Origin of the sequence: Paenibacillus sp. S-12 (genome assembly GCF_030363895.1) — a bacterium.
Taxonomy (GTDB): domain Bacteria; phylum Bacillota; class Bacilli; order Paenibacillales; family Paenibacillaceae; genus Paenibacillus_B; species Paenibacillus_B alvei.
This window is the reverse complement of sequence record NZ_JASIUF010000018.1, coordinates 1-57,671: the sequence shown is the minus strand read 5'-3', so window position 1 is coordinate 57,671 and position 57,671 is coordinate 1. Positions and strand designations below refer to the sequence as shown.

Annotated in this window: 51 protein-coding genes, 1 pseudogene and 1 riboswitch; of the genes and pseudogenes, 41 read left to right on the top strand and 11 right to left on the bottom strand. The window is 47.6% G+C overall.

The features are described from left to right. Nucleotides 1-9: 9 nt before the first annotated feature. Nucleotides 10-468, bottom strand: coding sequence for a hypothetical protein (locus NO352_RS17660; RefSeq protein ID WP_005549011.1), 459 nt, complete (start codon nt 466-468; stop codon nt 10-12). Nucleotides 469-820: 352 nt separating this feature from the next. Between NO352_RS17660 and cobD the strand changes: the two genes are divergently transcribed. The 12 genes from cobD to NO352_RS17600 all read left to right on the top strand — a co-directional run bounded on the left by cobD (nt 821) and on the right by NO352_RS17600 (nt 13,717). Continuing rightward, complete coding sequence (cobD, locus tag NO352_RS17655; protein ID WP_005549009.1) at nt 821-1,915, top strand: threonine-phosphate decarboxylase CobD; 1,095 nt, start codon at nt 821-823, stop codon at nt 1,913-1,915. A gap of 27 nt (nt 1,916-1,942) precedes the next feature. Further along, complete coding sequence (locus tag NO352_RS17650) at nt 1,943-2,662, top strand: adenosylcobinamide amidohydrolase (RefSeq protein ID WP_289356301.1); 720 nt, start codon at nt 1,943-1,945, stop codon at nt 2,660-2,662. A gap of 39 nt (nt 2,663-2,701) precedes the next feature. Continuing rightward, nucleotides 2,702-3,667, top strand: a complete 966-nt coding sequence (gene cbiB, locus NO352_RS17645; RefSeq protein ID WP_005549007.1) for an adenosylcobinamide-phosphate synthase CbiB — start codon at nt 2,702-2,704, stop codon at nt 3,665-3,667. A 31-nt stretch (nt 3,668-3,698) separates the two neighbouring features. Continuing rightward, entirely contained in the window at nt 3,699-4,580 is an 882-nt protein-coding gene (locus tag NO352_RS17640; RefSeq protein ID WP_268621544.1) for a histidine phosphatase family protein, read from the top strand. 193 nt (nt 4,581-4,773) lie between these two features. Then, nucleotides 4,774-4,997: riboswitch (cobalamin riboswitch) on the top strand. A gap of 436 nt (nt 4,998-5,433) precedes the next feature. Continuing rightward, nucleotides 5,434-6,432 carry an ABC transporter substrate-binding protein gene (locus NO352_RS17635; RefSeq protein ID WP_163978207.1) on the top strand — a complete coding sequence of 333 codons (999 nt, stop codon included), beginning with the start codon at nt 5,434-5,436 and terminating at the stop codon, nt 6,430-6,432. A gap of 17 nt (nt 6,433-6,449) precedes the next feature. Then, complete coding sequence (locus NO352_RS17630) at nt 6,450-7,493, top strand: FecCD family ABC transporter permease (protein WP_289356299.1); 1,044 nt, start codon at nt 6,450-6,452, stop codon at nt 7,491-7,493. After that, nucleotides 7,490-8,356, top strand: coding sequence for an ABC transporter ATP-binding protein (locus NO352_RS17625; protein ID WP_289356298.1), 867 nt, complete (start codon nt 7,490-7,492; stop codon nt 8,354-8,356). The genes NO352_RS17630 and NO352_RS17625 overlap by 4 nt, the downstream gene beginning before the upstream one ends. Before the next feature lie 179 nt (nt 8,357-8,535). Continuing rightward, complete coding sequence (cobT, locus tag NO352_RS17620; RefSeq protein ID WP_268599789.1) at nt 8,536-9,591, top strand: nicotinate-nucleotide--dimethylbenzimidazole phosphoribosyltransferase; 1,056 nt, start codon at nt 8,536-8,538, stop codon at nt 9,589-9,591. Between the two features lie 180 nt (nt 9,592-9,771). Further along, entirely contained in the window at nt 9,772-10,341 is a 570-nt protein-coding gene (cobU, locus tag NO352_RS17615) for a bifunctional adenosylcobinamide kinase/adenosylcobinamide-phosphate guanylyltransferase (RefSeq protein WP_005548992.1), read from the top strand. Beyond that, on the top strand, nt 10,338-11,171 hold the full coding sequence (gene cobS, locus NO352_RS17610) for an adenosylcobinamide-GDP ribazoletransferase (protein WP_289356296.1): 834 nt from the start codon (nt 10,338-10,340) through the stop codon (nt 11,169-11,171). Before cobU ends, cobS begins: the two co-directional genes overlap by 4 nt. Before the next feature lie 7 nt (nt 11,172-11,178). After that, complete coding sequence (locus tag NO352_RS17605) at nt 11,179-12,798, top strand: cobyric acid synthase (protein WP_289356294.1); 1,620 nt, start codon at nt 11,179-11,181, stop codon at nt 12,796-12,798. Between the two features lie 403 nt (nt 12,799-13,201). After that, complete coding sequence (locus NO352_RS17600) at nt 13,202-13,717, top strand: DUF2179 domain-containing protein (protein ID WP_005548988.1); 516 nt, start codon at nt 13,202-13,204, stop codon at nt 13,715-13,717. 64 nt (nt 13,718-13,781) lie between these two features. Here NO352_RS17600 and NO352_RS17595 read toward each other — a convergent pair whose 3' ends face one another. Both NO352_RS17595 and NO352_RS17590 read right to left on the bottom strand, forming a co-directional pair. Continuing rightward, on the bottom strand, nt 13,782-14,090 hold the full coding sequence (locus tag NO352_RS17595; RefSeq protein ID WP_289356293.1) for a hypothetical protein: 309 nt from the start codon (nt 14,088-14,090) through the stop codon (nt 13,782-13,784). A gap of 2 nt (nt 14,091-14,092) precedes the next feature. Beyond that, a complete protein-coding gene (locus tag NO352_RS17590) occupies nt 14,093-14,296 on the bottom strand; it encodes a helix-turn-helix transcriptional regulator (protein WP_197268788.1) in 204 nt (67 codons plus the stop codon). A 441-nt stretch (nt 14,297-14,737) separates the two neighbouring features. On the opposite strand from NO352_RS17590, the gene NO352_RS17585 reads away from it, so the two are divergent. The 11 genes from NO352_RS17585 (at nt 14,738) to NO352_RS17535 (ending at nt 28,929) form a co-directional block, all read left to right on the top strand. Continuing rightward, nucleotides 14,738-15,901: a betaine/proline/choline family ABC transporter ATP-binding protein gene (locus NO352_RS17585; RefSeq protein ID WP_005548983.1), complete on the top strand. Its 1,164-nt coding sequence runs from the start codon at nt 14,738-14,740 to the stop codon at nt 15,899-15,901. Between the two features lie 6 nt (nt 15,902-15,907). Continuing rightward, nucleotides 15,908-16,567 carry an ABC transporter permease gene (locus NO352_RS17580; protein ID WP_268593831.1) on the top strand — a complete coding sequence of 220 codons (660 nt, stop codon included), beginning with the start codon at nt 15,908-15,910 and terminating at the stop codon, nt 16,565-16,567. Nucleotides 16,568-16,774: 207 nt separating this feature from the next. Then, nucleotides 16,775-17,677 carry a glycine betaine ABC transporter substrate-binding protein gene (locus NO352_RS17575; RefSeq protein WP_268599785.1) on the top strand — a complete coding sequence of 301 codons (903 nt, stop codon included), beginning with the start codon at nt 16,775-16,777 and terminating at the stop codon, nt 17,675-17,677. Nucleotides 17,678-17,692: 15 nt separating this feature from the next. Further along, nucleotides 17,693-18,388: an ABC transporter permease gene (locus NO352_RS17570; protein WP_005548978.1), complete on the top strand. Its 696-nt coding sequence runs from the start codon at nt 17,693-17,695 to the stop codon at nt 18,386-18,388. A gap of 261 nt (nt 18,389-18,649) precedes the next feature. Next, nucleotides 18,650-19,213, top strand: a complete 564-nt coding sequence (locus tag NO352_RS17565) for an RNA polymerase sigma factor (RefSeq protein WP_268621553.1) — start codon at nt 18,650-18,652, stop codon at nt 19,211-19,213. A gap of 142 nt (nt 19,214-19,355) precedes the next feature. After that, nucleotides 19,356-20,825, top strand: coding sequence for a carboxypeptidase-like regulatory domain-containing protein (locus NO352_RS17560; RefSeq protein WP_289356291.1), 1,470 nt, complete (start codon nt 19,356-19,358; stop codon nt 20,823-20,825). 273 nt (nt 20,826-21,098) lie between these two features. Further along, nucleotides 21,099-21,956: a hypothetical protein gene (locus tag NO352_RS17555; RefSeq protein ID WP_289356290.1), complete on the top strand. Its 858-nt coding sequence runs from the start codon at nt 21,099-21,101 to the stop codon at nt 21,954-21,956. A gap of 279 nt (nt 21,957-22,235) precedes the next feature. Continuing rightward, nucleotides 22,236-23,654, top strand: coding sequence for an MDR family MFS transporter (locus NO352_RS17550; RefSeq protein ID WP_289356289.1), 1,419 nt, complete (start codon nt 22,236-22,238; stop codon nt 23,652-23,654). A 238-nt stretch (nt 23,655-23,892) separates the two neighbouring features. Then, on the top strand, nt 23,893-24,846 hold the full coding sequence (locus NO352_RS17545) for a helix-turn-helix transcriptional regulator (protein WP_289356288.1): 954 nt from the start codon (nt 23,893-23,895) through the stop codon (nt 24,844-24,846). 559 nt (nt 24,847-25,405) lie between these two features. Beyond that, entirely contained in the window at nt 25,406-27,469 is a 2,064-nt protein-coding gene (locus NO352_RS17540; RefSeq protein ID WP_289356286.1) for an endonuclease MutS2, read from the top strand. Between the two features lie 302 nt (nt 27,470-27,771). After that, a complete protein-coding gene (locus NO352_RS17535) occupies nt 27,772-28,929 on the top strand; it encodes an amidase domain-containing protein (RefSeq protein WP_289356284.1) in 1,158 nt (385 codons plus the stop codon). A 108-nt stretch (nt 28,930-29,037) separates the two neighbouring features. On the opposite strand, the gene NO352_RS17530 is transcribed toward NO352_RS17535, so the two are convergent. Beyond that, nucleotides 29,038-29,619: an RNA polymerase sigma factor gene (locus tag NO352_RS17530; RefSeq protein ID WP_262866663.1), complete on the bottom strand. Its 582-nt coding sequence runs from the start codon at nt 29,617-29,619 to the stop codon at nt 29,038-29,040. 319 nt (nt 29,620-29,938) lie between these two features. On the opposite strand from NO352_RS17530, the gene NO352_RS17525 reads away from it, so the two are divergent. The 11 genes from NO352_RS17525 to NO352_RS17475 all read left to right on the top strand — a co-directional run bounded on the left by NO352_RS17525 (nt 29,939) and on the right by NO352_RS17475 (nt 41,076). After that, nucleotides 29,939-30,802, top strand: coding sequence for a sugar phosphate isomerase/epimerase family protein (locus NO352_RS17525; protein WP_289356282.1), 864 nt, complete (start codon nt 29,939-29,941; stop codon nt 30,800-30,802). 59 nt (nt 30,803-30,861) lie between these two features. Next, nucleotides 30,862-31,932 (top strand): Gfo/Idh/MocA family protein, encoded by a 1,071-nt coding sequence (locus NO352_RS17520; RefSeq protein WP_289356281.1) that lies wholly within the window; start codon nt 30,862-30,864, stop codon nt 31,930-31,932. A gap of 163 nt (nt 31,933-32,095) precedes the next feature. Next, entirely contained in the window at nt 32,096-32,968 is an 873-nt protein-coding gene (locus NO352_RS17515) for a sugar phosphate isomerase/epimerase family protein (protein ID WP_005548891.1), read from the top strand. Between the two features lie 223 nt (nt 32,969-33,191). Further along, the gene (locus tag NO352_RS17510; RefSeq protein WP_005548890.1) at nt 33,192-33,455 is read left to right on the top strand and encodes an acyl carrier protein; all 264 of its coding nucleotides are present in this window, start codon (nt 33,192-33,194) and stop codon (nt 33,453-33,455) included. Next, nucleotides 33,448-34,884, top strand: a complete 1,437-nt coding sequence (locus tag NO352_RS17505; RefSeq protein ID WP_005548889.1) for an ATP-grasp domain-containing protein — start codon at nt 33,448-33,450, stop codon at nt 34,882-34,884. Before NO352_RS17510 ends, NO352_RS17505 begins: the two co-directional genes overlap by 8 nt. Nucleotides 34,885-34,933: 49 nt before the next feature. Further along, nucleotides 34,934-36,031: a hypothetical protein gene (locus tag NO352_RS17500; RefSeq protein ID WP_289356280.1), complete on the top strand. Its 1,098-nt coding sequence runs from the start codon at nt 34,934-34,936 to the stop codon at nt 36,029-36,031. Then, complete coding sequence (locus tag NO352_RS17495; protein ID WP_289356279.1) at nt 36,028-37,203, top strand: radical SAM protein; 1,176 nt, start codon at nt 36,028-36,030, stop codon at nt 37,201-37,203. The genes NO352_RS17500 and NO352_RS17495 overlap by 4 nt, the downstream gene beginning before the upstream one ends. Nucleotides 37,204-37,233: 30 nt before the next feature. Beyond that, nucleotides 37,234-38,292 (top strand): ABC transporter ATP-binding protein, encoded by a 1,059-nt coding sequence (locus NO352_RS17490; RefSeq protein WP_163979791.1) that lies wholly within the window; start codon nt 37,234-37,236, stop codon nt 38,290-38,292. After that, the gene (locus NO352_RS17485; RefSeq protein ID WP_289356278.1) at nt 38,246-39,151 is read left to right on the top strand and encodes an ABC transporter permease; all 906 of its coding nucleotides are present in this window, start codon (nt 38,246-38,248) and stop codon (nt 39,149-39,151) included. The genes NO352_RS17490 and NO352_RS17485 overlap by 47 nt, the downstream gene beginning before the upstream one ends. Nucleotides 39,152-39,154: 3 nt before the next feature. Then, nucleotides 39,155-39,988 (top strand): ABC transporter permease, encoded by an 834-nt coding sequence (locus tag NO352_RS17480; RefSeq protein ID WP_289356277.1) that lies wholly within the window; start codon nt 39,155-39,157, stop codon nt 39,986-39,988. Between the two features lie 44 nt (nt 39,989-40,032). After that, a complete protein-coding gene (locus NO352_RS17475; protein WP_289356276.1) occupies nt 40,033-41,076 on the top strand; it encodes a hypothetical protein in 1,044 nt (347 codons plus the stop codon). A gap of 191 nt (nt 41,077-41,267) precedes the next feature. Here the strand turns inward: NO352_RS17475 and NO352_RS17470 are convergent, their stop codons facing one another. After that, complete coding sequence (locus NO352_RS17470; protein WP_262866662.1) at nt 41,268-42,887, bottom strand: gluzincin family metallopeptidase; 1,620 nt, start codon at nt 42,885-42,887, stop codon at nt 41,268-41,270. Between the two features lie 212 nt (nt 42,888-43,099). On the opposite strand from NO352_RS17470, the gene NO352_RS17465 reads away from it, so the two are divergent. Next, nucleotides 43,100-44,848, top strand: coding sequence for a protoglobin domain-containing protein (locus NO352_RS17465; RefSeq protein ID WP_289356275.1), 1,749 nt, complete (start codon nt 43,100-43,102; stop codon nt 44,846-44,848). A gap of 160 nt (nt 44,849-45,008) precedes the next feature. On the opposite strand, the gene NO352_RS17460 is transcribed toward NO352_RS17465, so the two are convergent. The 3 genes from NO352_RS17460 to NO352_RS17450 all read right to left on the bottom strand — a co-directional run bounded on the left by NO352_RS17460 (nt 45,009) and on the right by NO352_RS17450 (nt 46,781). After that, a complete protein-coding gene (locus tag NO352_RS17460; RefSeq protein ID WP_005548880.1) occupies nt 45,009-45,335 on the bottom strand; it encodes a YnfA family protein in 327 nt (108 codons plus the stop codon). An 83-nt stretch (nt 45,336-45,418) separates the two neighbouring features. Continuing rightward, nucleotides 45,419-45,829 carry a YjdF family protein gene (locus NO352_RS17455; protein WP_268620830.1) on the bottom strand — a complete coding sequence of 137 codons (411 nt, stop codon included), beginning with the start codon at nt 45,827-45,829 and terminating at the stop codon, nt 45,419-45,421. Between the two features lie 358 nt (nt 45,830-46,187). Beyond that, nucleotides 46,188-46,781 (bottom strand): LOG family protein, encoded by a 594-nt coding sequence (locus NO352_RS17450; protein ID WP_005548876.1) that lies wholly within the window; start codon nt 46,779-46,781, stop codon nt 46,188-46,190. A gap of 73 nt (nt 46,782-46,854) precedes the next feature. Here NO352_RS17450 and NO352_RS17445 point away from each other — a divergent pair, with 73 nt between their 5' ends. After that, nucleotides 46,855-47,172: a MazG nucleotide pyrophosphohydrolase domain-containing protein gene (locus NO352_RS17445; RefSeq protein ID WP_005548875.1), complete on the top strand. Its 318-nt coding sequence runs from the start codon at nt 46,855-46,857 to the stop codon at nt 47,170-47,172. A gap of 32 nt (nt 47,173-47,204) precedes the next feature. On the opposite strand, the gene NO352_RS17440 is transcribed toward NO352_RS17445, so the two are convergent. Both NO352_RS17440 and NO352_RS17435 read right to left on the bottom strand, forming a co-directional pair. Continuing rightward, nucleotides 47,205-48,494 (bottom strand): MFS transporter, encoded by a 1,290-nt coding sequence (locus tag NO352_RS17440; protein ID WP_289356271.1) that lies wholly within the window; start codon nt 48,492-48,494, stop codon nt 47,205-47,207. A gap of 28 nt (nt 48,495-48,522) precedes the next feature. Next, nucleotides 48,523-49,437 carry a polysaccharide deacetylase family protein gene (locus tag NO352_RS17435; RefSeq protein ID WP_005548872.1) on the bottom strand — a complete coding sequence of 305 codons (915 nt, stop codon included), beginning with the start codon at nt 49,435-49,437 and terminating at the stop codon, nt 48,523-48,525. A 207-nt stretch (nt 49,438-49,644) separates the two neighbouring features. Here NO352_RS17435 and NO352_RS17430 point away from each other — a divergent pair, with 207 nt between their 5' ends. Continuing rightward, complete coding sequence (locus NO352_RS17430) at nt 49,645-50,190, top strand: hypothetical protein (protein ID WP_289356268.1); 546 nt, start codon at nt 49,645-49,647, stop codon at nt 50,188-50,190. Between the two features lie 306 nt (nt 50,191-50,496). Then, a complete protein-coding gene (locus NO352_RS17425; protein ID WP_289356267.1) occupies nt 50,497-51,516 on the top strand; it encodes an ABC transporter substrate-binding protein in 1,020 nt (339 codons plus the stop codon). 129 nt (nt 51,517-51,645) lie between these two features. On the opposite strand, the gene NO352_RS17420 is transcribed toward NO352_RS17425, so the two are convergent. Then, nucleotides 51,646-53,304 carry a hypothetical protein gene (locus tag NO352_RS17420; protein ID WP_289356266.1) on the bottom strand — a complete coding sequence of 553 codons (1,659 nt, stop codon included), beginning with the start codon at nt 53,302-53,304 and terminating at the stop codon, nt 51,646-51,648. Between the two features lie 212 nt (nt 53,305-53,516). Between NO352_RS17420 and NO352_RS17415 the strand changes: the two genes are divergently transcribed. From NO352_RS17415 to NO352_RS17405, 3 genes and pseudogenes are all read left to right on the top strand, one after another. Beyond that, nucleotides 53,517-54,950: a GBS Bsp-like repeat-containing protein gene (locus NO352_RS17415; protein ID WP_289356264.1), complete on the top strand. Its 1,434-nt coding sequence runs from the start codon at nt 53,517-53,519 to the stop codon at nt 54,948-54,950. 105 nt (nt 54,951-55,055) lie between these two features. Further along, nucleotides 55,056-56,267, top strand: a complete 1,212-nt coding sequence (locus tag NO352_RS17410; protein WP_289356263.1) for a LamG domain-containing protein — start codon at nt 55,056-55,058, stop codon at nt 56,265-56,267. A gap of 127 nt (nt 56,268-56,394) precedes the next feature. Continuing rightward, nucleotides 56,395-57,671 (top strand): annotated as a pseudogene (locus NO352_RS17405) (polymorphic toxin-type HINT domain-containing protein); the annotation flags it as partial.

The window sequence follows — 57,671 nt, the reverse complement described above, 5'->3', positions numbered from 1 at the left end:
GTTACATGATTAAGGGCGATCTAACGGATCTGCCTCCAAATAACGACGGTACATCATTAATTCCAAGGTGTGCTTGATAATCCACGCAGCCAGCAGCACACATACGAGTAAATGAGCGCAGACGAGCGGAGAAAGCAACAGGGTGCGTGTATCCGATACATAAATTAAATAGGCCGCACAGCAAGCTACAGCGAGGACGAGAAAAAGTAGGCTGAACTGATTAGCCTGCATAGACACAGAGCGAGCCAATTCCTTGTCCTCAGTCTCATCCTTGGACATAAAGTTAATAAAGTGCATAACGACTTGAATAACGACAGTAATTCCAAACACATTGCGTGCAAGGGCCATCATTTCAATACTGTATAATCCAATGTCTCCCTTGAGTCGAAACAGAATCGCAGCGTAATAGATGGAAACAATGATGGCGGCGCCGAGATTAGCCCATGATGTCTTGTGATGTACCGACATAATCATCCCTCCTCGTCTATGACATATCACATCTACGTAAAGATGTGTGTTGCAACAAGATTATACAGCAATTAACAGAAGTGTTACAGTGTCCGTTTGACCAATGTTTTTTGGGATTTCATAATAATTCATTAGCAATTCCTTCATAATCGCGCTGCAATGCCTGCTTAACATGAATAAGACTCTCCAACATACTAGGAAAATTCGTTTGACGAACAATGCTGTCTTCCGCATAATGGACGAGTAGAAATGATTATTGAAAACTGGTCGAGCTCCGTCTGGGTGGAGCTGTACATAGAATTTATTCAACCATTGGACAAATTTACTGGACATCCTTGGGAGGAAGACAGCAATGAGCACAGTTGAACGATTCGGACATGGCGGGGATGTATGGACAGCCGCGGATGCATTTGGAGTAGACAGTAAAGCGCTGCTGGATTTCAGTGCCAATATTAACCCGCTTGGGCCGCCGACGGCCGTTATGGAGCGCCTCAGGAATGAGATGATGGCTTCTATTGTTCATTATCCGGATCCTGGGCACCGGAAGATGAAGAAAGCATTAGCTGCGAAACTGGGAGTAGGCGAGGATTATATTAGCATCGGAAACGGAGCTGCAGAGTGCATGGCCCTGCTGCTGTTGGCAATTCGTCCCCAACGGGTTGGCGTCATTGCGCCTTGCTTCTCTGAATATGAGACGCTGTCACGCAAGTTCGGGTCTGAAGTAATCCATGTAGTGGGCAGCGAAGATAACGACTTCTGCGCGACTGAAGCACAACTGTCTGAGCTTATTTCGAAAACTGATGTGGTGTTTATTGGACATCCAAACAATCCGAATGGTGCCTTGTACGAGCGCGCATTGCTGGAAAGACTTGCAGTGTTAGCAGAGGCGGCTTCAACGATTCTTGTTATCGATGAAGCCTTTATTGACTTTGCGAATGAAGAAGAAATGTCTCTTGTTCCAATCGTATATCGCTGCCCAAATCTTATTGTTGTTCGTTCATTAACGAAGTTTTACGCCATTCCCGGACTGCGCCTTGGATATGCGATTGCCCAGCCGCAGCATATTGAGGCGATGCTGCGCATGCAAGTGGCATGGAGTGTCAATGGCTTGGCTCTCGCGGCTGGCGAAGCCTTATTGTCGGACGAGCAAGCGGAACCATATGCGAATGCGACGCGGGCGCTCATTGCTGAAGAGCGAGCTGTTTTGCGCAAGCAACTGCATGCACTAGGGATACGGACGTGGCCAAGCGTGGCGAATTTTTTATTGTGCCGAGCTCCGGAGGGGTGGACGGCGAAGTTGCTTCAGGCAGAATTATGCCGCGCAGGTATTCTGATACGCAATTGTGATATGTATGCTGGGCTCACGGAGAGAGACTTCCGAATCGCAGTCAAGGATCGACGAGCGAACGGAATTGTAGCGTCAGCACTTGCAGCTGTGTTACAGTAAACAAACACAGAATTGAGGGGAAGCGGGATGCAGCCATATCGAGAGGGGAAACGCTCCTATCTATCTCAGTATATCGCAGGAGTACATATTCACTGGGAGGATGCTCAAGTCGCTGTTGAGCTGCCGCAAACTGCACCAATATGGAGCAGTGCTGTATACCATGGCGGGCAATGGATGGGGAATCGCATTTTGAACCAAATGGTTCATTATCAATTCGACTGCACTGATCCAGCAGAATATCTGCGGCTTTCGTGTATGGAAAGTGGCTATGTACCGGAACAGACGGTGGGGCTCTTGACGGCTGCAAAAGTTAGTCATGCCTCTGTTGTCGAGCAGGAAGCGGATGAATGCTCGCTGCTGTGCATCACAACGGCGGGGACATCCAATGCGACACGTTCAGGCATGCCGCGGCGTGTATTTTCAGCCTATGAATCGTTGAAGCCAGGCACGATCAATTCAATTCTTGTATTGGATGGGAAGCTGTCCAATGCGGCGATATTGAATCTATTCATGACGGCTACAGAGGCCAAATGTGCAGCGCTGTCTGATCTTGGCATCATAGACGCTGAAACGGGACGCGTTGCCACAGGAACGACTACGGATGCGATTGCACTTGCAGTAATAGACAGCGGTCGGTATGAACCCGTGCACAATTATGCGGGAACAGCGACAACATTGGGACATGCAGTTGGGCAGCTCGTTTATAACACTGTATATGAATCCGTGAAGACTCAGCATGAAGCGTAACCGCTAACGAGCGGAACAACCTACTAGGGTGGGAGAAACATGACAGCAGCGCTTATCATAATAGCAGCATACATATGGGATCGGATTGTTGGCGACCCGCAGGCGATTCCACACCCGGTCATTGGTATAGGGAAAGGGATTAGAGCCGTAGAGCGATTCATACGCCGGATCAGCCCTTCTGAGAGAGCGCTCAAGCCGCTTGGAATTTTGCTGCCGTTTGTTGTAGTTGGCGGCACGTATGGAGTGACCTGGCTTGTTCTAAAAGGGATGTACCATGTTCATGATTATATCGGATGGGCAGCCGAAGCATTGTTGATTGGAACAACAATTGCGGCAAAAGGACTGAAGGATGCAGGGATGGCTGTGTATCGGAGGCTGAAAGAGCAGGATTTAGAGAGTGCTCGTCGAGAAGTCGGCATGATTGTCGGCCGCGATACAGAGCAATTGGATGAACCGGAGGTCGTACGCGCCACCGTGGAGACCGTAGCGGAGAATATTGTGGATGCGGTGATATCGCCGTTGTTCTTCGCGCTTATCGGAGGCGCACCGCTGGCAATGGCGTATCGTGCGGTTAATACGCTCGATTCCATGGTCGGCTATAAGAATGAGAAGTATGGGAATTTAGGCTGGGCGTCTGCTCGCCTTGACGATATTGCCAACTGGATACCGGCGAGAATGACAGCAGTCTTTGTCACGGTAAGTGCCTTGCTGCATCGCTATGATGCTCGCAGAGCTTGCTCAACGGCGCTGCGAGATGCGAGAAAGCATCCGAGCCCGAACAGTGGCTGGGCGGAAGCATCCGCGGCGGGAGCACTTGGCATCCGGCTTGGTGGATATAATGTGTATAAAGGAATACGTTCATTCCGCGCATATATGGGGGATACACAGCAGCCCTTGCAGGCAGAGCATATACCTGCGGTATGCAGGCTGCTACTAAGCAGCTCCACATGCTTTGTGATTGTTGCAAGTCTGCTCCTCTATATATGCGGAGGATGGCTTCTGTAGACGATTGATGAATGAAGGAGTACGAAATGGAATGAGACGGACAACTAAATGGAATGCTCCCCCTATTCATCGGAACAAGCGTCGTTTAGGAGCATTGAAAACCAATAGGAAACGAGTCAATATGACAAGGCATATATTACGAAAAAAGAGTCAAACGAACAGCAAGATTGTACGCTTCGCGCTTGTACGCCACGGCTTGACGAAAGAGAATACAGAGCGGCGCTACATTAGCTATTCAGATGTGCCGCTGCTGCCGGATTCCACTGAAGAACTGAGAGGGCTTCGCCGCGCAGTGGCACATCCGTCACCGCTTCTATATACGAGCGATATGCGGCGCTGCCGCGATACGCTTGCTTATTTGCGTCCGCGCGACAGCAGGCAAGCTGTAGAGGATACAAGATTGCGAGAGTATGACTTCGGCATGTGGGAAGGCTTGACCTACAATGATTTGAAGGAGGATCCTCAGTATCGCAGATGGCTGGACGATTCTTCAGCCGTCCAGCCGCCGCGCGGGGAGCCATGGCAGTCCTTCTGCACGCGCACCGCGCATGTATGGTGGGAAGTGCTGCGGAACGCGCGCGAATCCTTCGGCAGCAGCTGCGGCATACACGCGGAGCGTCAGGAATGCGCTGCCCGTCGTCGGCCGCATCATTCTTCCCCGCTTCCCCGTGGGCGGGTGATGCGGTGCAAGCCGAGCCGGATGCGGCAAACATATGGCAGCGGACTTGCCCCGCGGCCGGATGTTGTCATTGTTACACACGGAGGCGTCGTACGTCGATTATATACGCTGGCTTTTCCACGAAAATCATTTTGGGAAGCGGCAGCGCCAATCGGCGGCGGGATCATGATTACAGCGAAGCAATGTGCGCGCAAATGGAAGTTCTTGCGAGCGGAACGTCTGCCAAGCAAATGAGGAAGCATGCGCTAACAGGCTAATATCATCGCAGCAATGATGTATTCTATTGCAAGTGGTGGGCTTTTCCCCTATAATCTAATATCGAGTTTAGGACTTAGATAACGAAATTATTCGATGTTGAATATTCGCGATACTTCAGGTCCTTGGGGAATCATAACGGGATTGATCCATGAATGTTATTGTACAGCAATGGGGCTGTATGGGTTGAAATGCCGGGATGTGTGATATTTGTACCCAGGGTTAAAAGGGAAGCCGGTGTGAACCCGGCGCGGTCCCGCCACTGTGAATGGAGTGTTGTGCTCATTAGGCCACTGTCTAATTGATCAGCAGGTATGGTATCCGCTGATAAGGATGGGAAGGCGAGCTCAACGTATTCTCCTAAGTCAGGAAACCTGCCTGAAGATAGACGAGTTGTATCCTTCGCGGAGAGGAGCACGTCATTGGCGTAATGCATCAGGCAACATGGCAGCTTAGCTGCTGGCCCCTGTATCTAGGTGTCTGCTGGATATTGCGATAGATGACAATGTGTTCCCCTGGATCGAAGGATCGGGGGTTTTTTGCTGTATAAGCAAGCATTTCATAACCATAAGCGCTTATACACGACAGCAATGCAATTTGATGTAAATGCACAGCACGAATGTATATCACGAATTCAGTCACATGAAGAGGTACAGCTTAGGTATATGCAAGTGCTCATTGACAACCGATACCCGCAGGGGAGTATAACTTTAGGCAATTGCAACTTGTCACGCAATTTCGTTACGCATGGTGGCGAATGGAACCGCTTTACGCTTGCACATTTGGTACAGAGGTAAGACGAGGAAAGAATGACGCGAGGGAGAGATAAAACATGAACAAATGGTTGAACAAATCGGTTGCGGCGCTGCTGGCGCTTATGCTGACAGTAGGACTTGCGGCTTGCGGCAACAAGGATGCGGCTAAACCCGCTGAAAATACGGCTGCTCAGCAAGAGACCAACAACACTGCCTCTGAACAACCGAAGCAGGATGATCTGAAAACGAAATATCCACTGACTGTTAAAGATGCAACAGGCGAAGAATTTACCTTCGAAAAAGCGCCTGAACGTATAGTGTCTGTATCTCCAGCAGAGACAGAGTCCTTGTTCGCACTTGGATTGGATGCTCAAATCGTTGGTGTTTCTGATTTTGATGATTATCCGGAAGCAGCGAAGTCCAAAGAGAAAATGGGCGGCATTACGAAGCCGAATGAAGAGGCAATTATTAAAGCCAAGCCGGACATCGTGTTCACAGGCATCTCCATGAAGGAGCCAGTTGTGAAAAAGTTCCGCGAGCTTGGAATTAAAATATTCAAGGTCGAGCCAAAAACGTACGATGATGTGATTACCAATATCGAATTGTATGGTCAAATTACAGACCATCAAGCGGAAGCGAAGACAGTCGTTGACAACATGAAGCAAGTGCGTGATGACGTAAAGAATGCGGTCCAAAGCGCGGAGAAGAAGAAGGTCTACATTGAATTCTCCCCAGGCTGGACAGTAGGCAGCGGCGAGTTCATGAACGAGCTGATTGAAATGGCGGGCGGCACAAACGTTGCGGCTGATTCAGCTGGCTGGATTCAAATTAACGAAGAAAATATTATTAAATCCAATCCGGATGTAATCATGTTCACACAAGGTGTAGTGGATTCCGAGACGAACAAGTCCTTGGAAGAAATTATTCGTGGACGCAGCGGTTGGAACAATATCAATGCAATTAAGAACAATCAAGTAATTGGTGTGGATCAGAACCTGATCAGCCGTCCGGGACCACGTGTTGCTGACGGATTGAAGGCTGTTGCGAAGGCGATTCATCCGGACTTGGTGAAATAATCGTCGTGGAGAGAACGATGAATAAAATGGTTGGGTATGGAGGAGCGGGTATTGCGCTTCTCCTTTTGTCCGTTGTGGGATGTTTGGCTGTAGGGTCAGTACGAATGCCAATGGGAGAAATTGCACAAATTCTGCTCCATCATATTCCGGGCATGGATCAAGTAATTCCGGTTACATGGGATGATGCCTCTGCGCAAATTATGATGAAGGTACGCTTCCCTCGTGTTCTGCTGGCTCTGCTCGTCGGAGCGGCACTCGGTGTAGCGGGAACTGCATTTCAAGGGGTATTGCGCAATCCACTGGCAGACCCGTATACATTAGGGGTATCTTCTGGCGCTTCTGTGGGAGCCGCTTTGCTTATTTACTTTGGCCTGCAATATGCACTGTTCGGCGAATGGACTATACCTGTCGTCGCATTCGCAACAGGGGTGGCAACCTTGATGGTGGTCATCAAGCTTGCCAGTGAGCAGGGCAAGATTCCGATCGAGACGCTTATTTTATCCGGGGTAGTGATGCAAGCCTTTCTTGGCTCAATTGTATCGTTTCTTGTGGCAATGACGAATCAGACGATCAATGAAATTTTATTTTGGGTAATGGGAAGCTTGGCGATGCGCGGCTGGTCCTATACGCTTGTCCTTGCTCCCTATTTGGCAGTCGGCATCGTAATTCTTATTGCATACGCAAGACCATTGAATTTGCTTGCACTAGGCGAGCGGCAAGCCTCCCATCTCGGACTTCATGTGGAACGAACGAAATGGGTAGTGCTGCTGACGGCGACAATGATTACAGCAGCGGCCGTGTCCGTCTCTGGCGTCATTGGATTTGTCGGCCTAGTCGTGCCGCATCTGCTGCGCTTGATTGTTGGCCCAGACTATCGATATTTGATACCGCTCTCAGCAATTGGGGGAGCCATTTATGTCATGTGGGCGGATACAATTGCCCGCACGGCTTTTGCGCCGACGGAAATTCCGCTGGGGGTTGTAACGGCGTTCCTGGGTGCGCCATTCTTCGCCTACTTGCTTATGCGCAATAAGCGAGCGAAACGGGGGAAATGGTCATGACACAAAGAGGAAAACATTTGCCGCTAAGGGATTTGGGGTTGGCAGAGAGCAGCAATCCCGCTAACGAACTGGTTAAAGATACGATCATTGAAGTTCAAGGATTGAGCAAGCACTATGGCGAGAAGCATGTTCTTCATGATGTAGAGCTTCGTGTGCAAGCTGGTGAATGGGTCGGCATTATCGGTCCGAACGGCAGCGGCAAATCCACGCTCCTATCCTTATTGTCTGGAGCCGATCGTCCGACGTCAGGCTCGATCCAGGTGATTGGACAGGCGCTGGCTTCCTACAAACGAAGAGCATTGTCCCAACTGATGGCTGTATTGCAGCAGGAAGCTCTGCCGCCACTTGGCTTTACCGTCCGTGAGGTGGTTGAAATGGGACGCTTCCCTTTTCAGTCCTGGCTCGGATCAGAGTCCGAGGACAGCGGAGCGCTCGTAGACCGAATTATGGAGCGGCTGCAACTGACAGAGCTGGCCGATTATCCGCTCGATCGGATTAGCGGCGGTCAGCGTCAGCGCACGGCTTTGGCCAAGCTGATGGTGCAATCGCCCAGCATCGTGCTTTTGGATGAGCCGACAACCTATCTGGATATCCATTATCAGGTGCAATTTATGGATATTGTTCGGGATTGGCAGAAGGATTGCGGCTTGACAATCGTATCTGTGCTCCATGACTTGAATTTGGCTTCTTTATACTGTGATCGGCTTGTTGTAATCCATGACGGAGGGATTGCTGCCCAAGGCACGCCCGATGAATTGATGAATCCGGAGCTGCTGTCGCGGATCTTTGCCACCGACACGACGATCGTGCCGCATCCTGATACAGGACGTCCGCAGGTGTTAATTCGCCCAAGTCATGGATGATAGATGGGACAGCACAACTTATTATGATTTTGCAATAACGCAATTACTAGCTTTACAATTTGAAATAGGTAACGATTTAACGTAAGCAAGGCATGTTGAGCTGATGTTTTTGGAGATAAGCAAGAGCAGCGGAAAGCGCTGACAGTATGGCATTGAATCTGACAACGGAGATGAGCAGCATGAATGAACGATTGAAGCAACTGATCGCACAAATTAAACCGCTGGACGAGGAGGCAATTCAATCTGCCATCCAGCATCAAAATCAATTGACAAAGCCGCCGGGAAGCTTGGGCGTGCTGGAACACATAGCTGTGCAGGCTGCGGGCATTACAGGAGAGGTTAAGCCGCAATTCGAGAAGAAGGCAGTTATTGTCATGGCTGGCGATCATGGGGTGTGCGACGAAGGCGTAAGTGCATTTCCATCTGAAGTGACGCCGCAAATGGTGTTCAATTTTCTGCGTGGAGGGGCTGCAGTCAATGTCCTGTCTCGCGAAGCAGGAGCCGATGTGATCTGTGTCGATATCGGTGTGAATGCCGACTTGAGTGATCCAAAGCTGGTATCGCGCAAGGTGCGGAAAGGAACAGCGAACATGGCAAAGGGCCCAGCGATGTCACGCGAAGAAGCATTATCTGCGATTCTAGTAGGTGTTGATATTGTAGAACAGTACGTCCGCGATGGATACCGTTTATTCTCGACGGGAGAAATGGGAATTGGGAATACAACGGCGAGTGCGGCGATGCTGTGCGCCTTCACCGGCATGCAGCCTGAAGATGCAGTAGGGCACGGAACTGGCATCGGTGATGAACAGTGGAAACATAAATGCAATGTAGTACGGCAAGCGCTTGAGATAAATAAACCGAACCAAGAGGATGCTCTTGATGTGATTGCGAAGGTAGGCGGCTTGGAAATTGCCGGTCTGACGGGGGTTATTCTTGCAGCTGCGGCCAACCGGGTTCCGGTTGTCGTGGATGGATTTATTTCCAGTGCAGCCGCGCTGGCGGCAGTTCGGTTGGCTCCGGCAGTACAGCCTTATCTCATTGGTTCACATTTGTCAGAGGAGCGGGGACATAGAGCCCTTTTGTCTGAGCTGAAGTTGAACCCTTGCTTGCATGTACAGATGCGACTCGGGGAAGGAACCGGCGGAGTGCTTATGTTCCAACTGATTGACGCTGCCATGCGGATTATGCGGGAAATGGCTACATTTGCAGAGGCGGGTGTAACGAATAAGGAATGACCGCTGTAGAAATGACGGAGTCGCTAATACAAGTGATTGATAGGTATCGCTGATATAGTCACTAATAGAAATACAGAATTAACAGATAGTAAGAAATGGCCGTTAGCAGGTATACAGCGGGCAGTTTACGTGATGATCTGACCTGATATACCAAGTATTAGAAAGCAAGGATGAGTGAGAATGGGGAAAATTGTACTCGTAACAGGCGGGGCACGCAGTGGCAAGAGTACGTTCGCTGAGCAATTATTCATGAGGCTGTCCCCGAACGGCGGTATCTATGCTGCTACTGCTGAAGCTCATGATGAAGAAATGATGGAGCGTATTCGGCTGCACCGGGCGAGCCGTGAAGCATCTGACTATGAATGGGCCACTGTCAATCAGCCGCTTGATTTGCCGACATGGCTAAGCCAAGCAGAGCAGCCGGCTGTGCTTGTCGATTGCTTGACGATCTGGTTGTCCAATGAGCTTTTGCGAGCCGAGCAGGAAGATGAGGCACATATGGAGGAGCAGTTGGAAAGCTGTATTCGCAGTATGCAGCAGGTGCTTCATACGATTCAAGGACGAGAGGGTATCGTCGTCATGGTCACGAACGAGGTCGGCAGCGGCGTCGTTCCTGCCTACAAGCTCGGGCGTATATTCCGCGATGCAGCAGGGCGGCTCAATCAGCGTATGGCTGCACTTGCCGATGAAGTATATTTGGTAACTGCGGGGATTCCGATCGAGCTTAAGAGCAGGATGGTAGAGCTATGAAGCAGTATGCACATGCGTTAATAGCGGCCATGCAATTCCTTACTCGTATTCCGATTCCGAAGGAAGTGCCCTTTACGAACGAGGTGCTGAAGCGCAGCACCTTGTTCTTCCCCATTGCAGGCGGCGTTGTTGGACTGATCATATGGGGCGCAGGGGCGGGGCTGTCCCTGCTGCTGCCGACAGGGCCGGCTGCAGCGATGACATTGGCGCTGATGCTGGTAGTAACGGGCGGACTGCATATGGACGGACTGATGGATACAGCAGACGGCATATTCAGCAGCCGCTCCCGCGAGCGCATGCTTGAAATTATGAAGGACAGTCGGGTCGGAGCGATGGGTGTTATCGCTTGTGTCTTGATGCTGCTGCTGAAATGGTCACTGCTCATGATTCTATTTGATGCAAATGTATGGCATATATGGATTGTCATTCCCTTTATTTGGTCTCGTGCAGCAATGGTATGGGCGATGACGAATGAACCGTATGCACGGGCTGAATCCGGGCTCGGCAGTTATTTCCAAGGGCTCACCCAGAAGCACGTGAGTGCTTCCTATGGATGTGCATGGGTGTTGACCGCTGCGGCTGTGGCTTTCATGATGCTTCCGATTCAGGTTAGCCCTCTGATGACAGTGCCGGCAGGAATTATTCCGGGATGGCCTTGGTGGCTGCTTATCGCTTCGCCGCTGCTTGGAATCGTCTCTGCATGGGGCATATCACGCTATTTGTCAAAGAAGCTGGGCGGTCTGACAGGCGATACCTATGGCGCATTGAATGAATGTACGGAAATGGTGTTCCTGCTGCTGCTCGTGGTCTTGTGCGGGATGAAAGGATGAACAAGGGATGGATGAACAGTTGAAGAAAACGATGCCGGCTCAGGGCGTTGGAACGTCGGATCAGGAGTTCGTTCGCGGTCGGACAATTATGCTGCAAGGAACGGCCTCTGATGTTGGCAAAAGTGTAGTGACCACAGCGCTGTGCCGTATCCTCAAGCAGGATGGCTACAAGGTGGCACCGTTCAAATCGCAAAATATGGCGCTGAATTCTTATGTTACGCCAGACGGCAAGGAAATTGGACGCGCCCAAGGCGTACAGGCCGAGGCGTGCGGCGTCATGGCTACGACTGATATGAACCCGGTGCTGCTAAAGCCTATGAAGGAGATGAGCGCGCAGGTTGTCGTACATGGCAAGCCGTATCAGAACTTGAGCGCTCGCGATTATCGCACAGTCTTCCTGCCGGAGGCGAAGCGCATCGTTGTTGAGGCGGTCAATCGGCTTCGGTCTGAATACGATATTGTCGTGATGGAGGGAGCAGGGAGTCCTGCCGAGATTAACCTCAAGCAGAACGATATTGTGAATATGAACATGGCAGGGTGGGCAGATGCGCCTGTTATTCTTGTAGCGGATATCGATCGCGGCGGTGTCTTCGCATCTATTGTCGGCACGCTTGAGCTGCTCGAGCCGCACGAACGAGAACGCGTTCGCGGCTTTATTATTAATAAATTTCGCGGAGATGTCACGCTTCTGCAGCCAGGACTGGATTGGCTGGAGGAACGGACAGGAAAACCGGTGCTTGGTGTGCTTCCATATGCCAACGATCTCGACATTGAGGCTGAAGACTCGGTTGCGCTGGAGCAGTGGAAGGGCAAGATAGAGCCGGACAATGATCTCGACATCGCGGTGATAGCACTGCCTCACATCTCTAACTTTACAGATATCGATCCGCTTGTTGCGGAACCGGATGTACGCGTTCGCTATGTACGAAAGCCGGAGGAACTGGGTGCCCCTGATGCAATTGTCATTCCTGGCACGAAAAGCACGATGACTGACCTCAAATGGCTGCGCTGTACAGGCTTAGCGGAGTCTATCCAGGCTTTCGTTTCAACCAGCAAGATTGCCGTTGTCGGCATCTGCGGCGGATACCAAATGCTTGGGCACAGCTTGTCCGATCCGGCAGGGGCAGAAGCTGAGGCGGGTTCCGTAATGGACGGATTGGGACTGCTGCCGCTTGCTACCGAATTTGCAGCCGATAAGCGCACGGAACGGGTATCCGGTACGGTTTGTGCTTCACAATTAGAAGGAACCCCACTATACAAGCACCCGGTTGAGGGGTATGAGATTCATATGGGACGCTCCACATTCATGGCACAGGTATCTGCTGATATGGGAGCTGAGCCGCTGTTTTTGTTAGAAGGCGATCGCGGAACAGATGGTTGTGTGACAGCTTCAGGACAGGTACTAGGCACTTATTTGCATGGCGTCTTCCATAATGATGAGTTTCGCAGAGGCTGGTTGAACCGTCTTCGTCAGGTCAAAGGGATGGAGCATCTACCGACGGCACTGAACTATAATGCCAAGCGTGAAGAGGCATTCGATCGGCTGGCTGACCTGGTGCGGAGCAGCTTGAATATGGACGCGCTTTATCAAATACTTCAACTGGATCACCACAGATCTGATCATTAGCAGGCTGGAACAGGAACGGATGCGAAAAAAAATCAAGGATGCAGGCGCAAGGGGAACGGCTTGAATTTGAAATGATTTCCCTATCGCCTTCTGCTCTTGCCTCGGCGTACTATAGACATTACAATCAAGGGAGTTCGGACATGGGCCGGAGTCCTTCTTTTTTTGCCTTAAGGTCGAATTTACGGTTGATTCAGGTGAAGGATCAATCCTCCTTGCGCTGTACTGCAAAGGAGAAGGACGTTTCGTGGATTCCATAATCGGGTAATGAATTTATTACGATGCGCTTTTATAAGTGCTGTACAGATGCTGTTACAGGTGCTGATTGCGGTTGGATACCTGATGCCCACAATCATCAGCAATGCTGCTGTATAGCTGCTTAGCAGGCGAGAGAGGATTTGCGTGTATGCTTACGATACTGATTGCTATTTTCACGATCCAAATCGTATATGTCTCCTTTTTTACGCTGCGGATGATTTTGACGTTGAAGGGGCAGCGCTATTTAGCTGCTATGATCAGTACAGTAGAAATTATCATTTACGTGCTTGGCTTGAACATGGTGCTTAAATATTTGAACGAGCCGATTAGCCTTATTGTATATGCGGCCGGTTACGGAATAGGTGTACTTGTGGGATCCTGGATCGAGGATAAGATAGCACTGGGATATGTCGTACTGAAAGTTATCGTTAATAATCCGGAGAGTGAGCTGCCAAATTATTTGCGCGACCACGGCTATGGGGTTACAACATGGATCGGCAGCGGCCGGGATGGAGATCGCTTGATGCTCGAGGTGCTGTCGCGGCGTAAAAATCGAACCAAGCTGCAAGGCTCGATATTGGATATTGAGCCTAAGGCATTTATTATTACCTCTGAACCGTCACAGTTGCATGGCGGCTTCTGGACCAAGGTGACGCGGCGCTAAGGCGCTGCGCGCCTTTTTTTCATTTTTCGTAAAATTATGCATGAAAAGAACCTCAATGAAGAGGTCAATTACGGTTCACTTCATAATTTTCCTTGTTCTTATTGATATAAAGAAAGACGCTCCCAAAAACGCTCAACAATAGTGTGAAATATAACAGAATATCAGGTAAATATTTGATTGAAACAACTTCAAGCAAATGGAGTGCAATCAATAGAATAACACCTGCATACAACATATTAAACAGCATACTATTTGTTTTATGCGTAATTTCCCTACCTCTTTCATCCTTTGCTTCCTCACTTGATTTGAATTTCAATATATACATCTGGCTAAGAAATATCACAACAATGAATACAATCTTCAACAATAACATTTTTACACCCGCTCCTTATAATCAAAGACTTCGGTTAATGTCCTGTCAAAAGCATTTGCAATTTTGAAGGCAAGAATAAGAGAAGGATTATATTTGTTTTTTTCAAGGGTTGCAATGGTTTGACGGCTAACGCCAACCCGCTTTGCAAGCTCTTCTTGTGTCCATCCCTTTTCTGCTCGGTAAACAACTAACTTGTTTTGTAACAATAGCACCACCTCTAATTATGAGTGTAAATTATTTCTTACAATTCGTAAAGTATTTTTTACAATTGGAGACGGCATAACCATTTTTTTAGATTGCAGCCTTTATTTCATTATGGGGAATATTGTTCATTAAATAATGCTTGGTTATGTGGAGTTAATCTGTCTTTATGGTGGGGTACATTGGGTATATTGCATAGTAGAAATGAAGACAATAAAACCATCCTTTTTGAAAGGGCGGTTTTTCGTTGTTTCCGTACTTCTGACGCGGGGTAAGTAATATATATAAGACTATCTTATATGTATGATTTTCACATATTTTAAGAAAAGGTTTTTATATAAGATTTTACACGAAAAAATATGTATGTAATAATAAACATAGCTGTTTTTGTTGTTTTCATAGATGATAAATTTATTATCTAATCTTATAAAAGAGGTGAGCGATGCATGATTCAATTCCAGCATGTGAACAAGGTGTATGAGGATGGCTTTCAGGCGTTGAAAGACATCAACCTTGAGTTCAAGAAAGGAGAACTGACCGTTCTTATTGGACCAAGCGGCTGCGGAAAGTCGACGACAATGAAGATGATTAATCGTCTGATGACTCCTTCAAACGGCACCATTCTCATTGACGGCAAAGACGTGTCGTCGCATAACCCCGTAGAGCTACGCCGCAACATTGGTTATGTTATTCAAAATATCGGGCTATTCCCCCATATGACGATCGGCAATAACATTGCTGTCGTTCCACGCTTGAACAAATGGGATAAAGATAAGATTGACGCCCGTATTGATGAGCTAATGCGCCTCGTTAACCTTGATCCGGAAATTTACCGCAATCGGTATCCAGCCGAATTGAGTGGCGGACAGCAGCAGCGTATTGGTGTTGCTCGCGCATTTGCAGCGGATCCAGATATTATTCTAATGGACGAACCGTTTAGTGCACTTGATCCTATTAGCCGTGAACAATTGCAGGATGAACTGATTCGATTACAGCAAGATTTTAATAAGACGATTATTTTCGTTACCCATGATATGGATGAGGCGATCAAGATTGCAGATACAATCGTGCTGATGAAGGATGGAGTGGTCGTGCAGACCGGTTCTCCAGAAAAGATTCTTCGCCATCCGGCGAATGATTTCGTTCGCACGTTCATCGGTCAAAAGAGATTGGAGAGCGAGTCTCCTATCGATATTCCAACCGTGGATGAGGTAATGGTGTCTACACCAGCGACGGCATTCCCGAATCGCGGTTTAGCGGAAGCCATCAAAATGATGGAGCATCGCAAGGTTGACTCCTTGTTCATCGTGGATCGTGCGAAGAAGCTCCAAGGCATTGTATCGATCTATAATGTGCTCGATCAGTACGGTGAGGAAGGCAAAACCGTCAAAGATGTTATGAAGCCGATCGGCTATTCCGTTCCACCGGGAACGCCGCTGCCTGATGCCTTGAATATGATGAACGATCATCGCTTGACCAATCTGGCGGTGGTCGATGATACGGGGACATTTGTGGGACTCATTACGCGGGGAAGTGTCGTCAAGCATTTGTCCGAGGTATATCCAGCTGTCGTGGATAAGCTGGCGAAAGCTTATGCGGAGGAGGCCTGATGGATGATGAATGAATGGTGGACGTTCTTTCAGGAGCGAGGCGCAGACATAATCATGGCGCTTCGCGAGCATTTGGCGATTACGGCCGCTTCTGTACTGCTGGGTTGCTTGGCAGCAATCCCATTAGGAATCGTGCTTGTCTACAATCGCGTGAAGTGGGTGAACAGCATTGTGTTCTTTGCTGCGAACCTGTTGCAGACGATTCCAAGCCTTGCGCTGCTCGCGATTCTGATACCGCTGATGGGCATTGGGATGAAGCCGGCAATTATCGCCTTGTTTTTGTATTCTATAATGCCGATTCTGCGCAATACGTATGATGGCTTCGAGTCGGTCGATCGCGGCGTGCTGGAATCCGCACGGGGCATGGGATACGATACGATGCAGCGTATTCTTCGCATTCAGCTTCCTCTGGCGCTTCCTTATATCATGTCGGGCATTCGAATTACGACTGTGTACATTATCAGTTGGGCCACGTTAGCAGCACTTATCGGTGCAGGTGGTCTTGGACAGCTAATCGTATCCGGTCTTGGCGTAAATAAGCCGGAATTGATTGTCGCAGGAGCAGTTGGAGCCATTGTGCTGGCATTTGTCATTGACGCATTGCTGGGCTGGATTGAGCGAGCACTGACACGCCGTTTCGGACGGACGAGCAGCATGACGGCATAAGTTATTGCCGTACGTGAACGGGGTGGACAGTCGGATAAAGGATAGAAGTGTAAGGCAGGATGTTCATCGCAGCGCTGAATGTGAGCGAATCAAGTAAAGCATTAAGTTGAATGAAACTCGGAACTCGGTTAGCTGGGATTTGAGCTGGATTTAGTTGAATCGTGATGAACACCTGTCCTGAATGTCTGAATGAAGGAGGGCGCACATATGAAGATGCGACAGAAATGGGCTGTTGGCGGAACAGCACTCATGGTAATGCTGGCATTGTTGTTGTCTGCTTGTGGAGCGGATAACCGGATCATTATCGGCACCCAGACATTTTCGGAAACCAAAATTATTGCGGAAATGTATAAAGCACTTATTGAAGATCGTACGAATATCAAGGTCAAGGTACTGCCGGATTTAGCGGCTAGTCCTGTAGTCATCAATGCGATGAAGAAGAATGAAGTACAGATGGCAACCTTGTACACGGGTGAGATCTTCAACAATCACTTTCCGGTGAAAGAGACGAAGAATCGCCAGGAGGTATTGAAGCAGGCTCAGCAGGGTTTTGATAAATATTTTGACTTCAAATGGTATGAGCCGCTTGGATTCGAGAATACGTATGCCTTTACGATCCAGAAAAAGCTGGCGGATGAGAAAGGATACAAGACGATATCGGATGTGGCCAAAGATGCAGGCAGCTTGAGGTTGGGCGTTGACACGACTTGGCTGGAGCGTGATGCGGATGGATATAAGGGCTTCCAGCGAACTTATGGCTTTGCCTTTGGCAAGGAATTTCCAATGGAGATGAGTCTGGTATATGAGGCTGTTGCCAACAACCAGGTGGATATTGTGCTTGCCTATTCCACCGATTCGCGCTTGAAAGCCTATAATTTAACAACGATTAAGGACGACAAGCAATTCTTCCCTCCTTATGATGCATCCCCGGTCATCCGCAAGGATGTGCTGGAAAAGCACCCAGAGCTGAATGACGTGATCGGGCTGCTCTTGGGTACGCTGGATGAGAAGACGATGATCGATCTCAATTATCAAGTGGATATTGAGAAAAAAAGCGAGCGTGAGGTTGCTGTCGATTATTTAACTAAGGTCGGCTTGCTAAAGAGCTAGGGAAGGAGGATACGAATGAGCAATTATGAGTGGTCAATCGCAGATTTATTGTCATATATGGGTAGAAACAGCGGTATGCTGTGGGAGTATTTTATTACACATGTGGTGATGGTGCTGGCAGGCATCGGTCTTGCACTCGCAATCGGAATCCCGCTTGGTGTGCTCTGTTCCCGGAATGAGAAGCTGGCTAAGTTCATCTTGGCAATAACCAGCATGCTGCAGGTTGTACCGAGCTTGGCGCTGCTGGTGCTGCTAATGCTCGTGTTCGGTCTCGGGACAACGACCGTTGTCGTTGGTCTGCTGCTTTACTCCTTGAATCCAATCGTTCGCAACACATATGTCGGCTTGAAGCAGGTGAACGGAAGCTATGTGGAAGCGGGACGCGGACTTGGCATGAGCTCGATGCAGCTCATGTTCAAGGTGAGATTCCCACTGGCGCTGCCTTATGTCATTTCAGGACTTCGCATTGCGGCCGTCATTGCAATCGGGGTTGCGACTATCGCGCCTCTCGTCGGCGGCGATGGATTGGGTAGAGAAATCTATTCTGGATTGAACGGGCAAAATCCGCTCCGCTTGTATGCGGGAGCGATTCCAGCGGCACTGCTGGCCATCGTTGCGGATATCATATTTGGTGTGATGCAGCGCAAGCTCAACTTTGCGCAGCGGACGTCTAGTTCAGGTTCTCGGCAGAGTGCCTCTTCTTCGAAGTAAAACTAGGCTACGGTGAATTCAAGAAATGAAATGCTGAGGGTGATCGAAAAAGGAGCATCGAATATATCGGTGCTTCTTTTTTTTATTTTTGCCGCATGTGAACGATACATGAATATCTTCTTATTATTGTTACAATTTGGAATTAATGAGTTATACTTGAAACGAATCGAGCTGTTTTAAGGGCGAGCTTGTAAGCAGCGAGTCAGATCAACCGGAGGCAAGGGCGCCCCATATCAAAGATTTGATCGGGGGAAAGCAAAAATGGGACAAGCACTGATGCAATTATACGCATATGTACAGAATGCGAACCAAGAGCTTCAGGCGGTCGTCTATGATGAATTTCGCAAGCTTGTGTACGCCGACATTTATTCCATCGTTCAAGATCGCTCGTTAACGGAGGATGTCATTCAAGAAGCCTCGATGAAGGCGTTGACGAATATCCACCATGTGCGGCATCCTGCCGCCATTCGTTCCTGGCTCAAGCAAGTTGCGCGCCACACCGCGTTCGATGTTCTTCGCAAAAATAAAAGCCACAATTTGAAAGCAGGCGAGTCCATGCTGCACACAGCCAACTCAACCCCGCTTGCCCAAACGGAACCGGACATATCGATTACAGTGGAAAATAAATTGCGGGATTCCTTATTGCATCAATCGATGAGTGAATTGAAATCCCATTACCAAGCCCTGCTTCGTCTGCACTATTTTGAAAATAAATCGTATAAAGAGATCTCCAAGGAATTGCACTTGTCCGAGCAAGTGATAAGCCAACGGCTGGCTCGCGCACGAATCAAGCTTCGGCAGCAATTTTCGAAGAAGTGGTCTTAACTTTGCATTTCGAATTCTAAGTGACGGATTCTAATTGATAAATTTTTCGTTAGAAAAGAGCTTGTGTGTACGTCTTTATTTATAAGACCTTCAGTTCCGAATTCAAGGTCACTTTACATATCGAGAAAGGGGTAAAACCACGATGAAGAAAAAGTTTTCGATCGTAACGGTGCTAAGCCTCGTCCTGCTGCTCGTATTTCAAATGAGCGTGGTGTCTGCAGCCGAGGGCAGACTTTCAGAAGCGCTTCCAGCAATAACGCAAGAGGATGCATCATCACTGCATGCCGCGATTGATAATGCGGAGCCTATTACACAGCTCATGAAAGCCGCACCTGCAGATGGCTTAAATGGCGCCTTGCAGCATACGATTGATACTCCCGTGAATTTGAATGATGCCGCATCTATTCAGCCCCTGACAAGCTCTCTTCGCACATTGGCGGAGTCGACCAGCTCGGTTACAACCGCCACTTATACCGGGGTTATACCGAAGGAAGGGGAAGCCGTCCATTTATATCCGATTTACGTGAAGCCGGGAGAAGTGCTGCAGGTACAGCTCGATCCGCCATTGTCGCCGCAGTTGAACTATGATCTGTATTTGTACGAATTCGATATGGCAACAGGCAATATCATTACGACGCCAATTGATCAATCGATTTACGGAACGTATATGAATAATTATGAGAACGGAACGCGCACATTATCTGAAAACGTGGGTACGAAAAACACGACGTCGGGTGTTAAGGCTTATCTCGTCGAGGTACTCGCCAAGCAGGGCGGAAGCATCAATGATCCGTTTACCGTCACGCTGGCCGTCAGTTCGGAATATGACGCCTATGAGACGGATGAAAATGCATTTCACGCCTATGGATTTACAGTGAACACATCGGGGTCATCGTTGAACACGCGTTCGATCAGCTCTCCAATCGATAATGATTGGTTCGCGATAAATGTACCGGAAAATCGCAATTATGACGCTTTGAACTTAACACTGGATAATACCTCCATGAGCAAAGGACATAAGGTTGAAGTATACGGGGCATATGAAGGCAATCAAATGAGGCTGCTGTCATCTCCGACAGACAAAAATGTTCGAATAGGAACGGGTACATTCTATGTTCGTGTCTATACGACGGGCCAATATGATAATACCAATTACACGTTGACTGTTAGACCGGTACTGCGTGCAGACAAGATTTCCATTATCGGCTTTAATTCCAAGGAAGGCCCGAATGATTATCCGACTTACCAATACGGCAGACATTTCCGTGCAAAAGACACGCTCACGGTAAGCGGCAAGGTGACAACATCGGATAATTTTGCGGTCGCTAATGCGAAAGTGGATGTTCTATGGCTGAATAAGAATTGGACGGAAGGCAGCGGCAATCGTACCCGCACTGCTTCCGTGTATACGGATGCCAACGGAAACTTTACGGCTACATTAAGCCTGCCGGCTTCAACGGGAAGCATAATGGAATTTTTACCGGGACCTATTAATTTCACGCATTATTATGACTTGAGCGGCATTAACGTACAAGTGTCCGAACGTCCGAACGTAAGTGCAACGGATATTATCTATCACTTCGCTTACAGCTTGTACGGAGGAAGAGGTTAATTGTTCACGGATGAATGTGACGATTGATGGTGATGGTTAATTAGCGAGTGTTCTTCATTATTAGTCGCAAGCTGCTATAGCCTCCAATCTCGCCTAACTAGCGTGCTGGAGGCTTTGTTGTGTAGATGTACTTATGCTTTCTTACTGACTTGAGAATGAAATGTAAATCATTGGATGCCGGTGGTCGATATATGTTGTAGAACCCTGAAATTATCCAACATACCTATTCAAATGATAGAGCATACGTCGTATGCCATCATGCAGGAGGCAGCCATGAAAATAAACAATCCAATGATTTCACCGAAGCTGTATGAAAGCTATGGGCAATCGAGCAGGCAAATGAGAACCGATACGGGCATAATGAACGGCGTCAATCACGACTCCGTTGAAATTAGCCCAACCGGACGGCAGCTAGCTGTTGGTGCTATTGAACATCATGTTGGTTCTTATTATGGAAATGCGGACATCCATGATTCGCTGCAGCGCATTTTGGAAGGAAAATCGCCCGAAATTAAAAAAGCTGTGTATACAGTCATTGAATCCAATCTGGCTCCCGGCGGCTCTGTTCCTGATGATGCGGATCGCTCAGCTTTGCTGGAGTTAGGGTTGACCCAAGCCAAATATATCGCACAGCATTATTTTACGGATGAAGAGGGCTCGGAACTGCTTAGCACGTTCAACAACATTGCTGCGTTGTCGCAGAAGCGAGCAGATGGGACGGCAGCCGGAACGAATCCATATCGAGAGCCTACTCCCAAACCAGCAGGAGCGCCGGATGATTATGTGAATATTACGGACTTGATGAGAAGGTTCGCACCTGAAAGTCATCAGCAAATGGAGGATGCTATTAGCCAAGGCGGAGACTGGTTCGGCGTCCTGATGAAATTCGCACAGCGTATACCGCAGAATAAGGGCTGGATGGACAAATATCGAGAGGAAATTGCCGTCGCCAAGCAAGAGGCTCCTCCTATTAAGGTGGATAGCCGGTTTGATAAGGCGAACATGTCAGGCATGGGAGTCTTCGTCAAGGATATTCAGCAGCTTCTTCATCAATTGCCGAATGCCGACCGTGAAATTTTGGATCGTAATATCGCCTATTTTGCTCATATGCTTGGACATCCGATGGCATAATACATTGAATTGTAAATCCAGAGTCGCGCTTTTAATGGATAAAAGCTGCGGCTCTTTTTTGTGCATGCAGGATGAAGATAAACATTTATTTCAAGTTGATATGTCAATATTGACACAATAGGCTGGAGAGGATTACACTAGAAAAAGGCCGTGTTACTGCGTGGATGCTATGACATGGATGAACAAATAATAGGTTAAATCGAATTTAGAAAGCTGTGATGTATGCATATGGGAGAACAAAGTCAACACACGATGACCAACAGGATGTTTTGGAGTATTATGTTTGCCATCTTTTTTGGAAATTTCTTGGCCGTATTAAGCACGAATACCGTCAATATTGCACTGCCGGTAATGATGACCCATTTTGACACGGATTTGACGACGATTCAGTGGGTATTGACGGGATTTATGCTGGCAACAGGGATTATTGCGCCTGCTGTCGGATATTTGGGCAATCGATTCAGCACGAAACGGCTGTACTTAGTTGCCCTTAGCGGATTTGTGATTTGTTCCGTGTTATGTGCGGTGTCCTGGAGTGAATGGAGCCTGATTGTATTCCGTGTCCTTCAAGGGATGTTCAGCGGCATCATTATGCCGACGACGATGTCTGTCGTATATCAGGTAGTTCCTCGTGAACGCCAGTCGATGGCGATAAGCCTGTGGGGATTGTCCGCCATGCTCGCGCCAGCTGTTGGCCCGACATTGGCCGGATGGATTGTCCATGTTGGGGATTGGCACTGGTTGTTTTGGATGAACGTACCTATCGGCATCATTGCGATGATTTCGGTCATGCGGTATATTCCAATGTATCGCCTTGCCTCAGGAGATACATTTGATAAGCTTGGTTTCTTCACCGTAGCGCTGGGCAGCTTGCTGCTGCTGCTTGCCTTTGGCAATTTGTCCAACTGGGGCTGGGGTTCTTGGAAGACGATTGGCTGCATCATCGTCGGTATAATCATTCTCATCGCCTTCGTACGCCGCTCTCTTCGCATTGAGCATCCTTTGCTCAATTTCCGCGTGTTCCGTTATAAGCGGTTCGCATTTAGCATGATACTGGTTACGATCGTGACGATTAGTTTGTATGCTGGTGCATTATTAACACCATTATTTTTACAGCGTGTACAGGGCTCTTCGACATTGGTATCTGGACTTGTCTTGCTTCCGGCATCAGCGCTTATGGCCTTCGTTATGCCATTCACTGGACGCTGGTATGAGCGGTTTGGGCCAGTGAAGCTCATCTCAACAGGGCTGCTGCTGATGGTCATTGGCACGTATGAACTAGGACGACTGCATGTTGATACACCTCATAGCTATATTACGCTGTGGATGGCTGTTCGCAATGTAGGTATTGCTCTTGCGAATACCCCGATATTGAATGCAGGCATGTCTGCGATTCCTCGCGAGCTGTCAGGCTATGGATCTTCGATCAACAGTTGGCTGCGCCAAGGGATGGCGAGCTTGTCCATCGGCTTGTTTACGTCCTTGCTTGCTGTACGCGCACTTCATCACGCAGGGGAGTTGCATGGCTTGATCGCCGACGCGACATTGCTGCAAAATACAGCATTTACAATGAGCATCAATGAGGTGAACATGATCAGCATGGTCATGACCCTGATTGGCTTGCCATTCGTATACTGGCTTGGGAAAGCCCCGAATCGTGAGAAATTTCCGGAATCTCTTCCTACTAAATCAGGTTAATGAATTGATTCTTGACAATTGAAAATGTACTGCAACGAATAGAAGAAAGCCCGCTCTGTGTTGTCATACATGGAGCGGGTTGTTTATGTGGGCAAATTTGCAAGTTGGGTGTACAATGGATGGGAAGTTATGGATTTTTGTCAGATAAGCTTTGATGAATTGCCAATGATAACTGAATACTCGTGCAAGTAGTGCATGGGTGCGCTGCAGTAATTTCATGATGTGGCAGGTGATGCACATGACTGAGGAAAGGAAGCTTGACGGCAGGCGAGCTGAATTAGCGAGCGATGTGATCCTCTTTCGTTCTGAGCAAGAGATGAGAGCACATTTGCCCTGTAAAATGTATAAAATCAATCAAACGTTGGGGAGCATATGGGATCACACCCACGATTATATCCAGATTTGGTACGTCGTCAAAGGGGAGTTCAAGCACTCTATTCATCATCGAACGTATAACATGGTTAAGGGCAATTTATTTGTCATTCCTCCTTACGCAGTTCATCGGGTTGACATGATTCCCGGTCAGGAGATGGAAGTGATCGGCTGTGAGTTTCTGCCGCACTTTATTAATGAGCGATTCGAGCAATCTGAGTGGAGCCAAGAGTGCTTTGATTTTTCTTATTTGGAGAAATTCTTGATCGATGAGAAGCAGGTGACGCCCAAAATTGCCTTGACCGGGGATTCCGATATGGAGGTAGCCCGTCTGCTTACTGAAATGCTGGAGGAGTACGGTCATTCCAACCGCTATTTCGAGCTTATGCTCAAGGCGAATTTGCTCAAGCTGCTCTCTGTCATCATCCGTGAATATTCCAAGCTGGCAGATAGGCCAAGCGAGGAGGATGAACGGGTGGAGAAGTATCGAGGGCTTATGAATGCCGTTATGGAATATATTCATGGACATTTCGCTGAAGAGCTGAGGCTTGAGCGATTATGCCGTCAATTTAACATCTCGAAAACTTATTTTTGCCACTTGTTCAAGCGGTTTACGGGGAAAACCTTTAATGATTATTTGATTAATTTGCGCGTAAATAAAGCTGCGGAATGGCTTATAGAGACAAATATGTCTGTGACCGAGATTTGCTTCGGCTCAGGCTTCAATGATTTGGCCTATTTCTCACGCATATTTAAGCGTTATACAGGTATGGCGCCTTCCCAATTTAAGAAAAAGGCGCTGGCCGATCGTTTATCGTGATCCATGCTGCTTGACGATGTATCTGATCATTTTGTATACTGGGAAATATTATGTAGCAAGGGGAGATTTTAATGTTGGTGAGCGTTCTTAACTAGTGAATTCCATAGTGAGGCGAACAGCTTTGTTGCAGGGCATGTTCAATAAGTGAATGTGAACATCCCTGAAAATTGGCGTCCTTGGTGACGTTTATTTGAGCATGCTGTACTGAAGCCTCCGGAAACGAGTTAAGAACAGCGGATAAGCAATTCTACGCCAGCATTTCATTCTCTTGCTCCCGGATTCGTGTTGCATCAGCACGTGTTGTTTGCAATAGCTGTGAAGTACGAGTACTTCTATGTAAGAGTACGTTCGTTCATGGCGTTGGCAGATATGGAAGAGAGAAATGAAGCTATAGGCAGGGTGTGCGCATACGCATGCTCTGCCTTTTTTGCGTTGCATAGAGGATATATTCAGGCATGGTCGATTTGTGCTGGTGTTTTCCGTTAACAGGAACCCTTCTTTCCGGAGGCCTCGATCGCGGCTGCTCTCCTACTTTTATTAAAAAGGAGAATCAAGAGGCATGAATGAAGCAATGCTGCAAAGACTGGATTATCATAAAGTGAAAGCAAAAGTATCGGAATATGCGGTATCTTATGCAGGCAAAAGCCATGTTGAGCAAATGAGCCCGCTAACGAATATCGAAGAGGTACGCCGTGCGATGGAAGAGGTTGCCGAGGCCAGCTTTATGCTGAAGCAGGGCGCGAGTGTGCCGCTGCCTACGTTGCAAGGGATTGAGCATATTTTATCACTCATTTCTACAGGGTATGTGTTCTCGGAAGAGGATTTCGCGAACGTAGCCGTTTTCTTGCGCAGCTGTGCACAATTAAAGAAATATATGAGATCCAAACTGAACATTGCCCCTACTGTGAGTCAGTATGCTGCGTCAATGTATGAGCTGGAACGGGTTCGGGATGAGATCGAGCGCTGCATTCGCCACGGTCGAATTGCAGATGAGGCGAGCAAGGAGTTGGGCCGGGTTCGGCGGAAAATGATGCAGGTCGAGAACCGCATCAAGCAAAGACTCGACAGTCTTATGAATAAGCATCGCGCAATTATGCAGGAGCATTTGGTAGGCATGCGTGGAGGAAGGTATGTACTTCCGATTAGAAAAGAGCTGCGCAAGCAATTCCATGGAACTGTTTTGGATGAATCAGCAAGCGGGCAAACCGTGTATATGGAGCCAACAGAAATTGCCCACTTGCAGCATCAGTTGGCACAGTGGCGCACGGAAGAGACAAGAGAGGAAATGAAGGTGCTGAGCTGTTTGACCGAGCTGCTGGAGCAGTCGACACATGAGCTTGAGATCAATGTGGATACGGTTGGCGTATATGATTATTTGTTCGCGCGGGCGAAATACAGCCGGGCAATCGATGGACGATCCGTACAGCTGAATGACCGAGGTATCATAGACATCCGGGATGCGAAGCATCCGCTGCTTGGTGGAGATACGGTGCCCCTTACATTTCGAATTGGTCGAAGTTACTCCTGTCTTATTATCACGGGGCCGAATACGGGAGGCAAGACTGTTGCCTTGAAGACAGTTGGGCTGCTCACCCTTATGGTGCAGTCGGGCTTGCTGGTGCCGGCCCAAGAGAACAGCATGTTTTCGGTGTTCGGCAAGGTGTGTGTCGATATCGGGGATGGTCAGAGCATGGAGCAATCATTAAGTACGTTCTCGGCCCATGTTACCAATGTAATTCATATTCTCGAGGAGGCTGACCAATCTACACTGGTGCTCTTTGACGAAATGGCATCCGGTACGGATCCTGGCGAAGGCGTAGGGCTGTCGATTGCCATATTGGAAGAACTGCGGAGAAGAGGGGCCATCGTGGTGGCCACGACGCATTTTAATGAAATCAAACATTTCGCTTCTGCAACCAATGGATTTGAGAATGCGCGGATGGAATTTGATGCGGATACGCTGCAGCCGCGATATCAGCTTCGCATCGGTGAAGCTGGAAGCAGCTATGCATTTCTTATCGCTTCGAAGCTGGGGCTGGCTGCGGATATTATTACTCGCTCGCAGCATATCACGCAATCGCTTGGTTCTGGAACATTCCGTGCCGGGGAGGAAGCTCATGCTTTGACAGGGGAATCAGAATGTAAGCCGACTGAACCTCAGCATGATCGATGGTTTACAAGAGATGAAGAAGGATCAGCAAATGAGGCAATACGTGTGGATGAGACATCCTCTGTCGAGGAGATGGAGGAGGGTGCGTCAGATGCCCAGCATGCCAAGCGCCTCAAGGAGCAAAAGAAATCCGAAATTCCTCACCAGCGGAATAAAAAGAGCTCTTCTGTTAAGCTGCAAAAAGGGGATTGCGTGTTCATTTCTTATTTGAAGCGTACTGGCATCGTGTATGAAGAAGAGGATGTACGCGGCAACGTAGGGGTGCTTATTCAACAGCAAAAGGTGAAGATCAATAAGAAGCGGCTCACGCTATATATTGAGAAGCAGGATTTGTACCCGAAAGACTATGATATGGACATTGTGTTCGAATCGAAGGAGAATCGTAAGAAAAAGAAGATAATGTCCCGTAAGCATGTAGAGGGAATATCCATTGAATATGGTGCGGAAGAGTAAGTAGGTAAGAGACATTCGAAGAGGCCTTCTCATTTTGCAGAAGGTCTCTTTGGTACGAATTTTCTCCAAAAAAATTAGTTTCGGGAAAATGTGACAAAATCAGTAATTTTGGTGTCTATATAAGTAGAAAGTTTCCCCACGATTACAGCGCCCAAGAGATAGCTTTTAAGGGGGAACAATTCTTACTGCCTAGCAGAACTAATCATGCTAAGTAATCTGGAAAAAGGGGGGATTAGAAGGCGAGTTACCTCACGAGTCGGGAATTTTTCTATGAATCACCCAATCAAATAAGGAGGTTCATTATGATGAAGAAGAGAATTGTGTCATTTGTATTGGCTGCAATGCTGTTCATGATATTCATCCTTCCTGTGTCGGCGTATCAATCGCTGGACAACTCGACTCAACCTCTACCTCACTCTGAATTCGCTAGTCAGATTCAACTTTCCAATACGAGTTTGACGGACAAGCAAGCCGCAGTGCTTGCGAATTATGTGCAAAAACAACTGTTTTCCAAATATGCGGGGCTCTATACGTTCGATCATTTTTCGTTTGAATTTGGGAATGAAAAGATTGAATCCGACAAATTTTCGATTGATGTCAATGTAAATGTCGACATGACCCTAATCCGAAATCCCATAGACAGTCCTTATGTAAAAGGGATGCAGACAGCCGTGTCGGAGCTTCGCAACGAACATGAAAAAATGATTGGCCAAAACGAAATAGATGCCTTCCTTCAAGAAACAGAATCTTATTATAATACTCCTTCTCCCTCCACCTTCCTATACCGAATGGAAATCGGGATCAGTTCTCCTAATCTGCTTGAATCGATTCAATCCTTGAATTACGACATACAGCTCACTTTATTTGATCGAGCTGATATTACGACGGAAGAAACCATTGTAACGCCAGCCACATCAGAGCGGTTAGATGAATCCATGGCTGCGGATTATGGAAAGAAAGCCATCAATGAAGCAGTAACCAAGCGGAATGGGATTGCGAATCATTTAGCTATATCCTATAATCGGCTCGCAGCAAGAGATTATGCCTTAGCGCATGCTTTTGATGTCCCTGAGTTTTCGGCGGCCAATGGAATGGGCAGTGATTGTGCGAATTTTGTGTCGAAGGCGCTCAATGCGGGCGGGATTCCGGTAAATCGAGCAGGAAAGTGGTATCCGAGTCCCAGCCGCGGAAATTATGCAGGGGAAAATTGGATGCGTACAGGCTACTATAATAATGGCGGAGTCGTGCCTTATATGTTGAACAAAGGGTACTTTTCCAGACAAAATAACATAAGCAAGGTATACAGCGGCTCTATCTTATACCGAACAGATACGAGTCATGTTGCACTCGTTACGTACGGTGATGGAACGACGGTGAAATATACGGAGCATTCGAATTATCCTGTCACAAGAAAGAATATTGTGTATACAGGAACTAGGGCGAATTTCTATACGCCATAAGCAAATGATAGAGACTTATGAAACAGAAAATTCGGCTAAGAGGCATAAATAGACAAGACAGAGAAACCCCAGACGCTGAGTCCGGGGTTTCTTACATTGTTAGCGTAATCAACACATATGCTCCTCAAATTCTTGAAGGTAGCGTTCTTTTATTATTTTCCTCCCTCTATATAAATTTTGTCGGACGGCCCCCTCCGTAATATGCAAAGCTGCGGATATTTCTTTGTAGCTCAACTGCTTCATGAAGCGAAGGTACATAATGGTTCGAAGATGCGGAGCTAAGTCGTTCATATATTGCTGCACAGTCATGACCTCAAACCTCTTTAGGTAATCCCACTCGGATATCATCTGTGGATGCAGGGTATCCATTTGCAGCTCCTTCATATTCGTAGCAATGCCATGCTTTTTTTGTTTTCTTATGTAGTTAATTGCTACGTTGCGTGTAAGCGTAAAAATCCATCCATACAGTTTGTCGTCGTTCACATGGGAGAGTTTTTTTGTAATGAGACGGAGAAAGGCTTCTTGAAGAATATCTTCTGTAGAATGATGGTTGCGGATCATGGAGTAAACGAAATGATAATAGTTATGGCAGTACTCGTTATAAATTTGGGCTTGGATCTGATTGCTGAGCTGCGAAAAATTGATGAGAGAGGCTTTCGAGCAAGCGGATTGCTGGTGAACAATACTCATAGCATTCCTCCTCTTTCGTTTGTACATAGATTACTATAAAAGCGGGATATTGGTAAAGCGCTTACATGAATTAGGAATAAGGTTCTCGCATATTTATTTTGCAGACTGTTCTTGTTCTGCTTAGCTATAGCTAGATCCCCTCGAAAGTATTGTAAATGCATCTGTGTAAGAAAGTCCAATATTTGTGGACTATAGTGCAATGTGCAGTAAGTGAACTTTTTTATAATGGAATGGAGAACGTAAGCGCTTCTTGTAACCGTTTGCGAGTAAGTAGATAAGAAATAAGTCCGAACACAACGAAGAAATGGAGTGGGCTGCTGTGAAATTAGGAGTTAGCATTTATAGTTTGTATGCTGCGCTGCAGGACAAACGTCTAAGTATATCTGGTGCGCTGGAATGGATGAAGGAAAATGGTGCCGATCACGCTGAAATCGTAGACTTGGATCTCGATTTGGTCAATCATCCGGAACGTGTGGAAGAGATTCGTACAACTGCTGAACGCATTGGGCTTGAGCTGTCCAATTACTGCATCGGCGCTAACTTTGCAGGTCATGACGGAGAAGGGCTGAAGCGTGAGATTGAGCGCGTAAAGTCGCATGTTGATGTAGCAAATCGCCTTGGTGTGAAATTCATGCGTCATGATGTCGCGTCGCGTCCACATGCGGAAACAGGCGCCGCTTATTTCGAAAAGGACTTCCCGCAGCTTGTAGAAGCATGCCGGCAAATTGCAGATTATGCGGTTCAATTCGACATCGTGACAAGCGTCGAGAACCATGGCTACTATACGCAGGCTAGTGAACGCGTGAAGCGTCTTGTGCTTGCTGTCGATCGTGACAACTACAGAACAACGATAGATGTAGGCAACTTCGTATGTGTGGATGAGAATCCGCTCGTTGCGGTGAAGAACAATCTTGAGCTGGCTTCCATGGTGCACTTTAAGGACTTCTATATCCGTCCTGCGGATCGCAATCCTGGCGAAGGCTGGTTCCGATCTTTGCACGGCAACTACTTGCGCGGAGCAATCGTAGGCCAAGGAGACTTGCCGATTTACGATATCGTGCGCGCGGTTAAGGCATCTGGCTTTGACGGATATGTCAGCATTGAGTTCGAAGGTATGGAGGATTGCCTCAGAGGTACGAAGATTGCGTTGGATAATGCGCGCCGCATCTGGGATGAAGTGTAAGCTTAGCCGAGCATCCAGTGAGGATTGAGTATAGATTTTTAATTTAGGAGGACATACAGATGAGCAAAATCAAGGTTGCGGTTATTGGAACAGGTTCGATCTCGGAACTGCATTTTAACGGCTATAAAAACAATAAGGAAGCCGAAATTATCGCCGTGTGCGATCTGAATGCGGAACGTGCGAAGGAGAAGGCTGCAAAGTTCGAAGCTCCAGACGCAATTGTATATACCGAATATCATGAGCTGCTTCAAAACCCTGATATTGATGCCGTTAGCATCTGTACATGGAACAATTCTCATGCACCGATCGCGATCGCGGCGCTGGAAGCGGGCAAGCATGTGCTCGTAGAGAAGCCGCTTTGTATGACGGTAGAGGAAGCACTCGCGGTGCAGGAAGCACAGAAGAAGAGCGGCAAAACGCTGCAAATCGGCTATGTGCGCCGTTATGGCACGAATACGCGCGTATTGAAAAAATTTATCGATGAAGGCGAGCTTGGCGAGATTTACTATGCGAAGGCGTCCTGCATTCGCCGTCTTGGCAACCCAGGCGGCTGGTTCAGCGATAAGGAGCGTTCCGGCGGCGGACCGTTGATCGATATCGGCGTTCACGTGATCGACCTGTGCTGGTACTTGATGGGCAAGCCGAAGGTGAAATCGGTAAGCGGCAATGCGTATTATAAGCTTGGCAACCGCAACCACATCGAGAACTTGACCTTCTACACGGCAGCAGATTATGACGGCGGCAAGGTGAACACGGTAGAGGATATGGCGAATGCGCTTATCCGTTTCGAGAACGGCGCATCGCTCGCGGTTGATTGTAGCTTTTCGCTTCATGTGCAGAAGGATGATATGTATGTGAAATTATTCGGCGACAAGGGTGGTGCTGAAGTAGAGCCTGAATTGAAGATCATTGGCGAAAAGCATAATACGATCTTGAATATGACGCCGCAAATTGATCACCTGACATTTGACTTCAATAATGGCTTCCAAGGCGAAGTCGATCACTTCATCGACTGCGTGCAAGGTCGTACAGAGACGATCTGCCCTGCGGAGGATGGCGTAGAAATGATGAAGATTTTGTGCGGCATTTATGAGTCCAGTACCAAAGGAACAGAAGTTGTATACTCCTAACTTAAAGTCAAAGCGATACATGAAAATGCAGCCGTTATGGTTGTGAAAGTCCTCAGTTGAGGCTTTCGATGTAAGGAAGGGCATGTTTCATGCCTGAATGATAAATGTGAATGTGAACGGATTAGCAGTTTGCAGTATTACGAAAATTGAAGGAGTGAAATTCATGACGAAGATTGCGAACCCTATTGGAGTCATTACAGACAGTTTCCGCATTCCTGTGCGCGAGGCATTGGTAAAGGCGAAGGAAGTTGGCGCGGACGGCGTTCAGATTTACGCGGTAAGCGGAGAGATGGATCCGGCGAATCTGTCGCCGCAAGCGCGCAAAGAACTGCGCAGCTATATTGAATCGCTGGGCTTGCACGTATCTGCACTGTGCGGTGACTTGGGCGGACATGGCTTCCAGGACAAAGAAGCAAATCCGGTTAAGGTTGAGAAATCCAAGCGTATTTTGGACTTGGCTCTTGATCTGGGAACGAATGTGGTAACGACGCATATCGGTATTGTGCCGCATGAGCAAAATTACATTTTTGAAGCGATGCAGCAATCTTGTGAGGAACTAAGCCAATACGCGAACAGCCTTGGTGCGCATTTCGCTATTGAAACGGGCCCAGAGCCTGCGGCACATTTGAAGTCCTTCCTTGATACATTGACTGGCAAAGGGGTAGCCGTTAACTTCGACCCTGCGAATATGGTCATGGTTACAGGGGATGATCCGGTACAAGGCGTACACACGCTGAAGGATTACATCGTGCATACGCATGTAAAAGACGGTGTGAGATTGCGCGAGGTTGATCCGCGCACCGTATACGGCATGCTGGGCTTTGAGCCAATGTCGCATGAGAAAATTGCAGAGATGGCGACTAGCGGTCCGTTCGAAGAGCTGCCGCTTGGCGAAGGCAAGGTTGACTTCGACGCTTACTTCCAGGCGCTTGTTGATATCGGATACAAAGGCTATTTGACGATTGAGCGTGAAGCAGGCGCAACACCTGAAGTAGACATCCGCAAGGCAGTGGACTTTATTAAGCGTTATAGATAATGATAATAATTTTGAGATTGAGAAGAGATAGAGGTCGAAAAAAAGCGGCTTCTATCTCTTTTTTTATTTTGTTTATCATCGAACAAGCGGTTATAAGGGAGGAGTCTGTAAAAATATAAAATGAAAGCGGCTCCATAAAAATAGACAGACATATTTCATGTGTGCTTTTACATATTGTAAGAAGGGTAGTTCTATATTTTGTACAGAGAATAGGAGTGGTTATGTGCACGCAATCGATAGGTTAGCTCGCATGGTAAGTGATGTGAAGGAAGATCCGTCTTGGGAGCTGCGTCTTACGCCTGAGACGAATCTGATCGACGAGGTGGGCCTCGATTCGCTTCAGTTGATTCAGCTCATGTTGAAGGTGGAGGAGCAGTTCAACGTGCAGATGGATTTCGAACGGTTCGAGTACGAGCATTTACAGTCCACTCGCGCATTTCTGGAATTTTTGGAATCCCTGGGGGCCGAGGTTCAGCAGCATGCGTAGTGTTCTGCCAGAGGAGCTGCTGCTAAGATCTTTGCCGCTCTATGATGGGCCGCGTCTTGTCATGGGCATGTTCGATGCAGAAGCTTATTGGCGTCCTTCGGAGCTGGCGAAGCTGCCATCGCTTAGAACTGCACAAGGGCACGCTGCCGTTGATTATATGGACGAGCTGCTGTTCCCATTGTGCGGGGAAGATGGGATTGCGGTGACCCGACATCAGCGGAATGCGGCGCAAGCCGCCTATTTGCGTGATGCGGGCTTTCATTTTCGTTCGGTGGCATGCGGCAAGCTTCAAGCGAACGAGCATGGGAATACGGATGTATTCCAGCTCGTATCGGATCTGTGTTCGGATTCCAGATGGAAGAAATTGATGCGAGAGCTTCCGCTAGCCGCATATGCCGTTATTCCATCTGCGGCAGAGCTTGTGCAGAAGTATAGATTAGACGGCTCAATTCCTTCGCCAGAAACCGTAATACAGGTGAATTCCAAAGTGTATTCTCTTTGTCTCGCGCAGCAATTAGGCTTGAACCCTTCTGGACAGCTTGTGGAGGACGCTGCTTCGGCCGAACGGCTTGGGGCTGAGCTGTTGAACAAACATGGCAAGCTAATACTAAAGGATCCGTATGGGGTATCCGGCAGCGGCAATATGGTCGTCGATTCGTCAATATCACTTACTCGTCTTAGCGAATATTTTCGTGCACAGGAGAGAGCAGGCAAACATGTGCAGTTGCTGGTTGAGCCATGGCTGACGAAGCAGGCTGACTTCTCTTGTCAATTGTACATTGCACCGAATGGCCAGATTGAGCTTCTTGGTGTACAGCGCATGGAAAATAGACAGCTGAATTATGGCGGTTCATATGCGGCGGATGCACGACTGTTGAACCGACTGGCGGAAGCGGGATACTTTGAACAAATGGAGAAATTGGCAGTTCGTATGTACGAAGACGGATACTTCGGCCCTGTATGCGTTGACTCTATGTTGCTGTACAACGGTGAAGTATATCCGGTTGTGGAAATTAACGCCCGTCATTCCATGGGAATGCTCAATCATTGTTTGGACGTCCATTTGGAACGTTGGGGGCAGCGCAGCTTTTTGACGTGCCTTCAGCTCGGACTTCCGGAGCGGGAGCAGCAAGCAACGATATGGCCTGAATCTGCGGCTGGAGCCATTGGTGCTTCATCTGATGCATACTCGGCTGACGTTCTATTCGAGCAATTATTGATGCAGCTGGATGAAGCAGAACTGCTGTATACGCCAGGGCGGCGAACGGGTGTGATGCCGTTGTCTGCGAACACACTCTTTGCACCCACAGCCCATAATCGCTCAGGGCGCTGGTATGTATCGCTTGCAGCGGACAGCAGCAATGCTGGCGCTGCGTTGCGCAATCAGCTCCTTCAGGCGCTTCAGGCGTTCGGATATCGCATTTATTAATAATAAATAAGCTTGAACAGTGAGCTATTGATATAAAAAGTAGGTGTTCATGGTGCAGCATACTTCCTTCATTACAATTCTGACCTCGGGAAATTCACTTGGCGCCTATGTACCTGGCATTCGACTGGTAGAGAAGCTCTGCCAGCGCGGAATTCCGGCGGAGGCAGAGGTGCTGGAGCGTCTGTTTCCTGAAGAGGTTCGCCGCAACATGATTCGCACAAAGCAGTTGTTCCACAGCAGCTTCGGAGCAGCCAAGATGGGAACCAGGCTGGCTCGCGATATTGGGCTGGTACTGGATGATCATGCAGTAAGGAAGCTTCTGCAGCGCTGGAAAGCGGAAGGAAGATCGACCTTTCTCGCCGTAACGGGATTCTGGATCCCCATTATGAAGCAATATGAACTGTTGATGCATCCAGAGCCGATACGCATTGAATTTTTACGGCTGGATGCGGTGGATACACCGTCTTACCGACCGTATTTCAATCAAGATAACCGTTTTCGGGATCATTGGCTGTTTCAATTGGAAGGGGAAGCGACGACTCTTCATGCTAGGCTGGTCATGTCGGATGAGGCTTTGATTCCTTATTTAGAGCGCGAGAGACGGATCGTCGTTCACGGCGGAGGTTGGGGGATCGGCACCTATCGAAGTACGATTGCAGCTCTGCAGCAGCACTATCCTCTTGCCTTTGTTGCGTATGACGTGGGAGAAGCACAGGAGGCATTGCCAAATGACCGAGTATATATGACCGATCCGGAATGGCATCCATGGCTGGATGAGACGCTGCCGGATGGACAGTTTCCTTACCCGCCCACTGCAGAATGGAAGCGGAACGAGCCGCTCATCTACGAACGGAGTGCAAATGGGCCGCGCCTCTATGCGATCATCCGCAGCAGTATGGCTATCGTCAGCAAGCCTGGCGGAGGAACGCTCATTGATTCCTTGTCAGCCGCGACGCCGCTTATCTATCTGGAGCCGTTTGGCGAGCATGAGCGAGCAAATGCAGAGCTGTGGGAACGGCTCGGATTTGGTATATCCTACGAGCGCTGGTCACAGGCTGGTTTCTCTTGGGAGCTGCTGCATGAGTTGCATCACAATTTAAAAAGCAATGCGCTTTCACTATCTGATTTCGGAGGGGTGTATGCATGACACAACCGAAGACAAGCGCGACATTAACGCGAACAGAGTTCCGTTCCTTGAAGCAGACGCTTCATAATATGAGTACAGGAAGCCGAGGCTTGAAGCACGATCATGCCTTCGCGTTCGATTTGCCGCGGGATATTGGAGTTAAGCTGAACAATGGCTGCAACTTGCGCTGTAAGCACTGCTTCGAATGGAACCCGGACGGATATCATCATGAATTCGAGCGGCAGGAAGCGCGAAGAGAAATTGAATTCTCGTTACTTGAGAAAATATTCGAGGAAACAAGACCTTATCGTTCCCGCATGTTCTTGTGGGGAGGCGAACCGCTCATGTACTCCAAGCTGGATGAGTTATGCGAGCTGCTTGCGTCCGATCCGCGCATCGCGACGATTTGCACGAATGCGGTGCTGGTCGAACAGAAGCTGGAATCGCTGCTTAAGCTGCCGGAAGGTGTTACATTGCTGGCAAGCTTGGAAGGTTTTGAAGAGGAAAATGATGCGATTCGCGGTCGCGGCATTTTCCGCAAAGTCATGTCAGCTATTCAGCTTCTGCTGGATAAAAAGCGCACCGGTGAATTCAAAGGGGATGTCTCGATCAGTCTGACGATCAATGATGCGATGGTGAACCGGCTGTATGAGTTTATGGAGTATTTTGAAATGGTAGGGGTCAACTCCGTATATTTCGTTTTTCCATGGTTTATTCCAGAGCCGGTGGCGGAGCGGATGGATACATACTTCGCCGAGCACTTCGGCTGGCTGGATGCCGCCCATGATTCCGCGAAGAAGAGCTGGCATTCATTCACCTATCATCTATCGCCAGACAATGTGGAACCGCTGCTCGCGGAAATGGAGAAGCTGCGCTCGCGCGTCTGGAATAATCGCATTCGCTTCCAGCCTGCGTTGGAGCCGGATGAGGTGCGGGATTTCATACTTGGCACGGAACGTCCCGGCATGAAGAGGAAGGAATGTCTGGCCTTGTCCACACGCATGGATGTGCTGCCAAATGGGAAGGTCAATCCATGCAAATTCTTTCCGGAATTCACGATTGCCGATTTGCGCGAATCCAGCTTGAAGGAAGTCTTTCATGGAGACAGCTACAACAGGCAGCGTGAAGTGCTATCTTGCGGCTTAACACCGGTTTGCTCGAAATGCGTGCTGCTGTACAACAACGGAGCTTAGCAGCAAGCAGCCGGGAAGGGGATATAAGCGATGAGCGCGATTAGGGTCAAACAATTAAGTAAAACATTCGCTTACTACCAGAAGCAGAGCGGATTAAAGCATTCCTTGCGCAACTTGTTCCATCGCGAGCAATTATACCGACACGCGGTCTCATCCATATCATTCGATATTGAGCAAGGGGAAGCGGTCGGATTCATTGGGCCGAATGGAGCGGGCAAGACGACGACGCTGAAGATGCTGTCCGGCATTCTGCATCCGACTGCAGGGGAAGCACGCGTTCTCGGCTATGTTCCATGGGAACGCCAGCAGGCATTTAAGCGCCGCTTCGCGATCGTGATGGGACAAAAAAGTCAGCTATGGTGGGATTTGCCGGCGAATGAATCGATCTATTTGAACAAATGCATCTACGGTGTCGATGATCGTGAATACCGGTTGACCCTGGATGAGCTTGCCGAGTTGCTGGATGTGAAGCATCTGCTTGGCGTACAGGTGCGGCGCTTGTCGCTAGGGGAGCGAATGAAGATGGAGATGATAGCAGCGCTTATTCACCGTCCGCAATTGCTTTTCTTGGATGAACCTACACTTGGGCTGGATTTTGCCGCTCAGCACAATGTTCGCCAGTTCCTAAAAGCCTACAGGGAAGAGAAAAAAGCCACCATCCTCTTAACCAGTCACTACATGCGCGATATTGAACATGTGTGCAGCCGGGCGCTTGTGATCCATAGCGGAGCAATTGCTTATGATGGTGAACTATCGCGAATGAGCGGCTCTTTCGGCCGCCGCAAGCGGATGAAGGTGCGGTTCACTTCATTTGTCCCGCCTGAGCAGTTGCATGAGCTAGTCAGCCTGCTTGCGGATGTCCGAGAGCATCAAGGGATGTCAGCAGAGCTCGAAGTCGCGTCGGAGGAAGTGAAGCCGCTGGCCAGACTGCTGCTGGATCACGATCTCGTGGAAGACTGGACGGTTGAGGAGGTTCCGGTGGAAGAGATCATTGAACGGTTGTATACAGCGAAATGTGCAGAACGAGAAGGGGAAGAAAAGGATGGGGAAACAGCCGGAACAGAAGCGCGCCACGCATCAGAAGGATAGACATGGCCTGAGCAGAGCGAATCAATCCGCCACCAACATACGCTCCTCCTGTTGGCGGATAAGCAAGTACGCTGCCGCCTTCGGTATCGGCCTGCAATCATCGCTTGAATACAGGCTTCAATTCGTTATTGGACTCGTCAGCCTCATATTTCCCATCGGTATTCAGTCCCTCATTTGGAGCGCGGTGTATCGCAATTCTGATCAGCATACGCTGTATGGGTATGAATACAGCCAAATGATTTTGTATACGATTCTCTCCGGTCTTGTCGCAAAGTTCGTCATGACACAGCTCGAGCGTACGATTGCGGAAGACATTAAGAGCGGCGGCCTGAATGCGTACCTCATTCGCCCTGTAAGCTACTTCTGGTATCGGGTGTCTGCTTATGCAGGCAGCCGTGTCATCTCGGACGGCATTTTGCTTGGTCTGGTGGCAGTTGTTCTATTTACGGCTTCGTATTATGGGCATACGCAACTTTCGCCAAGTCGGATGGTTCTATTTTCAGCTTGTCTATTGCTCGCAGCCGTCGTGCAGTTCCTTCTCTCCTACGCCATATGCGCTTTGGCGTTTCGCCTCGCAGAAATCTCTTATTTCTTTGTCATTACAGGGCTTATCGTGCAAATTCTGAGCGGCGGCATCGTACCGCTTGAGGTGTTCGGCGACATGCTCAATAGCTGGTTCAGTTTGCTTCCATTCAAATATACGATTTACTTTCCGGTCAATGTGCTAAACGGTAGATTGACGGAAGGAGAGGCGTTAACAGGTCTCCTGATTCAATGCGGGTGGATTGCCTTGCTTGCAGGCGCTGCGCACTTGGCTTGGCGTGCCGGGCTGAAGCGGTATGTTGGGCTAGGGGGGTAGAGAATGGGAACGGACTGGAAGGGGACGAAGTTGCGTTATTGGAAGAACATGGAAGATTACGCTCGTCTGTACGGTTTGTTTGTGAAAAATTGCCTTGCTGCGAGCATGGAATACCGCTTCAATTTCTGGATGGGGATTACGGTGGAAATCGCCTTTTTATGTGCTAAAGCACTCTATATCCTGATCGTATATCAGACCGATCTTCATATTGGCAATCTGACGCCGGATCATATTCTCCTGTTCATTGGCACTTATACAATGATGACGGGATTGTACATGGGCTTATTCTATGTGAACTTCATTCGTCTTCAGCAATACGTCCGCGATGGGACACTTGATCTGCTGCTGACGAAGCCGGTATCGCTGCAATTTATTGTATCGCTGCGCTATGTCGATATTGGCCTGCCTATCCCGAATGTCGTGGCAGGAGCGGTTATGATCGGCATCGGCTGGCATCGTGCGGGCCTTCCGCTAGATGGCAATATTCTGGGATTTGCAGGTTTGTTGATATCAGCGCTTGTTGTCACATATGGCATTATGCTGCTGCCCGCGCTGCTCGCGTTCCGCTTCGTCCAGACTGGGGCAGTGACCGAAATCGCGCATTCTATTTGGGATGCGAACAATATGCCGCTGGACATTTTTCCGCGTTGGCTGCAGCGAATCGGGGTATATGTAATTCCGATATTCCTCATTAGCAACTATGCGCCGAAGTTCGTGCTCCAAGAGTTGAGCGCAGGCGATATATTATGGGCCGTTGCTGCGCCTCTCTTGCTGCTGCTTTTAACGCGATGGTGCTGGAAGCGATCTGTAGCCGGGTATAGCAGTGCCGGAAGCTAGTCGAGCGATATGGAACGGAAAGGGATGAGAAGGGGTGACATCGAATGGCTGAACGAGAACTGGCACCGTCGTTTATGCGGGAAAGACAGCGTTATGAGCAGGGCTTCCTGGATTGCAGGAATGTCCAAGTGTCCATTGCGCTGCAGGAATGGGGAATTCCTGTCGAGGTGTTGTATTACAATGCATGGGAGAGCACGCGCTCTATTTATGAGCATTTATATGTGCACAAGAAGCTGCCTTGGTTATACGAATCCCCATGCCTAACTCCATCTGAGCTTGAGCTCATCGGAGTGCCGTACCGTGAGATACCATATGCAACTTATGAAGATGCCGCCGCAATTTTACAAGCACTTGATTTTACAGAGGAAGCAGCTTTCTTCTGGATCGTGTGCGGCGAATCGCCGTATGTGAAGCCAGGATTCTATGGTCATCCGCAATCTGTGCATTCTGTGTGGGTTCGCGGCCTGTCCAGCGCTGCAGCAAATACAGCCCCCTACTCCGAAGAGGGCGCATCCGTTCCGGGATATTGTGTCCGAGATACCTTTCCAGAGTTTGAAGGCTTCGTATCCGAGGCCAATTTCCGCCGTATGATAGACAGCCCTTATATAAAGGCCGAAGATCGAAAGGCGTTCCTTATTCAGAGGCCGGATCAAGTATTGAAGGTGGATATGGAGCGGATAATAGAGCGATTTGCGGAGCGGCAAAAGATACTGGATCTGAGTGACGAAGCAGTCTTTTACGAATGGATCCTTTATTCGATAAATCAGCAGGAGCCAGTGGTATTTCCGGATTGGGTGCAGCTATATTATTGCAATTCCCATGCATTCAGATTCCTTGCTGGCTCTCGATATGCCTATTCCTGCTTCGCTGCGGCGCTAATGTCCAACGATCATCCTTGGGTAGGACAGCTTCGGGAAATTGCCCGCAAGGCAGACATGCTGAAAAATGTCTTCTTATTAGCCGCTCAGAGCGGACGTGTGGATGGTTATGCGGTTCTTCGTATGTGCAGACAACTGCAAAAGCTTGAACAAGAGTGGCTTGCGGATGGTTATTTGGAGCTTGGCCGCACCGCACCGCTTCCAAAATAAAAAGGAACCGCCTATAGTTATGTTCATGCGCAAGCGGTTATATAGGGGAAGTTCAAGCTTGAACGGCAGAGTACAGGACCACAAAAGAAAGGCAAGCATAAAACAAAGCAAGCATAAAACAAAGGGGCAGCATACGCTGCCCCTTTGTTATTTCTTTATAAAGTGGAATGACGACCAGCTTCCTTCATCACTTATGCAACAGGCTTCGGATTGGTCATGGAAAGCAACTCCTGCATGCTCGTCTTTCTCACATCACCAAGCGTGCTGCCGATTAAGTTCGTATACCCGTCAATCGTTGCCATACGTCCATTGTAACGCTGGAAGTACTTATGCCAGACGATGTCGAGCGCTTCAGTGCCCGTTTGCTGCACCCATTGAACCATAAGTGCTCCTCCTTTGACGCGATAGAGGAGCTCGGAATACTGACCAACATGATAGGCCGGAGTCGTTACTTGCTTCTGGAACAGAACGGCAGGCCATTGTTCAGAAGGAAGGGCGAGTGCTTCACCACTCGGATCACGCCACGAGCTTGTTGCCGAAAGATTCGGGTAATTGCCGTTCCATAGTGTCATTGGCCAAGGTGCGCCTTCCTGCTCATGACGATAATAGTGGGCAGCGAACTCAGACAGTCCTTCTTCCAAAAAGCCCTCCGTCAGCGAATTATGCCCAATCGCAAGCGAAAACCATTGCTTGGCAATGGAACGAAGCACATCCTGTGACAGCACTCCTTGCTCACTTCCAACTGCGCCAAGTTGATTAAATAGAATGACCTCATTCAAGCTGTCTGTCATTTCTGGGAATGGGGCTTCAACGAACTTCCAATGCTTAGTCGGCAAAACTCCAATTTTATCAGAGTAAAAACCGATCGCATTCTGCAACGCAGCCGTATACTTCTGCATCTGCTCCTGGTTCGGCTGCTCGAAGGTGAATACAGACAACAGGCCGCCGCCAGGCAGCTCCGCTTTCGTTTCTATATAGTTAGGGCTGGCATAGAATCCGAATTGGCGTGCATTCTGCACTTTTGTATGCACAATTTTCCGTTCATTTTCCACACGCTGATCCATCATCGTTCCCGTCATCGCCACATTCCATGCGGCAGGCATGTTCAAGCTTACATCATAATCAGCGGTATAGAAAAAGTCACTCTTGTAGCGTGGATTATTTGGAACCCGGTTCCAGCCGCCGCGGATCGAATCGAACACAGCCAACTGTGGTGTCCAGTAGGTTCCACCCACGTAATTTTCGGTATAGGATAGCCGCTGAGCACCATATGGAATCTGTATATCATAAAGAATTCGAAGGGATATCGTATCCATGGGAGCCAAGCTCTGATTAAGATTGACGGTCATGGATTGGTTCGCATGCTTAAATTCCAAGGGTTTTCCGTCCAGAGTCGTTATTTTTTTGGTCGTAACGCCGCCAAAAAAACGATCCTCCATGTTATGGCCTTCTTGAGGCGATTGCTTGCGTATCTCTTCATTGCGCTGCTTGTATTGAATAGACATTGTTTCCGGCTTGCGGTAGCTGTCTGCGAACCAATGGAACACAAGTTCATTGAGATTCCGGTTAAATACATTGCGTATTTTGACGACAGCCTGCGCTTGCAGCGTTCGTGTCTGTTCATTCCATTTCGCATGGATCTGATATTGAATCGGAGACGAGGAGGCATCCTCCTTCTTCGCCGTGCTCTCACTCTTGCTTCCCATAGCGCACCCGGCTAACAGCTGGGTGATCAGGCAGATGACTAGCAGGGTAACAGCCAGCTTCCATCGTGTGGGACGCGGTTGGATGTGTGGGGGTATGCTGCTCATGGGTGGCCCTCCTTCCGCCGATAAATAGGTGTGGTTGTTGAGCATAGTATGTTAACTCCATTGTAGTAGATTGATAGGGAATATATCTATTGATTTGACTTACGCAAGCTTACAGTTTTGTCATAATCCTAGAATATGGTACTATTAATTAAGGGGATATGCATTCTATTAATTTTTGGAAACATCAACAAACCTACTAGAGAGAGAAAGGGATGAATTCGGTGATTCTCCGAAAACCGATGTTACCTCACTCGATAACCGAATCCGATATTGTTGTATTGGATTCCCTGCGAACAAAGATGAATTTTCTACAAATCACTTCTAAAGATGCCGAATGCCTGCGTCGTTTGGCCCCATACATGGAAAAATACGCAGAAGCGATTACAGACCGCCATTACGATTTATTGTTCGAACTGCCTGAAATGAAGCAGATGATCGATCAGCACAGTACAAGAGCGCGATTGAAAGGCACGTTCGTCTCCTATTTGAAATCTATCCCTCAAGTTGCCTTTGATGAAGAATACGTACAAATGAGAGAACGGATTGGTCAGGTGCACAGCCGTATTCAATTAGAGCCGGAATGGTTTATTGCCTCTTTCCTGCGTGTCTATGAATATCTGGTTCCTATCATTGTGAGTGATTTCCGCTCCAACGATGCATCAGCGATCCTAATGGCACTCCACCGGATTGTCATGCTGGACGCCCAAATTGTTCTGGAATCCTATCAATCTGCTACGGAATACCGACTGATGGACAATAACAGCGATATTATGGAAATGTTGATTCAAACCGATGGATTGCACACGATGCTTACCGCTGCCGAGCGATCCTTGCAGGATGTGATGGACATTCAGGCAGCTACTGAGCAATTGACGGCGTCCATTGAAGAGGTAGCCGCCCAAACTGCGGATTCCGCCACGAATACAGAAAACATGATAGCGGCGCTTCAGGAAAATCGCACCATTGTCGAGGAGACAATCGAAGGCTTCGAGATGATGAATGATTTATTCTTAGATACGCGCACACGCTTTGATCAGTTGCAGCGTTCCATGCAAAAATTGACGGATGTCGTTCACTTAATCGATACGGTCGCTGGTGAAACACAGCTTCTAGCGTTAAATGCTTCCATTGAAGCGGCGCGTGCAGGAGAAGAGGGGCGTGGTTTTGCCGTGGTAGCTGGCGAAGTTCGCAAGCTGTCCGATCAGACGAAGGTAGCTGTACACGATGTCTATGAAGTCATCGAGACCATTCAAGGAATGGCAACCGCAGTGCAGGAGCGGACGGAAGATATGTCAGTGCAAATGGATATCCAGCACAATAAAAATAAAAGCGCTTTCGAGCAGTTGGAGCGAATGATGCAGACGGTCAAAGAGGTAGGCTCTACTGAGGATGCGATTGCAGCAATCGTGGAGCAGCAGGCAGATGCGACACAAGAGATTACGGCCGGTATGACTGGCATTGTGAAAAATACAGAAGAGATGATGTCCACGGCTAAATCCACGGGGCTGCACATTTATACAACAAGCCAATCCGTCGAGGCCCTGCGCAAAAAGTCGCTTGAATGGTTCCGTCATCTGGATGAAGCACAATGGATTCGCATCATGAAGACCGACCATATGCTTTGGAAGTGGTGTACGTATAATCGGCTTCTTGGCTTCGATGAGAGCGATCCGGCGGTTATGGAGAATTTCCATCAATGCCGACTTGGCAAATGGATTGAAAAAGAGCAGAGCCGCAAGGATTCGACGGTGGCTAATCTTCCAGAGTTTAAGGAAATGGTGGCGCTGCATGAGAAGCTGCATCGATTGGCAGGCGAGGTTGCACGCCAGATAGATATCGGACATCGAGATACGGCGATAACTGCGTATCGAGAAATGAGTGATATTTCTCAGGAATTGCTGACGCAGCTGGATGTGCTGCGATCACAGCTAGAGCGCCGTCCGTTGAAGAAGCACGCTTAACGGAAAAGGTTAGGAAAGAAGAAGTTTTCTATCTAAAATATATGAATTTATGATCATATATTAAAATAAAGGGAAGGGAGCACCCAATGTGGTATCTTGGTATCTCCCTTCCCTTTATTTATGTTTTTGGACAGTTCTCTTGTATAGGTGGAACACGAGACTAAGAGCGCGGCGCCCACAGCATAATCGCAACTCCGATCAGGCAGAAGACGGCTCCTGCCATATCGTAAACGTCTGGCGCCTTCTTATCGACCCACCAGCCCCATAAAATCGCAAGAATAATAAACACGCCTCCGTATGCAGCATATACGCGTCCGAATGAGGGAAAGGATTGAAACGTAGGGATAACGCCGTAGGCAACTAAAATCAGGCCGCCCACAATTCCATACCAGAGCGGACGTGCTTCGCGCAGCCACAGCCATACGAGGTAGCCGCCGCCGATTTCGGCGAGTCCGGCGATAATAAATAAGAGGATCGCGATGAACATAGCTTGTCTCCTTTTGCATGCATGGACAGCAACAACCCCGGCCACTGCAGAGGTGTCCGGGGCGATTGCTTCATAGAAGCAGCTTATCGGCCTCTATGCTTTTCTTTCCGCTTTTGAATGCGAATGCTCCGTTTTTTCTCCTGTAATGCTTCGCGTTCTTCCCGAGAGCGGCATGTGCGCTCCTTCTTCCTGCTCTCGTAATCAAGACGCAGTGCTTCCTGGGATTGCGTTGATATGCCACGCTGCTTCATTTCCATTGCGGCACGTCTTGCCAGCCGCTTCGGATTGATGCGGCGCAGCTGCTCTTGGGCGCCTACAGCAGTTTGCGTGACCCGCTCTATTAGCGGCATCATGAATACTTCCACAAATTCAAGCACTTCTGCATCCTTTGGCTCTGCTCCGAATACATGGCGGCAAGCCTTCAGACGCCCGTGGACAGTGTCCTCTACGATGCCGATCCAGAATGGGCCTTCAAAAAATACGGTCAACTTCACACTCGATTCCCCCTTTGTAATAAAGAGTGATGGACATCCCAAGGGGGGGAAGGTTACTGATCCCGACTGTCAATCGGAACGTTCGGACTACCAACCGAAGCTGTGTTTTTTCACTCCTTTCGAGTATATCGTAAATAGACGAAGTTCCCAAGATAAATATGCCGTTATCTCAGTACAAATGAGGCTGTAGGCAGCTATTAGAAATGTAGGGGATGGCGTTATATATCAGCGGTTTTACGCTGTAGAAGCGAGGGGAAGAGATGAGGGTCATGTCACATCCGAATCTGTGGAAAAGCTCGCTAGGGAGCTTCCACAGATGAAGTGGGATGGAGGAAATGCACTTATTCTATGTGCAGGATTACTTATCAGATTCTGAATCCAATTGACTCCATTTGTTGCCGAACACGGGAGGAGTATACTGAAGCAGCTTCTCCACCAACTCAGCGGGATCTGCTGAAGAGAGAATAAGCAGTTCATGCTCTTGCTTTACAAAGCCTGCTTGAATGGAATGGCGCACCATTTCCAGCATTGGTGAGAAATAGCCTTCAACGTTCAAGACGCCGATAGGCTTCTGATGAATGCCGATTTGCGCCCAACTGATGACCTCGAACAATTCCTCGAACGTACCGAATCCGCCAGGCAGCGAGATAAATCCATCAGACAGATCTATCATCGTTTTCTTGCGTTCATGCATGTCTTTTACTTCGATGAGTTCCGTCAAGCTGGTATGTACAACTTCCCCGCGGAACAGTCCGCGCGGCATAACGCCTGTTACCTTGCCGCCAAGACGCAGCACTTCGTTGGCAACTTCGCCCATAAGTCCGACCTTGGAGCCTCCATATACGAGCTCAATGTTCTTCTCCGCGAGCACGCGGCCAAGAGCTTGAGCGCTATTTGCGAAGTTGGGATGCGTCCCCAAATTGGAACCGGAATATACACATAATCTTTTCACGAGTCATGCCTCCTCATCTGGTATACTTTATTAAGTATAGACATCATTGGTCAGGAAAGGAAGTTAATTTACGATGGAGATGAAGCCATTTCAACAATGGGTGCAGCAATTTTATCAGGAACGGGAATGGTCGCAGTACAATCCGTTTATTCGCGTCGGCTTCCTGATGGAGGAAGTCGGTGAGGTAGCCCGTGTTGTTCGAGCGCTGGAAATTGGCCGCGACCGTCCGGACGAGGGCGAACGAAGCAAGGATGAATTGCGTCAAGAGCTGGTGGAAGAGCTTGGTGACGTGCTGGCAAATGTCATTGTCCTGTCGGAGAAGTATGATATTGACCTGAGTGAAATTGCACAGGCGCATATGGACAAGCTGACGAAACGATTCGGCGGATAATGAAATTTATAGATGGATGAAGCAGAAGAGATTCATGGTTCGTTGTTCCGCTCTGGAACGTTCCGAATTGGATACACAATAAAGCAAATCATGGCGAATACGAGTGCGACGATTGGGATACCTGCCAGCATGAGCCTGATCCCGAAAATGGCTGCGTCAGGTTGATGAGCGCTATTGGCTATATAGCCGCTGGATTCGAGCACCGTGCTCATAATGATGGCTTGCAGGGAGACGCCAAATCGGATAATGAATCCGTTCATGCCGAAATACATACCTTCGCGTCGAGCCCCCGTCGTGCGCTCATCTTCGTCGATGACCTCGGAAAGCAGGATGTCGAGCAGGATGATGAGCCCAGCAAGGCTGAACCCAATGATTGCGCCCGCAATATATGCGCCTGCTTCCGTAGAGACGAGCATAAGCGGGGCAAGGGCAAACATGTAGCATAGGATGGCTGCAATCATGGTTTTGCGTGGCCCGTAACGTTTTGTCCAATACGCCCATACGTAAACAAATGGAATTGCAGTAACAAAAACAAGCCCGAGCATGATGGTGTTGGCGCTTTCATTTGCGTGCAGCGCATATTTCGTGAAGAATGGGATAGCTGCGGTTAGAAGGGCAAAGGTCAGTTGTACAAAAAAACCGCCGAGCACATAGGTGACAAAGGAACGGTTAGAGAACGTATATACAATTGCCTCCCATAATCCAATTGTGCGCGCAGATGCCTGCTCATTTTCCTTCGAACCCCAGATCATTACCGCTAGAAATACAGCCGATACGATTCCAAAAGTAACCCCCATTGCGCCCCATCCATATTCCGTGTACACAAGCGGAGGCGCTGCTACCCCTGCAATCATGCCCAATATGCCGAACATTTGCTTCCACGAGGAAGCAGTCGCTCTTTCCTTCATCGTTACGAACATTTCCGGAAATAATGCAGAGTAGTTCAAAATGACAAGAACGTACAGAATATCGTACAGCAGAACAAGCACGATAAAATACCAAAACAATCCATCGCCTGAAGCAAGGGGGAACCAAATTAGGGTGAATACGGCTGCGAGTGGCAGCGTACCGAATGCCATGTAAGGGATCCTCCGGCCCCATCTCGTGCGGAATCGGTCGGATACGTAGCCGAACAGCGGATTGAGCAAGGCGCCGACTAGCCCATGTATGACCATCGCGATTCCGATAAGACTTGGACGTACTCCAAGAATATCGACGTAATAGTACACAATATAAGCAGCGAACATTTGCGCCATTATATTTGCCGATATATTTCCCGAAGCGAAGGCGGCTTTGCGAATCGGTGCGATTTGCCTATTCATTTGCTCCACGCTCCTTTTAAAGCTGCTGCTATGCAAGCGGCGGCAGCAGTCCACGCTGTACATCGCGCAAGTCTCTCCAGCGAATAAGCTGAATACCTTCTTCGGCAATTACGCGGCGAATGTCAGAATCACGGAATAACCGCCACTCCATGCCGCGCTTCTCCCAATGCGGGGTAATGGCTTTCAATTCATCAGATACAAGAGAAGGATGGAGGAATATTTCAGTAATCCCTGGCAGCAATCCTCGGAGGAGCGCTTCCGCCTTGGCTTTGACTTGCGCATACGTCTCCCCAGGAATCCACTCATAAGGAAGTCCGAGGAGCGTATCAAGAATGACAATCCCCTTGGCATCTGCCAGTTCAATTCGGCTCTTGGCCATGCGCTCCATTTCTGAACTTAGCTTCATGCCTCCGATTCGTCTTGGCATGCGGAACGGAAGGCCGTATGCTGCACACACATCAAACACAACATCAAGGAAGTCCCTCCCTGACGCAAGTCCATACAGACTTCCCATATGATTGTCAGCATGGGTAATATTGATGCCGAGCCGCCTTGCTGCTTCGATTTGGCTAATCATTTCACAGCGAACCTGCTCGGGATCGGCCATGCGCTCGATTGTCAGGCAATTATCAGGGAGGTAACCTTCCTCGGTTAACAGTGTGGAAATATCGCGCGAACGATTCATTGCTGACCATTTGTAACCTTCCCACTCACTTGTAAAGGTGAGATGCACGCCAATGTCCAGTTCAGGATGAGCGGCGCTCCACCGAGCAGCCTCCTTGGCCCATCCGCATGGCATCATAATGGAGGCAGAGCAAATGGAGCCCTCCTCGAGAAGCTGCATGATGCCCATATTCGTGGCATGGCACATGCCAAAATCGTCAGCATTGATAATCAGCAATCGATCGTTTGCCTCATATCCCAATGCCTTCATTACATTCATGTCCATCGCCTCCACCCGAGTAATTGGATTGGTGCGCCCAACCGGTATATCGTATGCATCTTAATATATTCGAGAGTCTGAGGTAACTTGCGTACGGATATTTTTCATGAAGCCATATTGTTCAATATGGAGAGCTGCTTCTGATTTTGGAGTAGCTCTAATATGTTAGTCATAGGCGAAGATGCATCCTGGAAGGAGGGATGGACAATGGCATGGGATATCATTCGAATACCTTGGACGACGTATCGAGGAGCGGAAGCGACGGAACGGCTGCCAGAAGTTCTTCTTCAGCTGCAGGATGCGTCTACGATTGCTGAAGCGGAGCAAGCCAGTTCACTGATCGAAATGACCGTAGTTGTACAGGGCTCGCTTTATGAGGCGGCTGTGCCAACCGTCATTTGTCTGTTAAGCATGATTCAGCGGACAACGGATGCTGCACGCCCCTTCATGCTGGAGCTATTGGTTCTCATTGCTTCAGGCGAGCCGGCTGATAGTGAGAAAGAGAATGGAAATGCCCGCGTCGCTGAAACATGCATGCGTGAAATTTCCCGCGGTACTGCTCTCTATGCTCATTTGCTGGAATACGGGCGAGGGGCGGAACGGCTGCACTGCATCGACTTGCTTGGTTTATGTGCACAGCGGGATCGATCGCTTAAAGAAAGAGTTCGTTGGATGTACCGGCGGGTATTGCAATACGAGAATAATGAGCGAATTCGGGAGTTCCTCGAATATTGGCTGAGGGAGCTGGTTTAGCAGAGCAGCTAATAGTTCCAAGTGAGGTAAGAGAATAATGAATATAATCCATATAACCTTCATTTTGGATTTTACCCATAAATAGATGGTTTCTATTGTGAGTCGATTCAGAAGTTAAAAAAGGTCGAGTTAGGGGGATCCCTTCAACTCGACCTTTTAGTTTCAAGAAGTTTGGATATCATCACACATAAAAGTCATAAAAATATTCATTTCTCCATTGCGGTGCAGAGAGTGTTTGTTTATACTTACCATTACAATAATGATAATCATTATCAATATCGAATTGAAAATAGGAGGGAAGTATACGTGACTATATTCAAATGGAATCGTATAGGACAGTTGACATTGGTATCGACCGTTATAGCATCATTATTGACGTCATGCGGTGGGGGAAGCGTACCGACAGGATCAGAACAAACTGCGCCAAGCAATGCATCCACAACAACAACACATAGTACTGAGCAAGCAACTGTCTTAAGCAATCAAGCCGCAACCCGTCCGTTCACGGATTGGACCGGTCATACAGTAGAAGTGCCTGCACATCCGCAGCGTATTATCTACCATGGGGAAACGACTGGAGACCTTCTGGCGCTTGGGATTACACCTGTTGGAATTTTACATAAAAGTATACTTGGTACCACTTACGAGAATCGGTTGTCAGGATCCACGGATATCGGATTTCCTTTCAGTGTCGAGAAGGCGGTAGAAGTTGATCCTGACCTCATCATTATTGCCAACAACGACGAAACGGTATATACCCAAGTATCGAAGATCGCTCCAACGGTTACCTTCGATTCTTTCGCATCTCTTCCAGAGCGAATGCGCGTATTAGGCAAATTGTTTGGCAAGGAAAAGGAGGCTGAACAATGGCTGGAGCGTTACACAAAGAAAGAAAAAGCAATGTGGAACAAGATTCGGGAACAAGGTGTTAAGCCAGAAGAGACTGCATCTGTAATCACCATGTATCCCGGCAATCGTTTGTTCGTGATGGTGTCGGCTGGGTTGCCTCAGTTATTATACGGAGAGTTGGGCTTCAAGCCTGTTTCACTTGTCCAGGACATAGTAAGAAACGGCACTGGATTTATGGAGATTTCGCTGGAAAAGCTGCCTGAGTATGCTGGAGACCGGATCTTCATATTAAAGCCGATCGATGCATCTGCAAAAAAAGATTCGGACGAGCTTCTGAAGAGCAAGGTTTGGACTCAGCTCCCTGCAGTGAAGAACGGACACGTATACGAATTCGATATCAACAAAGCGGGGAGCGATGCGACGTCTCGAGAATGGCTTCTTGATGAGCTGCCTAGATTACTTCAGTCTAAGTCGTAATAAAGAAATAAAGGAGTTTAATGGAAACATTAAAAGTCAACGAAAATCTAATTAGAAAGTGGATGGAGTAAAGAGAGAGAAGTCCGGCAATTTAGGCTGGACTTCTCTTTTTGTAGGTAAAGAATATCGCTAATTGTATTTGAATACTAGCTTTTTAATATCTATACTGCCAGAAGCTTGATTATCGAGTCCTCTTATTATTATGTATACTAGAGCGCGAACAGACCCTTGAGGGATTTGCCCATTATTTCGCAACGTTACAAAATCTGTATTAGGTTGAGAGTGTTCTGTAATGTTGGCCCCGATAAATTGGTTATTAGCATCCATAAAATCGATATACAATTGCACTTTTGCACGCTCTAGGTGCTTTACATGAATCTTCCCACTAACTTCGAAATTTTTCGAGGGATCGACCTTCACATTTTGAAAAATACTTAGTAGACCGTTTGTTTGAATCCCCGAACCCGCAATATTTTGAGCATGCTGTTGGTTGATCTGTTTAATTTGATAATTGCTATTTCCCGTCAACCACGTCCATTTATACCAAGAATCGCCAATTTCATCTTGATCGGGATAAATCTTAAATTCAGGATTTGATAGTAAATTTCGTTCACTTGAATATTGAAGGTTAATGGAATCTACATACATGCTGCCGGAAGACTGGTTTGTCAAACCTCGAATGATTGCATGAACGACTACCTTCTCTGCATTTGCAGGAGTAGTGCCTGAATTTGAAAGAACGATAAAATGTCCATTTGTTGGATATTCATACTCTGTGATACTGGCGCCTATATATTGGCCTTTGGCATCCATAAAGTCCAAATATAATTGAACTTTACTGCCTTTCAATTGCTCGACTTGGAATAATCCGCTAATCGTAAAATCTCGATTTTTCTCCACTTTTATCGTTTGGGTAACGGCAACCAGGTCATTGACTCCCATTTCTGATGCAGTAATTTTTTGGACATGATTGCTCTCGAGCCGAGCAGTTTCGAAGTGAGATTTGCCTGTGCTCCATACCGTCTTTCTCCAATCATCTGCTAGTTCAGAACCAAGCTCAGATTGGAATGATGGATTCGATACTAGATTGTGATCAGAGCTGTATGCAAGTCGGATGGAACTTACATTGATGATTCCTGAACCCTGGTCATTGGTTGCACGAAGAAGGGCGTAAACAATTGCTTTTTTTGCTGAAGCAGGAACGCGACCATGATTTGATAGCGTGATGAATCCACCATTTGTAGGGTGTTCCCACTCTGTAACATTGGCTCCAACATAGCTGCCGTCAGCACCAATGAAGTCTATGTACAATTGGACTTTCGCATGATTCAACTGCTCTACTGTTAATGTAGCATTTGTAACGAATTCTCTGTCTGCGGCGACGTCAATGATTTGACTAACGCCGACCATACCGTTGTTGATGATACCCTCGCCAGTTATTTTTTGTAAGTTGTTGTTTCCGGACTTTACAATAGAAAAGCTGCTGCTTGCTGCTCCCCATGTTTCTGTTCTCCAATCTTTCGCCTCGCCGGTTTCCATTGTTTCCTTGAAATAAGAGTTGCGTACTAGATTCTTAGGAATCGATACAGGATTTTTATTTATTTTCCGAACGATCATATTTCCATTCTTATCATACTCATATTTTGTTTGTGTATCGTTAGAAGTCGTTTTCACTAAGTTGTTATTCCCGTTATATTCATATTCTGTTATCCCTGCAGAAAAAGCGGACGTATTTATGGCAGGGGCCAATCCAAAAAGCAAAAGAAATAGGCCGATCAGTTTTTTCATTCGATTTATACCTCCGTGAGTGACTATATGAACATAGTATACATGGAAACATTTCTATAAGGTGATAAAAAGAACAACGATGTTATAAAACACGCCAAAATAATACCCGTTTGTTCTTATTTATGTAAATTAATGTCTGTCATGCTGCGCGGGTCAGCAGATATAGTAAATATAGAAAATAGGAAACCTATATAAGGCAGGGGTACATGGTAATGGTGAAGGATGTAAAGAAGCTGTTCATATGCATCACTATCATGATTGTTTTTATGATTGGGACAAACTTGATTTACGGGGACAAAGCACTTGCTCAAGAAGGGCAAAAGGAATCGCAGCAAGTGTTTATTAACTTGTCTACAGATGCAAAGAAAAACGATTACATATACGATGCTGACGGAAGATTGATCGCTGCTTTTCAAGCAGATGGCACTTATATGTCTTATATCTATGATTCTAACGGAAATCAAATCAATCGAAAAAAAGGGAGCCAGACAGCACAGCCAACAATCAATTTGTCGGCTCTATCCTATGAGATCTATATAAGAGGGATACGTAGTAATGCTGAACAGGTATATTTCCCTACTTGGACTGATCGTAATGGTCAAGATGATATTGATCGGATCAAGGGAACGAAGGTGTCTAATGGAGTATGGAAAGCGACTGTTTTTTTCAAAAATCACGGTATGGAAACAGGCTCTTATATTACTCATATTTATGATGGGGATCGTATGGTTGCATCGACAATCGTTAATGTGGGCTTTAACGTGAAAGTACGCAGTCCAGAAAAAGCGTCATTGAAGGACGAGTCTTATGATATTTACATTGATGGTGTAGGCTCCAATGTGAATGAGGTTAGGTTTCCGACTTGGACAGAGGCAAATGGCCAAGACGATCTGGAGCAACCTTGGATTAGAGGAGTCAATCAAGGGAACGGTACATGGAAAATAACGATTCCATTCAAGAAGCATAATTATGAGACAGGAAAGTATATCACACATATTTATAGCTTTGACAAATATGGAAACAACATGATGCTTGGCGCGGCAGAGGTAAATGTGACAGGTGGAACTCAGTATCCGCTCGAGACGAATCTATCTAGTGTGTCCTACGATATTGCCATTTATGGTCTGGATCAGAATACGCAGAAGGTTCAGTTCCCAACGTGGACAGCTCACAATGATCAGGATGACTTGAAATGGATTGAGGGAAGTAAAGTAGCGAATGGAGTATGGAAAGCAACTGTACTTTATAGTGAGCATAATCAGGAGGCTGGCAGCTATATTACCCATATCTATGCGGATGGGAAATTTGTAGATGGTTTTATCGTTACGGTTCGCGGCAACAACGTTCAACTTAGAGCTCCGCAAGAGGTGAAGAAAAGCGATGGTTCATATGAAATTTTTGTAGAAGGAGTTCCTACTAGCATCAATGAAGTCAGATTTCCAACATGGACGGATCACAATGGACAAGATGATCTTGAACATCCATGGATGAAAGGAGAACAAGTAAAGCCGGGTGTATGGAAAATCCGAATTCCTTTCAGTAAACATAATAATGAATCAGGTACATACATTACGCATGTCTATACGGTTGATCAATACGGAAATATGATGGCCGTAGCATGGGTGCATGTTCAGGTAATGGATTGAGTCTATCACATTATCGAAGGGGAGACGAATCAATATATATACGATCAAAACGGGAATCGTACGAGCAGCATAAAACAATGAATTTAATGATGAGGAAGGTATCATATGAGAACGATAATATCGTCACTACTTATAATTCTTATGATAATGTTGCCGGCTGGCACGAGCTTTGCAGGAAACAACGTTATTTATGAATATGACCCAAATGGCAACCTGATTCGAAAATCTACTGTAAACATTGCAGATAGTAGTTACACTCCCGCAGATAAAAAGACGTTTACAGGCAAAGAAAAAGTTGCAATCAATGCCTATGGAATTAACGGCGCTGAAAATGCCAAAACAACCGTCCAATTTTGGATGAACTGGACAGGTCAAGACAATATGATGCCATTTAGCTGGGACTCGGGATATACACTTTGGCTGAACAGTAATGTATTAGGGTTCAATACGGGGAATGGGGATTTATTTGGATTTCCAGCCGAAAATATCGCGAACAAATGGGTTCAAATTACGGCTATATTTCACAACGGGGACATTACAAAAAGTGAAATCTATGTAAATGGAACAAAGCAATCGTTACAACATTACTACGACCAATCATTGGCCAAATCTGTATCTGATCATGCGACTATTTCAGGCTGGGCAAGGAGCGAAGATTACCGCTTCAAAGGACAAATATCTGATCTTAAAATCTGGAAGCGGGCGTTAACACAAACCGAAATTTCCAGCAGTGTATTTTCGAAAAATGCTGTAGCACTAGCAGATTTGGTAGGAGAATGGAAGCTAAGAGATGAGCCTGTACAATCACTGAAGTTCAACGGATTCCAACAAATGAAATTATCAGGAATTCAAGCGGATCCGAGTCCTGGTGCGCAAACAACCGTTCAATTTTGGATGAAATGGGACGGGAACCAAATCGAAATGCCCTTTAGCTGGGCTAACAGCACGTACGATTTGTACTTTAATGATCGATTATTTGGCTTCAATACAGGCAATGGGGATTTGTATGGAACCTCATCGGATTCACTAGTTAATAAGTGGGTTCACGTATCTGCAATATTTACGAATGGGGATACTTACAAAAATGAGTTGTATATCAATGGCGTTCGACAAACTCTTGCGAAGATAGGGACTGCTTCTAATCGAAATGTTGCAGATCGTGCTTACTTATCAGGATGGGATAATGATACCCACTATCAATTTCACGGAAATATAGCAGAGTTGAAAGTCTGGAATCGGGCATTACAGCCTGTTGAGATCGAAAGCGAAATGTACAAAACACCAGCCACCAACTCAAATTTAATCTACGTGTATTAGCGATATGACAGGGAGGTGAAACATATCTAAGTGAGACTGGAACGAGTGGAAAAGGCAAGGTATACATTGCAAATCCGAAATTAAAAAGAATATAGATTCAACAAAAAATGAAGTGGAGGATTTAGCCTTGAAGAGATATTTGTCAATAATTCTTGCATGTACGCTATTGTTTACAAGTATACCTACTACATCAGCACAAGACACTCCTAAGTCTGCGAACCGATCATCCAATATGACCGTCACCTCTAGCGTATACGGTGCAAATGAAACCTTATCGGACTCAGATGAGCTAATCACCGTCACCTCGATTACGGAAATGTTTGGCGTAGCAAGGGATTGGGTGGTCAATGAAATCGTGAAAGGCTACCCGCTTCATCATATTTATCAAGGGCTGCTTCTTCAAAAGCAGGGCGGATCGTATGAGCAATTTATGGAACAGCAGTATCCCTCGCTAGTTACGGATCCCCTACATGCTCATAATGCAAGTGTAACTGCTGCTGTATATGGCCCCACCTCTGTGACGGATCAAGTATATGGAGGAGAAGATCCATTATCGGTTACCGATCTAGTATACAACACCCTGCGTCGAGCGAAGAGATCGCTGAGCGACGATAGCCCATACGACAAGGTCGCGCTGCAGCGTACAGCGATTCGCTTGGATCAAGCTCCTTATGCAGTCGGTTCGGAAAGCGACCATATTTCGACCGTGGACGCTTCCTTGCGCGTAGAGGCAACGGATCTGGTCATGCCTGGATACAACGGTTTAGATTTTGCGCTGCGACGGGTATACGACAGCTCTCGAGCCAAGAACGATATTACTTACAACCCGGAAAGTTATAAGGAGAATATCACGAAACAATCAACCGATGAAGAGGGCAGATTCAAGCTCGGAAAAGGGTGGATTTGGGATATCTCCTATTTCAAAAGAGTAGACGGACAGATGTACCTTTATATTTCCGGCTTGGGCACTTACCGAATAGATGGATCTAATATTGTGGGGTATCCTTTTCATGATCTGAACTTTTCCGAATCAGAGAATGTCAAGATAGGAAATGAAAAGTCTGCGTATGAGCTTGCCAATTATAAAACAGGGGTACGGCAATATTTTAATGCCGTGGGCGACTTAATTCTAATAAAGGATAAAGACGGGAATTATATTCAATTCATATATTACGGTACAGAACTAGGTTTGATCGTGACGTCAAACAGTTCAAGAACCGGTGCCAATGCTATGATTTTTACGTATAATCCCGATAATACAATTGTCGTGGAAAGCGGAGGTCGGACAGTTGTCTATAAAAAGCAAAGAGTGACCTCTATTAAAGGAGAATCCGTCCTGGAACAAGATCTGCTGACGGAAGTCATCGATCCGATGGGACGATCCACCAAATACGATTACAGCGT

Coding starts and splice junctions, on each gene's coding strand:
- NO352_RS17580 (WP_268593831.1), top strand. CDS start 15,908: ATGAATGAATGGTGGACGTTCTTTCAGGAGCGAGGCGCAGACATAATC.
- NO352_RS17575 (WP_268599785.1), top strand. CDS start 16,775: ATGAAGATGCGACAGAAATGGGCTGTTGGCGGAACAGCACTCATGGTA.
- NO352_RS17490 (WP_163979791.1), top strand. CDS start 37,234: ATGAGCGCGATTAGGGTCAAACAATTAAGTAAAACATTCGCTTACTAC.
- cobD (WP_005549009.1), top strand. CDS start 821: ATGAGCACAGTTGAACGATTCGGACATGGCGGGGATGTATGGACAGCC.
- NO352_RS17585 (WP_005548983.1), top strand. CDS start 14,738: ATGATTCAATTCCAGCATGTGAACAAGGTGTATGAGGATGGCTTTCAG.
- NO352_RS17415 (WP_289356264.1), top strand. CDS start 53,517: ATGGTGAAGGATGTAAAGAAGCTGTTCATATGCATCACTATCATGATT.
- cobT (WP_268599789.1), top strand. CDS start 8,536: ATGAATGAACGATTGAAGCAACTGATCGCACAAATTAAACCGCTGGAC.
- NO352_RS17445 (WP_005548875.1), top strand. CDS start 46,855: ATGGAGATGAAGCCATTTCAACAATGGGTGCAGCAATTTTATCAGGAA.
- NO352_RS17605 (WP_289356294.1), top strand. CDS start 11,179: ATGGATGAACAGTTGAAGAAAACGATGCCGGCTCAGGGCGTTGGAACG.
- NO352_RS17520 (WP_289356281.1), top strand. CDS start 30,862: ATGAGCAAAATCAAGGTTGCGGTTATTGGAACAGGTTCGATCTCGGAA.
- NO352_RS17410 (WP_289356263.1), top strand. CDS start 55,056: ATGAGAACGATAATATCGTCACTACTTATAATTCTTATGATAATGTTG.
- NO352_RS17475 (WP_289356276.1), top strand. CDS start 40,033: ATGGCTGAACGAGAACTGGCACCGTCGTTTATGCGGGAAAGACAGCGT.
- NO352_RS17420 (WP_289356266.1), bottom strand. CDS start 53,304: ATGAAAAAACTGATCGGCCTATTTCTTTTGCTTTTTGGATTGGCCCCT.
- NO352_RS17430 (WP_289356268.1), top strand. CDS start 49,645: ATGGCATGGGATATCATTCGAATACCTTGGACGACGTATCGAGGAGCG.
- NO352_RS17595 (WP_289356293.1), bottom strand. CDS start 14,090: ATGTTATTGTTGAAGATTGTATTCATTGTTGTGATATTTCTTAGCCAG.
- NO352_RS17535 (WP_289356284.1), top strand. CDS start 27,772: ATGATGAAGAAGAGAATTGTGTCATTTGTATTGGCTGCAATGCTGTTC.
- cobS (WP_289356296.1), top strand. CDS start 10,338: ATGAAGCAGTATGCACATGCGTTAATAGCGGCCATGCAATTCCTTACT.
- NO352_RS17550 (WP_289356289.1), top strand. CDS start 22,236: ATGTTTGCCATCTTTTTTGGAAATTTCTTGGCCGTATTAAGCACGAAT.
- NO352_RS17435 (WP_005548872.1), bottom strand. CDS start 49,437: ATGAATGTAATGAAGGCATTGGGATATGAGGCAAACGATCGATTGCTG.
- NO352_RS17530 (WP_262866663.1), bottom strand. CDS start 29,619: ATGAGTATTGTTCACCAGCAATCCGCTTGCTCGAAAGCCTCTCTCATC.
- NO352_RS17465 (WP_289356275.1), top strand. CDS start 43,100: ATGAATTCGGTGATTCTCCGAAAACCGATGTTACCTCACTCGATAACC.
- NO352_RS17515 (WP_005548891.1), top strand. CDS start 32,096: ATGACGAAGATTGCGAACCCTATTGGAGTCATTACAGACAGTTTCCGC.
- NO352_RS17630 (WP_289356299.1), top strand. CDS start 6,450: ATGAATAAAATGGTTGGGTATGGAGGAGCGGGTATTGCGCTTCTCCTT.
- NO352_RS17470 (WP_262866662.1), bottom strand. CDS start 42,887: ATGAGCAGCATACCCCCACACATCCAACCGCGTCCCACACGATGGAAG.
- NO352_RS17500 (WP_289356280.1), top strand. CDS start 34,934: ATGGTGCAGCATACTTCCTTCATTACAATTCTGACCTCGGGAAATTCA.
- NO352_RS17625 (WP_289356298.1), top strand. CDS start 7,490: ATGACACAAAGAGGAAAACATTTGCCGCTAAGGGATTTGGGGTTGGCA.
- NO352_RS17635 (WP_163978207.1), top strand. CDS start 5,434: ATGAACAAATGGTTGAACAAATCGGTTGCGGCGCTGCTGGCGCTTATG.
- NO352_RS17505 (WP_005548889.1), top strand. CDS start 33,448: ATGCGTAGTGTTCTGCCAGAGGAGCTGCTGCTAAGATCTTTGCCGCTC.
- NO352_RS17570 (WP_005548978.1), top strand. CDS start 17,693: ATGAGCAATTATGAGTGGTCAATCGCAGATTTATTGTCATATATGGGT.
- NO352_RS17545 (WP_289356288.1), top strand. CDS start 23,893: ATGACTGAGGAAAGGAAGCTTGACGGCAGGCGAGCTGAATTAGCGAGC.
- cbiB (WP_005549007.1), top strand. CDS start 2,702: ATGACAGCAGCGCTTATCATAATAGCAGCATACATATGGGATCGGATT.
- NO352_RS17460 (WP_005548880.1), bottom strand. CDS start 45,335: ATGTTCATCGCGATCCTCTTATTTATTATCGCCGGACTCGCCGAAATC.
- NO352_RS17640 (WP_268621544.1), top strand. CDS start 3,699: ATGAGACGGACAACTAAATGGAATGCTCCCCCTATTCATCGGAACAAG.
- NO352_RS17600 (WP_005548988.1), top strand. CDS start 13,202: ATGCTTACGATACTGATTGCTATTTTCACGATCCAAATCGTATATGTC.
- NO352_RS17495 (WP_289356279.1), top strand. CDS start 36,028: ATGACACAACCGAAGACAAGCGCGACATTAACGCGAACAGAGTTCCGT.
- NO352_RS17555 (WP_289356290.1), top strand. CDS start 21,099: ATGAAAATAAACAATCCAATGATTTCACCGAAGCTGTATGAAAGCTAT.
- NO352_RS17660 (WP_005549011.1), bottom strand. CDS start 468: ATGTCGGTACATCACAAGACATCATGGGCTAATCTCGGCGCCGCCATC.
- NO352_RS17540 (WP_289356286.1), top strand. CDS start 25,406: ATGAATGAAGCAATGCTGCAAAGACTGGATTATCATAAAGTGAAAGCA.
- cobU (WP_005548992.1), top strand. CDS start 9,772: ATGGGGAAAATTGTACTCGTAACAGGCGGGGCACGCAGTGGCAAGAGT.
- NO352_RS17565 (WP_268621553.1), top strand. CDS start 18,650: ATGGGACAAGCACTGATGCAATTATACGCATATGTACAGAATGCGAAC.
- NO352_RS17480 (WP_289356277.1), top strand. CDS start 39,155: ATGGGAACGGACTGGAAGGGGACGAAGTTGCGTTATTGGAAGAACATG.
- NO352_RS17485 (WP_289356278.1), top strand. CDS start 38,246: ATGGGGAAACAGCCGGAACAGAAGCGCGCCACGCATCAGAAGGATAGA.
- NO352_RS17650 (WP_289356301.1), top strand. CDS start 1,943: ATGCAGCCATATCGAGAGGGGAAACGCTCCTATCTATCTCAGTATATC.
- NO352_RS17440 (WP_289356271.1), bottom strand. CDS start 48,494: ATGAATAGGCAAATCGCACCGATTCGCAAAGCCGCCTTCGCTTCGGGA.
- NO352_RS17560 (WP_289356291.1), top strand. CDS start 19,356: ATGAAGAAAAAGTTTTCGATCGTAACGGTGCTAAGCCTCGTCCTGCTG.